The organism is Hymenobacter endophyticus, from assembly GCF_032464715.1.
Lineage (GTDB): Bacteria > Bacteroidota > Bacteroidia > Cytophagales > Hymenobacteraceae > Hymenobacter > Hymenobacter endophyticus.
This window is the reverse complement of the sequence record NZ_JAWDJT010000002.1, coordinates 402447-459522: the sequence shown is the minus strand read 5'-3', so window position 1 is coordinate 459522 and position 57076 is coordinate 402447. Positions and strand designations below refer to the sequence as shown.

52 protein-coding genes and 1 tRNA gene (2 of these 53 only partly in view) are annotated in these 57076 nt (G+C 59.2%); 19 read left to right on the top strand and 34 right to left on the bottom strand.

The genetic code is table 11. The features are described from left to right. Both ROI90_RS04320 and ROI90_RS04315 read right to left on the bottom strand, forming a co-directional pair. A protein-coding gene (locus ROI90_RS04320; RefSeq protein WP_315997101.1) for a T9SS-dependent M36 family metallopeptidase crosses the window boundary here: on the bottom strand, positions 1 to 1189 show its 5' end (the start). The gene continues 1517 nt to the left of window position 1, outside the view; the window shows 1189 of its 2706 coding nt (coding positions 1–1189); it begins with the start codon at positions 1187 to 1189; its stop codon lies off the left edge, out of view. A 142-nt stretch (positions 1190 to 1331) separates the two neighbouring features. Continuing rightward, the gene (locus ROI90_RS04315) at positions 1332 to 1892 is read right to left on the bottom strand and encodes an RNA methyltransferase (RefSeq protein WP_315997100.1); all 561 of its coding nucleotides are present in this window, start codon (positions 1890 to 1892) and stop codon (positions 1332 to 1334) included. Between the two features lie 207 nt (positions 1893 to 2099). Between ROI90_RS04315 and mutS the strand changes: the two genes are divergently transcribed. The 3 genes from mutS to ROI90_RS04300 all read left to right on the top strand — a co-directional run bounded on the left by mutS (position 2100) and on the right by ROI90_RS04300 (position 6825). Then, complete coding sequence (gene mutS / locus ROI90_RS04310) at positions 2100 to 4817, top strand: DNA mismatch repair protein MutS (protein ID WP_315997498.1); 2718 nt, start codon at positions 2100 to 2102, stop codon at positions 4815 to 4817. 278 nt (positions 4818 to 5095) lie between these two features. Continuing rightward, positions 5096 to 5171, top strand: a tRNA-Gly gene (locus ROI90_RS04305). Positions 5172 to 5514: 343 nt separating this feature from the next. Further along, positions 5515 to 6825 (top strand): site-specific integrase, encoded by a 1311-nt coding sequence (locus ROI90_RS04300; protein WP_315997099.1) that lies wholly within the window; start codon positions 5515 to 5517, stop codon positions 6823 to 6825. 90 nt (positions 6826 to 6915) lie between these two features. On the opposite strand, the gene ROI90_RS04295 is transcribed toward ROI90_RS04300, so the two are convergent. Continuing rightward, positions 6916 to 8124: a hypothetical protein gene (locus ROI90_RS04295; RefSeq protein ID WP_315997098.1), complete on the bottom strand. Its 1209-nt coding sequence runs from the start codon at positions 8122 to 8124 to the stop codon at positions 6916 to 6918. Positions 8125 to 8142: 18 nt separating this feature from the next. Then, a complete protein-coding gene (locus ROI90_RS04290) occupies positions 8143 to 8715 on the bottom strand; it encodes a hypothetical protein (RefSeq protein ID WP_315997097.1) in 573 nt (190 codons plus the stop codon). A gap of 478 nt (positions 8716 to 9193) precedes the next feature. Here ROI90_RS04290 and ROI90_RS04285 point away from each other — a divergent pair, with 478 nt between their 5' ends. Together ROI90_RS04285 and ROI90_RS04280 are read left to right on the top strand one after the other, a co-directional pair. Further along, entirely contained in the window at positions 9194 to 9934 is a 741-nt protein-coding gene (locus tag ROI90_RS04285) for a hypothetical protein (RefSeq protein WP_315997096.1), read from the top strand. 127 nt (positions 9935 to 10061) lie between these two features. Beyond that, the gene (locus ROI90_RS04280) at positions 10062 to 10511 is read left to right on the top strand and encodes a hypothetical protein (protein ID WP_315997095.1); all 450 of its coding nucleotides are present in this window, start codon (positions 10062 to 10064) and stop codon (positions 10509 to 10511) included. Positions 10512 to 10596: 85 nt separating this feature from the next. On the opposite strand, the gene ROI90_RS04275 is transcribed toward ROI90_RS04280, so the two are convergent. Further along, on the bottom strand, positions 10597 to 11601 hold the full coding sequence (locus ROI90_RS04275) for a helix-turn-helix transcriptional regulator (RefSeq protein WP_315997094.1): 1005 nt from the start codon (positions 11599 to 11601) through the stop codon (positions 10597 to 10599). Between the two features lie 330 nt (positions 11602 to 11931). Here ROI90_RS04275 and ROI90_RS04270 point away from each other — a divergent pair, with 330 nt between their 5' ends. The 5 genes from ROI90_RS04270 (at position 11932) to ROI90_RS04250 (ending at position 18641) form a co-directional block, all read left to right on the top strand. Further along, positions 11932 to 12345 carry an exodeoxyribonuclease X C-terminal domain-containing protein gene (locus ROI90_RS04270; RefSeq protein ID WP_315997093.1) on the top strand — a complete coding sequence of 138 codons (414 nt, stop codon included), beginning with the start codon at positions 11932 to 11934 and terminating at the stop codon, positions 12343 to 12345. 345 nt (positions 12346 to 12690) lie between these two features. Further along, positions 12691 to 13932, top strand: a complete 1242-nt coding sequence (locus ROI90_RS04265) for a reverse transcriptase domain-containing protein (RefSeq protein ID WP_315997092.1) — start codon at positions 12691 to 12693, stop codon at positions 13930 to 13932. Then, the gene (locus ROI90_RS04260; RefSeq protein ID WP_315997091.1) at positions 13929 to 14663 is read left to right on the top strand and encodes a hypothetical protein; all 735 of its coding nucleotides are present in this window, start codon (positions 13929 to 13931) and stop codon (positions 14661 to 14663) included. Before ROI90_RS04265 ends, ROI90_RS04260 begins: the two co-directional genes overlap by 4 nt. Positions 14664 to 14711: 48 nt before the next feature. Then, positions 14712 to 16832, top strand: a complete 2121-nt coding sequence (locus tag ROI90_RS04255; RefSeq protein WP_315997090.1) for an ATP-dependent DNA helicase — start codon at positions 14712 to 14714, stop codon at positions 16830 to 16832. 15 nt (positions 16833 to 16847) lie between these two features. Next, positions 16848 to 18641, top strand: coding sequence for a DUF7017 domain-containing protein (locus ROI90_RS04250; protein WP_315997089.1), 1794 nt, complete (start codon positions 16848 to 16850; stop codon positions 18639 to 18641). 37 nt (positions 18642 to 18678) lie between these two features. On the opposite strand, the gene ROI90_RS04245 is transcribed toward ROI90_RS04250, so the two are convergent. Beyond that, positions 18679 to 19488 (bottom strand): DUF6348 family protein, encoded by an 810-nt coding sequence (locus ROI90_RS04245; RefSeq protein WP_315997088.1) that lies wholly within the window; start codon positions 19486 to 19488, stop codon positions 18679 to 18681. Positions 19489 to 19587: 99 nt separating this feature from the next. Beyond that, positions 19588 to 19977: a hypothetical protein gene (locus tag ROI90_RS04240; protein WP_315997087.1), complete on the bottom strand. Its 390-nt coding sequence runs from the start codon at positions 19975 to 19977 to the stop codon at positions 19588 to 19590. 303 nt (positions 19978 to 20280) lie between these two features. Between ROI90_RS04240 and ROI90_RS04235 the strand changes: the two genes are divergently transcribed. From ROI90_RS04235 to ROI90_RS04220, 4 genes are all read left to right on the top strand, one after another. Further along, the gene (locus ROI90_RS04235; protein WP_315997086.1) at positions 20281 to 21300 is read left to right on the top strand and encodes a hypothetical protein; all 1020 of its coding nucleotides are present in this window, start codon (positions 20281 to 20283) and stop codon (positions 21298 to 21300) included. 47 nt (positions 21301 to 21347) lie between these two features. Beyond that, positions 21348 to 22868 (top strand): hypothetical protein, encoded by a 1521-nt coding sequence (locus ROI90_RS04230; RefSeq protein ID WP_315997085.1) that lies wholly within the window; start codon positions 21348 to 21350, stop codon positions 22866 to 22868. Then, positions 22861 to 23673 carry a hypothetical protein gene (locus tag ROI90_RS04225; RefSeq protein ID WP_315997084.1) on the top strand — a complete coding sequence of 271 codons (813 nt, stop codon included), beginning with the start codon at positions 22861 to 22863 and terminating at the stop codon, positions 23671 to 23673. Before ROI90_RS04230 ends, ROI90_RS04225 begins: the two co-directional genes overlap by 8 nt. A 279-nt stretch (positions 23674 to 23952) precedes the next feature. Next, complete coding sequence (locus ROI90_RS04220; protein WP_315997083.1) at positions 23953 to 25524, top strand: TM2 domain-containing protein; 1572 nt, start codon at positions 23953 to 23955, stop codon at positions 25522 to 25524. Positions 25525 to 25992: 468 nt separating this feature from the next. Here the strand turns inward: ROI90_RS04220 and ROI90_RS04215 are convergent, their stop codons facing one another. From ROI90_RS04215 to ROI90_RS04170, 10 genes are all read right to left on the bottom strand, one after another. Beyond that, positions 25993 to 26313 (bottom strand): YegP family protein, encoded by a 321-nt coding sequence (locus ROI90_RS04215; protein WP_315997082.1) that lies wholly within the window; start codon positions 26311 to 26313, stop codon positions 25993 to 25995. 24 nt (positions 26314 to 26337) lie between these two features. After that, positions 26338 to 27021: a PD-(D/E)XK nuclease-like domain-containing protein gene (locus tag ROI90_RS04210; RefSeq protein WP_315997081.1), complete on the bottom strand. Its 684-nt coding sequence runs from the start codon at positions 27019 to 27021 to the stop codon at positions 26338 to 26340. A 38-nt stretch (positions 27022 to 27059) separates the two neighbouring features. Then, positions 27060 to 27305 carry a hypothetical protein gene (locus ROI90_RS04205; RefSeq protein WP_315997080.1) on the bottom strand — a complete coding sequence of 82 codons (246 nt, stop codon included), beginning with the start codon at positions 27303 to 27305 and terminating at the stop codon, positions 27060 to 27062. A 60-nt stretch (positions 27306 to 27365) separates the two neighbouring features. Beyond that, positions 27366 to 28061 (bottom strand): hypothetical protein, encoded by a 696-nt coding sequence (locus ROI90_RS04200; RefSeq protein WP_315997079.1) that lies wholly within the window; start codon positions 28059 to 28061, stop codon positions 27366 to 27368. Between the two features lie 62 nt (positions 28062 to 28123). Next, the gene (locus ROI90_RS04195; RefSeq protein ID WP_315997078.1) at positions 28124 to 28318 is read right to left on the bottom strand and encodes a hypothetical protein; all 195 of its coding nucleotides are present in this window, start codon (positions 28316 to 28318) and stop codon (positions 28124 to 28126) included. 3 nt (positions 28319 to 28321) lie between these two features. Next, complete coding sequence (locus ROI90_RS04190) at positions 28322 to 28636, bottom strand: DUF3846 domain-containing protein (protein ID WP_315997077.1); 315 nt, start codon at positions 28634 to 28636, stop codon at positions 28322 to 28324. Between the two features lie 51 nt (positions 28637 to 28687). Then, positions 28688 to 28966, bottom strand: a complete 279-nt coding sequence (locus ROI90_RS04185) for a hypothetical protein (RefSeq protein WP_315997076.1) — start codon at positions 28964 to 28966, stop codon at positions 28688 to 28690. A gap of 2 nt (positions 28967 to 28968) precedes the next feature. Beyond that, positions 28969 to 29277, bottom strand: a complete 309-nt coding sequence (locus ROI90_RS04180; protein WP_315997075.1) for a DUF7447 family protein — start codon at positions 29275 to 29277, stop codon at positions 28969 to 28971. A 15-nt stretch (positions 29278 to 29292) separates the two neighbouring features. Then, positions 29293 to 29565: a hypothetical protein gene (locus tag ROI90_RS04175; RefSeq protein ID WP_315997074.1), complete on the bottom strand. Its 273-nt coding sequence runs from the start codon at positions 29563 to 29565 to the stop codon at positions 29293 to 29295. Between the two features lie 13 nt (positions 29566 to 29578). Beyond that, positions 29579 to 29956, bottom strand: coding sequence for a hypothetical protein (locus ROI90_RS04170; protein ID WP_315997073.1), 378 nt, complete (start codon positions 29954 to 29956; stop codon positions 29579 to 29581). Positions 29957 to 30134: 178 nt separating this feature from the next. Here ROI90_RS04170 and ROI90_RS04165 point away from each other — a divergent pair, with 178 nt between their 5' ends. The 4 genes from ROI90_RS04165 (at position 30135) to ROI90_RS04150 (ending at position 32785) form a co-directional block, all read left to right on the top strand. Next, positions 30135 to 30524 carry an SLOG family protein gene (locus ROI90_RS04165; RefSeq protein ID WP_315997072.1) on the top strand — a complete coding sequence of 130 codons (390 nt, stop codon included), beginning with the start codon at positions 30135 to 30137 and terminating at the stop codon, positions 30522 to 30524. A gap of 967 nt (positions 30525 to 31491) precedes the next feature. Continuing rightward, positions 31492 to 31983 carry a M15 family metallopeptidase gene (locus ROI90_RS04160; protein WP_315997071.1) on the top strand — a complete coding sequence of 164 codons (492 nt, stop codon included), beginning with the start codon at positions 31492 to 31494 and terminating at the stop codon, positions 31981 to 31983. Beyond that, positions 31976 to 32428 (top strand): hypothetical protein, encoded by a 453-nt coding sequence (locus ROI90_RS04155; RefSeq protein ID WP_315997070.1) that lies wholly within the window; start codon positions 31976 to 31978, stop codon positions 32426 to 32428. Before ROI90_RS04160 ends, ROI90_RS04155 begins: the two co-directional genes overlap by 8 nt. Before the next feature lie 57 nt (positions 32429 to 32485). Continuing rightward, complete coding sequence (locus ROI90_RS04150) at positions 32486 to 32785, top strand: hypothetical protein (RefSeq protein WP_315997069.1); 300 nt, start codon at positions 32486 to 32488, stop codon at positions 32783 to 32785. An 80-nt stretch (positions 32786 to 32865) separates the two neighbouring features. Here ROI90_RS04150 and ROI90_RS04145 read toward each other — a convergent pair whose 3' ends face one another. From ROI90_RS04145 to ROI90_RS04135, 3 genes are read right to left on the bottom strand one after another with little or no spacing between them, the layout of a single operon-like run. Then, complete coding sequence (locus tag ROI90_RS04145; protein ID WP_315997068.1) at positions 32866 to 33435, bottom strand: hypothetical protein; 570 nt, start codon at positions 33433 to 33435, stop codon at positions 32866 to 32868. A gap of 18 nt (positions 33436 to 33453) precedes the next feature. After that, the gene (locus tag ROI90_RS04140; protein ID WP_315997067.1) at positions 33454 to 34002 is read right to left on the bottom strand and encodes a hypothetical protein; all 549 of its coding nucleotides are present in this window, start codon (positions 34000 to 34002) and stop codon (positions 33454 to 33456) included. Between the two features lie 11 nt (positions 34003 to 34013). After that, a complete protein-coding gene (locus ROI90_RS04135) occupies positions 34014 to 34175 on the bottom strand; it encodes a hypothetical protein (RefSeq protein ID WP_315997066.1) in 162 nt (53 codons plus the stop codon). A gap of 344 nt (positions 34176 to 34519) precedes the next feature. Here ROI90_RS04135 and ROI90_RS04130 point away from each other — a divergent pair, with 344 nt between their 5' ends. Beyond that, positions 34520 to 36325, top strand: coding sequence for a DEAD/DEAH box helicase (locus ROI90_RS04130; protein ID WP_315997065.1), 1806 nt, complete (start codon positions 34520 to 34522; stop codon positions 36323 to 36325). 48 nt (positions 36326 to 36373) lie between these two features. On the opposite strand, the gene ROI90_RS04125 is transcribed toward ROI90_RS04130, so the two are convergent. The 14 genes from ROI90_RS04125 to ROI90_RS04060 form a co-directional block, all read right to left on the bottom strand. Further along, positions 36374 to 36814, bottom strand: a complete 441-nt coding sequence (locus ROI90_RS04125) for a hypothetical protein (RefSeq protein WP_315997064.1) — start codon at positions 36812 to 36814, stop codon at positions 36374 to 36376. A gap of 90 nt (positions 36815 to 36904) precedes the next feature. Continuing rightward, the gene (locus ROI90_RS04120; protein ID WP_315997063.1) at positions 36905 to 38077 is read right to left on the bottom strand and encodes a phospholipase D-like domain-containing protein; all 1173 of its coding nucleotides are present in this window, start codon (positions 38075 to 38077) and stop codon (positions 36905 to 36907) included. A gap of 77 nt (positions 38078 to 38154) precedes the next feature. Next, positions 38155 to 39576: an McrC family protein gene (locus ROI90_RS04115; RefSeq protein WP_315997062.1), complete on the bottom strand. Its 1422-nt coding sequence runs from the start codon at positions 39574 to 39576 to the stop codon at positions 38155 to 38157. A 25-nt stretch (positions 39577 to 39601) separates the two neighbouring features. Further along, positions 39602 to 41455 carry an McrB family protein gene (locus tag ROI90_RS04110; protein ID WP_315997061.1) on the bottom strand — a complete coding sequence of 618 codons (1854 nt, stop codon included), beginning with the start codon at positions 41453 to 41455 and terminating at the stop codon, positions 39602 to 39604. Between the two features lie 46 nt (positions 41456 to 41501). Beyond that, entirely contained in the window at positions 41502 to 41834 is a 333-nt protein-coding gene (locus ROI90_RS04105; RefSeq protein WP_315997060.1) for a nucleotide pyrophosphohydrolase, read from the bottom strand. Beyond that, entirely contained in the window at positions 41827 to 43881 is a 2055-nt protein-coding gene (locus ROI90_RS04100; protein WP_315997059.1) for a tetratricopeptide repeat protein, read from the bottom strand. The genes ROI90_RS04105 and ROI90_RS04100 overlap by 8 nt, the downstream gene beginning before the upstream one ends. Positions 43882 to 44113: 232 nt before the next feature. After that, positions 44114 to 44647, bottom strand: a complete 534-nt coding sequence (locus tag ROI90_RS04095; protein ID WP_315997058.1) for a hypothetical protein — start codon at positions 44645 to 44647, stop codon at positions 44114 to 44116. Between the two features lie 141 nt (positions 44648 to 44788). Continuing rightward, positions 44789 to 45124: a DUF4062 domain-containing protein gene (locus ROI90_RS04090; protein WP_315997057.1), complete on the bottom strand. Its 336-nt coding sequence runs from the start codon at positions 45122 to 45124 to the stop codon at positions 44789 to 44791. A 109-nt stretch (positions 45125 to 45233) separates the two neighbouring features. Next, positions 45234 to 47504 carry a DUF262 domain-containing protein gene (locus ROI90_RS04085; RefSeq protein ID WP_315997056.1) on the bottom strand — a complete coding sequence of 757 codons (2271 nt, stop codon included), beginning with the start codon at positions 47502 to 47504 and terminating at the stop codon, positions 45234 to 45236. Between the two features lie 45 nt (positions 47505 to 47549). After that, positions 47550 to 49439, bottom strand: coding sequence for a DUF2075 domain-containing protein (locus ROI90_RS04080; protein WP_315997055.1), 1890 nt, complete (start codon positions 49437 to 49439; stop codon positions 47550 to 47552). A gap of 186 nt (positions 49440 to 49625) precedes the next feature. Beyond that, positions 49626 to 51494, bottom strand: coding sequence for a DUF2075 domain-containing protein (locus ROI90_RS04075; protein ID WP_315997054.1), 1869 nt, complete (start codon positions 51492 to 51494; stop codon positions 49626 to 49628). A gap of 84 nt (positions 51495 to 51578) precedes the next feature. Continuing rightward, a complete protein-coding gene (locus ROI90_RS04070; RefSeq protein ID WP_315997053.1) occupies positions 51579 to 52388 on the bottom strand; it encodes a hypothetical protein in 810 nt (269 codons plus the stop codon). A gap of 71 nt (positions 52389 to 52459) precedes the next feature. Continuing rightward, on the bottom strand, positions 52460 to 55048 hold the full coding sequence (locus ROI90_RS04065; protein WP_315997052.1) for a site-specific DNA-methyltransferase: 2589 nt from the start codon (positions 55046 to 55048) through the stop codon (positions 52460 to 52462). Positions 55049 to 55174: 126 nt separating this feature from the next. Continuing rightward, positions 55175 to 57076: the 3' portion of a BPTD_3080 family restriction endonuclease gene (locus ROI90_RS04060; RefSeq protein WP_315997051.1), read on the bottom strand. The gene runs 1233 nt beyond the window's last position; 1902 of the gene's 3135 nt are visible here — the last part of the coding sequence; the start codon falls outside the window, past its right edge; the stop codon is at positions 55175 to 55177.

Below are 57076 nucleotides of genomic sequence, written 5' to 3'. Positions count from 1 at the left end.
GGGCTTCAGCCTGCACATAGTCGTTGCCGAGGCCAGTGCCGGAGTAGTTCTTCACCTGGAAGTTTCCGCTAACTTCGTCGAAACCCTTGCGGGCCATCACGTCGTGCATCAGGTTGTTCCAATAGAACAGGTTGACTACGGCCGCATTCAGGTTGCTTACGGCCGGAGCAGGCAAGGTCGCATCGAAGGGGAAGTCGAACTCCAGATTGGCACCACCATCGGGGCTCACGTTGGTACCAGCAGTGTACGTGTTGGTATTTTTTCGGTCGTCGTAGGCGTGCACGTTGTTGCCCCGGGTAATCGTGTACTCGGGTCCGGCTATGCCGTCGGTGTCATGCCAGCCGAAGGGCGAGGTAACGGCATCGGCAGGGTTGGTAACTACTTGGCGGGCGCCATGCGAGGGGCTTTCTACAGTAATGGGCCACACGTTGTAGCTGTTGGGAGCCGCCGGCTTGTTAGCGGTAGTGGGAGCAGCTGGCTGCACGGCTGCCGAAGCTGCCATAGCCAGGGGGCGTACCAGCGAGGAAATGCTGAAGCTCTCGGAAATGTTGTAGTCCGTTTTGTCGAGCAGGGCACCGGAAGTGGCATCTACGCGCACGTTCCAGTAATGCTCCCCGTTGAGTGGGGCCAGCGTTACGTCCCAGGCCAGCTGCAGCGTGCCGCTAGCCAAGGGCTGGTACATCAGCTTCACCGGAATTTTATCCAGCGAAATGCCGCCGTCATTGAACTCCATCCCTTCGGCGGCCGAGCCGGCCTTTTGCAGGCTAAGGCCACGCGGAGCACTCATGCCTAAGGCCTTGGCTGCTGCCGCTACGGCCTGCTCTGCTGTAAGCGAGGGAGCGGCGTTGCGGGCCTGGGTGGCTGCGTTGGGCAGGAAGCTGCTGTGCAAGTCGGCTACTTTGCCGCTCTGGCTCAGGTGCACATCGGCTACGGCCCCATACACTTCTATGCCCTGCACGCGCTGCCGCAGGTATACGTGCGTAACGCCATTCTGCTTATCAGTGTACTGACTGGTCACGGCCGCGTCGGTGAGGTCGGCCGCCTTGAGGCCTAGTTTGGCCTGACGGGCCTTCAGCGCCCCAAGGGCCTGATCGAGGGGGGCATTTTGCGCCGTAGCTAGGCCGGGTAGCGCCAGCGCCGTGGCCAGCCCAAGCGTCCGCAGAAAAGGAAGTGTAAAAGTTGATTTCATCAATCGTGCGCAGTAGTTGAGTAATAGAAGTGCCGGATGCCAAAACGGGCCGCCCAGCATGGCGGCCCGTTCAAATTTACACAACAATTGGCTGAATTTTCACTGAATTCATCAACAAATTGCAGAAATAACCAGCAATTTATTATTGCCTGTTCGGCGCGTGGGGAGGGGTATCGGGCTGCTGAGCCTGCACAAAATGCCACAGCACCACGCCAGCCGCTACGCTCACGTTCAGGCTGTGCTTGGTGCCAAACTGCGGAATTTCCACGGCCGCGTCGCAGAAGGCCAGCACCTCATCCTCCACCCCGAATACCTCATTGCCCATTACTAGGGCATAGGGCTGGTCGGGCGCCACTGTAAAGGCGGGCAGGGGCACGCTGCCGGTGGTTTGCTCCACGGCTATCAACTGGTAACCGGCGGCCTTAAGCTGCTGCAGCGCCTCCAGCGTAGTTGGTGCGTATTCCCACGCTACCGACTCGGTAGAGCCCAGGGCCGTTTTGGTGATTTCGCGCTGGGGTGGACGGCCGGTAATGCCGCAAAGCCACACTTTTTCTACCGCAAAAGCATCAGAGGTGCGGAAAGCCGCCCCCACGTTGTGCAGGCTCCGCACGTTGTCCAGCACTAGGGTGAGGGGGAATTTTCGCGTATTTTTGAAGTCTGCCACCGTCAGCCGGTTCAGCTCTTCCATCGAAAGTTTGCGCATACCGGCAAAGGTAGGAACACCGGCGCGCCTGCGCGGCGTTGCTGACGGCAGAACCTTCAGCCCCCAGGCCCGCCACGTTGGCTGCCGGACCGGCTGCTTCTTCCTGAATCCCCGCTTTCCGTGAGAACCAAATCCGCCGACTCTACTAAAAAGCCTATCCGCACGCACGGCTCCCTGGGGCCCGCGCCCGTAGTCGATACGCCCTTGATGCAGCAATACTACCAACTGAAACAGACGTACCCCGGCGCGGTGCTGCTGTTCCGGGTAGGTGACTTCTACGAAACCTTCGGCGAGGATGCCGTAACGGCCTCCCGCATCCTAGATATTACCCTGACCAAGCGCGGGGCCGGTACCGCTTCCGAGACGCCCCTGGCCGGTTTTCCCCATCATGCCCTCGATACTTACCTGCCCAAGTTGGTGCGGGCGGGGCAGCGCGTGGCTATCTGCGACCAGCTGGAAGATCCCAAGCAGGCCAAGGGCTTGGTGAAGCGGGGCGTAACGGAGCTGGTGACGCCCGGTGTGAGCCTGCACGACAACGTGCTGGAGCGCAAGAGCAACAACTACCTCTGCGCCGTGCACCTGGGCAAGCAGGAGGCTGGTATTTCGTTTCTGGATATCAGTACCGGCGAGTTTCTAGTGGCTCAGGGTACCCTGGAGTACCTGGGCAAGCTGCTGCAGAACTTCCAGCCCGCTGAGGTGCTGTTTTGCAAAAAAAGCCGGCGCGACTTCGAGGAAAACTTCGGCCCCGATTACTGCCATTTTGCGCTGGAAGAATGGGTGTTCGGCTTCGATTACGGCTACGACCTGCTCACCCGCCACTTCAACACCACGTCCCTCAAAGGCTTCGGCATTGATGGGTTGCGCGAGGGCATTACCGCCGCCGGCTGCATCCTGCACTACCTGGCCGAAACCAAGCACACCGATGTGGGCCACATCGGTAGCATCGGCCGCCTGGAGGAGGACAAGTACGTGTGGCTCGACCGGTTTACCGTGCGCAACCTGGAGCTGGTGCAGCCTCAGCACCCCGGCGGCGTGCCCCTCATTGACATCCTTGATCAGACAGTGACACCCATGGGTGCCCGCCTGCTGCGCAAGTGGGTGGTGTTGCCCCTGAAGGAGCCCGCCCAAATCCAGCGCCGCCTTGATACGGTAGAAGCGCTACTGCAAACCCCCGAGCTGCTAGAAAACCTGCTCCAGCACCTGCGCCAGATTGGGGACCTAGAGCGGCTGATTTCTAAGGTGGCCGTGCGCCGCATCAATCCCCGTGAGTTGCTACAGCTGGCCCGGGCCCTGGAGGCCATTGGCCCCATTCGGGAGCAGCTGGCCGCCTCCGGCATCCGGGCCCTGCAGAAGTTGGCTGACCAACTCAATCCCTGCGCCGCCCTACGCGACGAAATCCAGACCAAAATTCGCCCCGATGCGCCCATCCTCACCAACCAGGGCGGGGTACTGAATGACGGCGTGGATCAGGAGCTGGATGAGTTGCGCCAAATGGCCTTTTCAGGGAAGGATTACCTGTTTCAGCTCCAGCAGCGGGCCATTCAGGAAACCGGTATTTCGTCGCTAAAAGTAGCCTATAATAAGGTGTTCGGCTACTACCTCGAAGTCACCAATGCCCACAAGGATAAGGTACCTACTACTTGGATTCGGAAGCAGACGCTGGTAAATGCGGAGCGCTACATCACCGAGGAGCTGAAGGTGTACGAGGAGAAAATCCTGCACGCCGAGGAGCGCCTGTTCGTCATTGAGCAGAAAATCTACACTGACCTGGTGCTGTTTGCCGCCGAGTACGTGGCCCAGATTCAGCAAAACGCCCGCGCTATTGGCGTAGCCGACTGCCTAGCCTCGTTTGCCGCCACCGCCCGCCAGCACCGTTACGTGAAGCCCGTGGTCGATGACTCAACCAACCTCGACATCAAAGCCGGCCGTCACCCCGTGATTGAGCGCCAGCTGCCCCCCGGCGAGCAGTACATTCCCAACGACATCTGTCTGAATCAGGACGAGCAGCAGATTGTGGTGATTACCGGCCCCAACATGGCCGGCAAATCGGCCCTGCTGCGCCAGACGGCCCTGATTGTGCTGCTGGCCCAAATCGGCTCCTTCGTGCCCGCCGATGCCGCGCACGTGGGCGTCATCGATAAGATTTTCACCCGTGTGGGGGCTTCCGATAACCTCAGCAAGGGGGAGAGTACCTTCATGGTGGAGATGACCGAAACGGCCTCCATCCTGAATAATCTCTCCGACCGGAGCCTGGTGCTGATGGACGAAATCGGGCGCGGCACCAGCACCTACGATGGTATCAGCATTGCCTGGGCCATTGTGGAGCACCTGCACAACTCGCCTAAAGCCCGCGCCAAAACCCTGTTCGCCACTCACTACCACGAGCTTAACCAGCTGGCCGACGACTGTCCCCGCGTGCGCAATTACAACGTGGCGGTGAAGGAAGCCGACGGCCGCATCCTATTCCTGCGCAAGCTGCGGGCCGGTGGTTCCGAGCACAGTTTCGGCATCCATGTGGCCCGCATGGCCGGTATGCCCACCTCGGTGGTGCTGCGCGCCAACGAAATCATGCACCACCTGGAGCAGGAGCGCACCTCCGCCGGCGTCGATACCGAGCAGCCCACTGAATTTGATGAGGTGATGGCTGGCCTTGATGAGCTAGGCTCTGGCGGGAAAGTAGTGCCCTTGAATGGTCAAGTACCTGCAACGCGCGCTGAAGCTGCTGCCAAAGGCCCCAAAGCGCAACCCACTGCTGCCGTACACAATGCCCCACGGCCTAGTGTGCAGCTTAGCATGTTCGAGCCCGCCGACCCGGCCTTGGAGAAAATCCGCGAGCTGCTGGAGCGCCTCGACGTGAATACGCTCACGCCCATCGAGGCCCTGCTGAAGCTGAACGAGCTGAAGCTGGCTGTCGGCGGGAAGTGAATTTCTCAACAGCCTACTTGATTTTTTGCCCGGCGTGGTGCCCGTCTATTCACCGCCTGGGAAGGAATAGGCCGGTGCCATGCCGGGCGAAATGCATCTAAGATCAGCCTGTAGATTACAAACAGCTGATTTTTGTTAAATTTTTTCTCCCTGAAAATCAGCTGACAATGGGTTGTTACGTCACTTTTAGCTGCTTTTTTTAGCGTGTGCTCTTGACTTCAAGGATTCCTGTACTACCTTTGTCACATCAAAACGCCACTACGGCGCCAAGATCAAAAGCGAGAGTAGCTCAGTTGGTAGAGCGCGACCTTGCCAAGGTCGAGGTCGCGAGTTCGAACCTCGTCTCCCGCTCCAATAAAAGACCCTGCCGAATACGCAGGGTCTTTTGCTTTATGGTAAGTCAGTTTCCGGATGCCAGGGCCAGAAAAGGCTATGGGCTAAGATCGGGGTTTGCCGAATTTGCCGTTACTTTGTTGCGGTAGCCAATACCAGTATTGCCAGAGTGGTGTAATGGTAGCCACGAGGGACTTAACCGTCTCTGGTACAGTAATCAACAACCGGAAGACCCGGAAAATGCCTTCTCACGTAGCAGAAGGGGTTTTCCGGGTTTTTTGCGTTCAGGCCGATTGGTACTCTGCAACGCGAAATATGGACTGTGCAACGGGAGTCACGCCCCCTCTTACGCCCCCTATTCCGGATGAACACGCAATTCATTCTTCGCAAAGACAAGAAGGACAGCGCCGGCCGCTGTCCGGTACACTTCATTGCCTATTTCAACAGCCTGCGCCTTAAATATGCCACGGGCGAGAAGTGCAAGCCCACGGAGTGGAACGCGAACAAGCAGCAGTTTCGCTCGGCTTACCCGCTGGCGGAAGAAGCCAACAATTATCTGGCCCGTCTGACCTCTGATACCTTGGCCTGGTGGCGTAAGCTGCGGGCCTCGGGGGAGACGCCTACCATAGAAGGTTTGAAGGCGGCCCTGCGGCCGGCAGTAACTCCTGCTGAGAAGGAAGCCAAGCCCCAATCCATAGCGGTGGTTTTCGCCGAGCACTGGGCCTCGCTGCAGGCGCGGGGCTACGCGTACCACACGCTGCGGCAGCGCCGGATGCTGGGCTCCTGGCTGAGTGCCTACGAGCAGGACTGCGGGGAGGTGCTCAGCCCGTCGACGTATGACCTGGCCACGCACGACCGGGTGCTGGGCTACCTGCGCTTCCAACGGAACCTGGCGCAGAACACGGTGGCCTCGTTTGTGCGCGGGCTGAAGGTGTTTCTGCGCTGGTGCCGGGAGGAGCGCGGCGTGGTAGTACCGGTGGAGCTGCGCAAGCTGCAGGGGCGGCACGCGGACGTGCTGAAGATGTGGCTGACGGCCGACAACCTCACGGCCCTGGCGGCAGCGGAGCTGCCGGACTACCTGACGCGGGTACGGGACGTGCTCTTGTTCTGCTGCTACACGGGGCTGCGCTACTCAGACGTGCTCACGCTGCAGCGCGGCAACCTGTACGAGTGGGACGGCGGCGTTATCCTGCGGCTGGTGCAGACCAAAACCCGCACGGGCGTGAGCATCTACCTGACGGAGGCGGCGCGGGCCATTCTGGACAAGTACGCCGACGCGGAGCGGGTGCGGCTGCTGCCGGTGCTGACCAACCAGGTGATGAACCGCTACCTGAAGCGCGTCGGGAAGGCCGCCGGGCTGGTGGACGACGTGGTGGTGACGACGGTGGTGGGAGGCGCAGTGCTGAAGAAGTCGGTGCCGCGGTATGAGCTGCTGACCAGCCACACGGCCCGGCACACGTTCGCCACCCAGAGTCTGCTGCGGGGTATGCCGGTGGAGGTGCTACAGAAGGTGATGGGGCACGCCAAGATTCAGACCACACTGGTGTATGCCAAGGTGGTGGAGGAATTACAGCACCAGACGATGCGGCGGATCTGGGAAGGCCAGAGCGGGGCACCTGCCGGGGCGGCGGCCAAGGCCACGCAGATTTGTGCGGCCGAGCCGCTGGCGGCCTGACCAGGCGCTGTGAGCCACCGCTACCAACGGCCCGCCGGACTGGGGGGCGTTTTTGCGGTGAGTGCGCTGCCCGCGCACTAGGCTGGGCTTTCAGTCGGTGGTGAGGTGCGCGGCCGCGTTGAACTGGATGGCCTGAGCCAGCCAGCTGTCGGCAGCCTGGGCCCACTCATCACCCGGCGCAAGCAGGCTGAGGCAGCGTAGGGCGGCCTCCGTGAGCTGCACGGCGTTCAGAATCTGGTAATACGTGTAGTAGTCGCCCTGGTAGCGGGCGCCGCATAGGGCCAATCCGGTGGCAGCAGCTCCCAGTCCGAACACAATGGGCCCGGAGTCATAGTCAGGCTGCAGCGTGGACTGCGGCAGGTACTCACGGAAGCCGGCCGCCATGCCGAAGTTGCGCTTCATCGTCTGTTTGTGCTGCTCCCACAGCTGGCGGGAGTAGGCGGGGGCGTAGGTGCGGACGTACTTGGCCATCCAGGCATTGGCGCATCCGCGGGGTTCCACTTGGTCGCAGAGCTCGGAGAGCGGCAGGCCGGACGGGTGGGTGGCAGTTCGCAGCAAATGGCGCACCCATTCCTCGCTCAATAGAGTGGCCGCTCTGGGCGGGGTAGCTGTGTTGTGCAGGTAGATGCTGTGCAGCGTCACGGCATTGTCGGCCACCCACAGCATGCCGCCGTTGTCCCCGTAGGAAGGAGCGTTGTGGCCGAGCGCCGCGCTCAGCCGCCGGATCAGGTAGCGGGTAAGCTGGTCGTGGAGCTGCTGATACCGGAGCCGGGGCTGGGCCGTGGGCGAAGCGGTGCCCAGGCGGGCGTAGCAGCCCAGCACCACGTTGAGGTGGCTCAGGTACAGGTTATGCTCCCGCGTAGCCCAGGCGGTAGTGTCGAATACGTTTTCGAAGGGGCAGTGACCGGGGCCCGTGAGCACGAGCAGCAGGTTTTCGGTGAGCTGCCGGCTTTCCTGGCGGCTAGCCGGGAAGCGGGCCGCGTAGTCGGCCAGGCCTTCCGCCGTGAGGGAAGCGGCAATGATGGCCTGCTCTCCGCTCAGCTGCGTTATCCGGTCCCATTCAGCGGGGCGGCGCAATGCCTTTTGGACCTGCGCATAGTGACGCCGGGCCCGGTAGCCGCCGAGGTCATCGACGAGGTTCGCGACCTGCCACAAGCCATACCCGGCGGCGGGAATGATGAGCAGGGCTTTGAGGATAGGTTTTCGAACGAAAAACCAGGCGGCCAGGAGTACGGCCAAGGCCGGAGCCACCAAGTAGAAGGCCGCCGCAACGGGGCCGGTAGTCAGTGAGAGGAGCACAGGAGGGACGGAGTGGGGCTAGTCGTTCTCGGCCTCGTCGCTCGCCGGCTCGCTGCTTTCGGTCTCGCTGCTTCCTACCTGGCCGTACAGGCCGGCTACATCCTGGGCAACGTCGTATTTGGGTTCGTGGTCGTAGGAATAGTCCTCCTCGTTTACAGCTGAAAGGTTCTCCGAGCTGTTCATCATGTAGTCTCTGATGGAGAAGCGGATCTTGTAGACGTTGCTGGCCATAAGCTGCTCCATTTCCGCTGCCGTAAACGCGTACAGAGCCATGCTATTCCCATCGAGGCGGTCTTTGACGCCTTTGTCGGTGCAGGTGATGATTGATCCGTCCGCGAGATAAACAAGCACGGTACCTGCAATCCGCTCATGGGAGAAAGGCGTGCTGGTGGTGAGCAGCAGCAGTCCGCCGGCGTCCGTCCGGGCAATGCTGACCTTGAGAGTGCCACCGCCCATCGGGCAGCTGCCACACGCAAAATCGTAAGAGGGAGTTGATTCGAATTTGCTGGTGCCGCGGTAGATATAGTTCTGGCCGAATGACAGGTGGCCGTAGAGGCCGATAAGGAATGTGATAAGTAGTTTTTTATACATCAATACACTCGATTAAGGTGATTAGCCGCCCAAGATACTGGATGGCGCAGGGGATTCACAAAACAAGATGAGCGGCGCGACCGGTACCTGGCAGAAGAAACCCGCCACTTCCGCCACACCCCGAATGCGGGCATGGCCCTGCTTCCAGGGGGCGTGAAGGCCCCGGATATCATACCTCAGCCATACTGCAGCCATACTTGAGCCATGCTGAAGCCAGGACGGAGGCCATGCAGAAGGGTGAAGCGGCCAGTTTATGCTGAACCAGGGAGAGGTCGTTTTCTACTTGGTTCATAAAAAGAATATATTTCGCATATTTGTGAAGTAATAACTTCTTTATGTGTTCTTGAGAAGTTAAGCGGGGCCAAGGACGTGGCCCCTGACACAGAAATCGAGCGGCATTACTGGGGTGGCTGCCCCTGGTAGGGGCCGGTAGTGAAAGCAGCCAGCAACTCATTTCTCACCTTTTACCCCTACCACTATGGCACGTCAGACCGGCGTAATTCAGATCAGTGGCACCGTGGGCGGCGTTGTTTTCGCCAAGGACGGCACGGTGCGTCAGAAACAGGGCTCCAACAAGAGCCAATTCAACTCGTCCGCCTCAATGCAGCGCGTGCGGGAAAACGCCAGCGAGTTCAGCACGGCGGCCAAGGCCGGCAAGCTGGTGCGCGACGCCCTGCGCCGCGCGGTCGTGCTGGCCTCCGACCGCCTGATGGTGTCGCGCCTGGCCCAGAAGATGAAGGAAATCCTGAACCTGGACGAGGACAGCGACCGGGGCGGCCGGCAGATTCTGCCGGAGAACCTGCCGACGCTGGTGGGCTTCGACTTCAACGCGGGCTCGGCCTTCTCGGGCACCTACTACGGCAGCGTGCAGACCACGCTGGACCGGGCCACCGGCAACCACACGGTGAACCTGGGTGAGCTGAACCCCTCGCGCGACGTGGCCGCCCCGCAGGGCGCCACCCACTACCGCATCACGGCGGCCGTGGGGGCCATCAACTTCGAGACGGGCACGGTGGCCAGCGCCGAGGCCAGCACCGTGGAGCTGCCGCTGGACAACGCCCTGCGCCCGGCCGAAGCCCTGCAGCTGGTGCGCGCCGCCGCGGCCGATGAGTCGCTGATTGTGGCGGTGGGCGTGGACTTCTTCCAGCAGCTGAACGGCAAGTTCTACCCGCTGAACAGCAACGCCTACAACGCCCTGAGCGTGGTGGCGGTGGGCTAAGGCAGTAGTGGGTATTGAGTAGTGAGTGTCGTTCGACGAGGCTACTACCGGTACCCACTATTCACGGCTTCCCCACCCATTACTACCGGTACTCACTACTCAGTACTCACATCTCACTACTACTTCAATGGCTTCTCTCACCCCTTACCAACGACAATTCCGCACCCGCATGAAACGGGCTATCCGGCTGCGGGCCTCGGCTGATACGAAGGCCCGGCGCTACGCTCAGAAGCTGGCCGATGCGCTGGGCGTGGGCCAGGACGCGGCGGCGCAGATGAACGCGCTGAATCAGCTCTACAACGTGGACGTCAGCACGCAGACCATTCTGGTGCATGATCTGCAGCAGCTCATCACCCCGGCCCAACTGACGACGGCACTGGCCGGCAGCACCCCGGGCGAGGAGCTGATCATCTTCAATCAGGTGCCGGACGGCAACGGTGGGCAGCCGCTGCCCGATAATCCGCTGTTCGGGGAGGCGGCTCCGGGTACCCCGATTGTTATCGTGGTGCCCAGTCCGCCGCAGGTGATTGACAACGTGCCCCCGCCGACCCTCGCGCGGGAGCAGGTAGATGGGTAGCTGATTCGGCTACCCTAAGTGGCAAAGAAACGGCCAGCCTCATAGCGAGGCTGGCCGTTTCTGTTTCCCTTTACATAGTTGAAACTTAGTAGCGGGTCAGGGCGGAGCGCAGGCGGTCGTGGAGGCGGGTGCGCAGGGCGGCGGGGGCCAGGACTTCCACATCTTCCCCGAAGGCCAACAGCTGGGTTTCCAACTCCCGGTTAAGCCGAAGGCGCAGGCGCAGCTCCAGTATTTCGCCGTCATGGAGGGTAATCTGCTGGCTGGGATGCAGGGGCTTGGTGCGCGCGTATTGGCCACGGTCGTGGTAGAAGCGCAGGTGTACCTCCTGCACCGGTTCCCCGTCTGGAAATGTTACGCCGATGATTTCGGCGAAGCGGGCGGCCAGGTCGGTGGCGGGCGGCTGGAAGGCCGGAGCGGCCGCAGGTTCCACGACCAGAATCCGGTCAAGGGCGAAATTACTGATGCCGGTCCGGCCGGAGGCCAGCCCAATCAGAAACCAGCGGTGGTTGTATTGCTTCAGCAGGTAGGGATGCACTGTTTCCTGCCAGCTGCGGGCGGCGTCGAAGGATTGGTAAGTAAGCTGTAACACCTGGCGGTGGTGGATGGCCCGGTGCAGAGCCTGCAGGTGCTGCGTGCCGGTATAGGCGGGCACCTGCTCGAACTCGATAGCCGGGGTGGTTGCGGGGCGTTCCTGGCGCAGGTTTTTCTTCACGCGGCGCACCAGCTTGTCGAGTGGTCCATTCAGGCCCAGGCCCTGAAACTGCTGCAGCACCAGCAGCACCTGCTGCAGTACCTCGGTTTCTTCGGCGGTGACCGGGCTCAGGAAGTATTTGAAGTTCGGGTCTTCGTAATAGTAGCCGTCGGCGTCGCAGACGATGGGGGCGGGTTCTTCGCCGCCGATGCCGTTGCGCATGTTGCGGATGTCTTCGGCCAGGGTGCGCGGGCTGACGCTCTGGGCAGTTCTGGACTCTTCGCGCAGGGCAGCACTGAGCTCTTCAATCAGATCCTCTTTGGACCAAGGGCCGTGGTGCCGGCGTTGGAAGCATCGGTCGAGCGTGCGGTAGCGGATGAGCTGATTACTGATAGACATAAAAAAATGGAAAGATTTTTTTCCGATGCAGCAATCCTGCATTGGCGGGGCGGAAGTTTGTCGCAACGATACACAAAACCCCGTGCCAATGCCGCAAAATCAGCCCGTCGCCGCCGCCCATAGCCTGCCCTCTGTTCGCAGCATCACCTGCCCGCGCTGCCAGGGGCGGGGCCAACTGCCGGAGTTCCGGCACGTGGAAGCCGGCGTATGCTTCCGGTGCCGCGGGGCACGGGTTATTCTGACCCAAGGATAATTTTTTTCGGCAATGCAGCAATCCTGCAGTGGGCCGGCCGTGCTTTGTTTCACTCTTCCACCAACTGGCTGACGACTATGCGCTTCTATACTCTCGATACCGTGTTCACCTTCGGCCGCCACCAGGGCCAGACTGTAGCGGAAGTGCTGGCTGAAAACCCCGGCTACCTCAATTTCTGCCTGCAGGTGCTCGACCATTTTGCCCTGCAGCGGGCCGACGTGGAAGCCTGGCAGCAGCAGTTCCCGAAGCTGCGTGAGCAGATGACCGGTGCCGCCTGGCAGAAGCTGGACGAGAAGGAACGCCAGCTGCAGGCTGAGCTGGCGCGGGAGCAGGAAGCGGAGGACGACTACGATTCCTACGACTCGGGCGACTACTACAGTAGGGATGACGCTGACCGGGACACGTTCGACGCGCTGACCGATGGGCAGTACGGCGACTACGACGACTTCAACGGCGACTTCGACTCGCTGCGCGACGCCATGGGATACTAGGATTTCCCACCACTAATAGCGTCTTTGCGCCACAAGGTTCGCTATGCATTATCAGGCTTGCCCAGTTGGGGCAGCCGTCACGCTCTTTGAAAGTACCTGCAATCGGGTTTTTTACCTCGTACGGCGCTGGGCCGTGCACGTCACCCGCTGCCTCGGCAGTGGGCCCAATGGCAGTCATAACCGGCTCATCAATTGATTTTATTGATTAATTGATTGAGTTGATTATTGATTTGACTATTGATTGTCTGCTCTGGATTGAGTTTTTGTCTGATCATTTTGTATCAGGCCTAGAAGAACACCTGCAGGTATTTTCATTGGGCTTTATTCTGTTTGCTTTCTATTTCCATGGCCGAAACGCCTGACCAACTCCCCCTTCCGCCCAACGAGAACGAGCCCGCCGCCGGTACCCCAGCTGATCAGTTGGGCGAGCCGCTGGCTGGCTTTCTTGTTAAGAACGGCTGGCTGCAACTGGTGAAGCCCGGCTACCAGCCGGCGCTGCCGGCGGCGACGGAGCTGACGGAACTGGCAGAGCATTTCCGAGCAGTAACGGATGCCACTTCGTTGGCGCGGGTGCTGAACGCGGCGCTAGAGCTGCACCAGAAGCAGCACCCTAAAGGCAGTACCAAGACGGTGGCACCAGGGCTGCTGCTATACTACGCCCACCACAAAAAGGAACGGTACCGCACATTTCAGGTGCCTAAGCGCACCCGCGGGCAGTTCCGCGACATCAAGGCCCCCGAGCAAGGCCTGCTGCGCATTCAGCGGCTGCTGCTGCTGTGCCTCACGGCCACGTTTACGACCTGCGACGAGGCCGCCCACGGTTTCGTGCCCGGCCGGAGCGTGCTGACCAACGCCCAGCCTCACGCCGGTCGCCGCTTTGTGCTGAACCTGGACCTGAAGGACTTTTTCCCGAGCACACGGGTAGGCCGGGTGCTGAAGGTGCTGCAGTTGGCACCCTTCAACCTGCCCAAGGAGGCGGCACACCTGATTGCCAACCTGTGCTGCGACCAGGGCAGCCTGCCGCAGGGCACCCCCACCTCACCCCTGCTCACGAACGTGGTGTGCGTGTGGCTGGACCGCAAACTGCGCGCCCTGGCTAAGCAACACCGCTGCCTCTACACCCGTTACGCCGACGACATTACCTTCTCAAGCCAGCGGCCGGCTTTCACGCCCAGCTTCCACGCTGAACTGAACTCTATTCTGGCGGACGAGGGCTACGAGCAGAACCCAGCCAAACAGCGCCTGCAGACGCCTGAAGTCCGCCAGGAAGTAACTGGCGTGGTGGTGAACGAGCGGCCGAACGTGCCGCGTGAGTTCATGCAGGATATTCGTTTTCTGCTGCACATGTGGCAGAAACATGGATATGCGGCGGCTTCGGAAGTAATGCGCAAGAAGTATGGCGGCGGTAAGGCGCACGCTCGATACAAAGGAAATATTCCTAAGCTGGAGAAGGTGCTGGCAGGGAAAATTGCTTATTTGGGGATGGTAAGAGGAAAAGATGATGTCGCGTATAAGCAAGCACTATTCGCATTGAAAGAGCAAATAATTCGCACCAAATTCTCAGCACTACTCGGTAAACTAAAATGAGTAAGCTAGATATTTTCAAGCAAGCACTTCTGGAAATCACACAAGTTGCTTCTTCAAACCCAGAATTAGCTGAAGATCTTACAGATCAACTATTAAATGCAATGGACGAGCATTTCATTGCGGAAAGCAGATTTTCTGTAATCGAAGAGGCTTTTACTAGTATAAATAACCGTTTATGTGTACTCTCTGCACAGCACCAGAAGCAAGCTAAAGATTTTTATAGAACTACACTTCCTCAAGTTGAGAATGATTTTTTGTGCGAATGTTACGCAAAGTATCGTCAAGCATTATCAAATGGCGAGTATCCACTTGCTTGTAAAAGCCTGTTCCAACAAATAGAAACAATGACTAATTTTTTAATACAAAAAAAGAATGTTATTGATGATTTAAAAAGAAGAAATAAACTTTCTTTCTATTTTATAGAACAGAAAAACGGGTATTACACAGTGGCTTTACTTAACAAAATAAGAATGGTATCAGATTACTATCAGAATGAGTTCAATAGGCTAGTTACACCATATAGAAATTTAAGAGACTCAATAGACAAGTCGCTTTTTGACAAATGCAGAGAGTTGAGAAATGGGGACAGTCATGGTCTTTCATTTGATGAAAGCGAGCTGATAAACAGAGACTTAAGCGACTTTGCAACAAATCACGAGTCATACTTGAAAATCCCATTAAGAGTAATAGAATATTTGCGTGACATAATTACCTCAACTTACCCTGTATAATTATTCGTTCATAATCAACTGCGAAGTAAAAATTAGATACTGCTGCGAATGATTACACTCACCTCTGCCCAACAAGCCGCCATCACATCGTTCCGCCAGTTCCTGCGCAACCCCAATGAGCCGGTATTCTTGTTACGGGGCTACGCGGGTACGGGCAAGACGTTCCTGCTGAAGACCCTGCTAGAGGAGCTGCAGCAGCCGGCGGTGCTGTTGGCGCCAACGGGTCGGGCGGCGGGAGTATTGCGGCAGCAGACCCAGCGGGAGGCCAACACCATTCACCGGGGTATTTATGACTTCTCGCACCTGAAGCCCCTGCAGACGGGCAAGGACGACGCGGACAAGTCGTTTAAGTTCTACTTCGGGCTGGCCAACAATGATTACCCTGTTGGGTCGGTGTTCGTGGTGGATGAGGCCTCGATGGTGGGCGACGCGTTCAGCGAGTCGGAGTTTTTCCGGTTGGGGAGCGGGCACCTGCTGGCGGATCTGCTGCGCTACGTGCGGCCCACGGCCCAGAATGGCTATAAGCTGCTGTTGGTGGGCGACCGGGCCCAGCTGCCGCCCGTGGGCGACCGGGACTCTTTGGCATTGGATGCGGCCGAGCTGAGCCAGCGGCTGGGTGGAGAAGCCGGCGTGCCGGTGCGCGAGGTGGAACTGACCGACGTGGTGCGCCAGCAGACAGACAGCGGTATCTTGGCCAACGCCACCACCGTGCGCGACGCGCTGCGGCGGGGCTACTTTGCCGGGCTACGTCTGCGTCGCTCGGCCGACTTGCAGGACGTGGCGCCGGGGCAGCTGCTGCCGGCTTACCTGGCGGCGGGCGGTGGGCCGGATGCGGCGGACCGGGCTATTATCATTACCTACTCCAACAACCTGGCCCGGAAATACAACGAACTGGTGCGGGGGCACTTCTTCCCCGAACAGATTGACATCGTCGAAAGTGACCGGCTGATCATCACGCAGAACAACTACCTCCATGAGGGGGAGCCAATCTACAATGGGGATTTCGCCACGGTGCTGTCGGCCGGCATGCCCTACACCCGGCAGGTGCGCATCCACGTGAACAAGACGCCGGTGTACGTGCCGCTGACCTGGCGGCCGGTGCAGTTGCGCTTCACTCGGCCCAACGGCAGCACCTATGAGGTGGACCGGCTGCTGCTGGATAACTTCCTGACTAGCCCCGAGCGGGCACTGGGGGCCAACGAGATAAAGGCACTCTACATCGACGCCGTGCGGCGCTGCCGGGAGCAGCACGGGTTTGACGAACGGCACCCGGAGTTCAGCAACTTCCTGAAGCTGGACGGGCACTTTCACGCGCTGCGGGCCAAATACGGCTACGCCATTACCTGCCATAAAGCCCAGGGCGGCACCTGGCAAACGGCCTTCATTGACTTTGCGGGCTTCAGTGGGCGCCGCCACGCGCACTACTTCCGCTGGGTGTATACGGCCCTGACGCGGGCCAGCCGGCAGGTATATCTGCTCAACGACCAGGATTTCACCCCCTGGGAGGATATGCGGCTGTTTGACCCCAAAGCCAAGCCGCCCCTGCCCACGTCTGTGCCGCTGTTCGCGGAAGTGGTGCGGGAGCAGACGGCACAGTTTGATGAGCTGGCCGAGCTGGAAACCCGGCTGGGCATCCGCAGCCTGCCGCCGACGCAGCTGCAGCAGGTGCGTCGCGTGGCCAGCCAGCTCACCGACGCGGGTGCGGAGGTGGAGCAGGTGGCCCAGGTGCAGTACGGCCTGCGCTACCAGCTGCGGCGCGGGGAGCAGCGCGGGCAGGTGACGGTGTACTATAAAGACTCGGTGCCCTTCAGCTCGGTGCAGCCCACTGGGCCGGCCAGTGAGCTGACGCAGGAAGCTGTGCAACAGCTGCGCGCCCCGCTACCGGCGGCGGCGGCCGCCGTACCGGTGCAGTTTGATGCCGCAGCCTCGCCGACTCTGGCGGCCTACCACGAGCTGTTGGCCGAAGCCGCTGCCGCTGCCGGTATCAGCATTCTATGCGTGCGCCACAAGCCCTACGCTGCCCACTACCAGCTGCAGCACGAAGACGGCCGGGCCAACCTCATCTTCGACCACGACAAGAAGGGGCGCATCACCGGGGTGCGAGTGGATCAGCACGACTCGGCGGAGTTGCTGGCGAAGGTGCACGAATTGCTGCAGGAGTTGAATTAATCAGTACCCTATTGTATGTCTTCGATTCTTGACCTCTGCCGGGCAGGGCAGCTGAAAGCCGCCTTTACCCAGGCGGAAATATACCTGACGCAATACCCGGCCAGTGCAGTGGCACAGACGGAAATGCACCTGGTCATGCTGGCCTACCTGAAAAAGGCCGTGGCCGAAGCCGATGCCGCGGCGGCCAGCCGCTGCCTGCGCAAGCTGGCGAATCTGGCCCTGCCGCCGCACCCCGGCCGCGACGAGCAGCTATTCTGGGAGATGCGGGCGCTACTGGCTGCGCTCAGCAAGCGGCAGCCCGTTCCGGGTGAGGCTATCAGTGAGCTGTTGACCGCCTTGACCACCGTGCCTGTTGGAGCGCAGCCCTCGAAAGGCCGTTCGGTGCTGCTGCAGGCAGCGCTGAAGTGCAAAGAGCATCTGCCCCTCACGTGGTGGGCCTGGTGGAATCTGGAAACGCTACGGCCAGAAGATTTCGAGCAGGAGTCCTTTACCCCCAACGGGGCAAGCAAACCGGTGAACTTGCCGGCCGTGGCCGAAACGGCGTACGGTACCTACGCCGCGCAGCTCATCGACCGGCTGCAGATGGGGCGGCAGCCTGGTGCCCCGGCCTGGTTGCAGACGACAGGACAGGCAATAGCCGCGCAGACGCGGGTGAGTGTGGATGCTTTGCTGCCACGGCTGGAGCAGTTGGCGGCTGACTATCCAAAGTACAGCTGGCTGGACTACCGGCGGGCTAAGCTTTTGGCAGCCCTGGGTGAAGATTTACCGACTACGCTGGCGGTGCTACTGCCCGTAGTGCGGAGAAAAAGCAGTGAATTCTGGGCCTGGCGGCTGCTGGCAGAAACCCTGGATGCAACTGATGCGGCCACCGCCACGGCCTGCTACTACCGGGCTACGACGTGTGGAGTCGAGGAAAAATTTGTGCGGAGCCTGCGGTTGCAGCTGGCCAGTCGGCTGCAGGAAGTGCAGCCAGGAGAAGCTAGCTGGCAACTGCAGAAAGCTGAGGAAACTACGAAGGCTGAGGGGTGGCCCGTGCGGGGCGAGATGCTCAGCCTGCAGGGAAAACTGGCCCAGTACCCGCCGGTACCAGCTGCGGATGCCCGTCGCCAATGGCTGGAAACCGCCGAGGCCGCTGTATACGGGGATTTGCCGTGGCAGCCGGTAGTGCTACAGTCGGTACGGGCCGACGCGCCTGACAAACCGGGAGCGGTATACCTGCTGCCGCCCAGCGCTGCTGGATCACCCCGCGCCCTGCCGGTGCCCTTGCGCCGGTTCAAGTGGGTAGCCAAGCTGCCGGTGGGCACTCCGCTGCAGGTGCGCAGTGAGCTGGTGAATGGTAAGCCGCGGGTACTGCAGGTACAGAAACGCCCGGCGGGCCAGGCCTGGGACTCGCTGCCGGCGCAGGTGGGTGTAGTGACGGGAAGCACGGCCGACCAGGCCCGCATCTTCGTAACGGTACGCCCCGGTCTGCGGCTGTCGTTTGCGGCGGCTGATTTTGGCCTGATGGGGCTGACGGCCGGTGATGCCGTGCAGCTACGCCTGCAGGCCCGCGAAAAGGACGGCAGTACCCTGTATTCAGTTATGGTCGCCGCAAAAACCACCGAGCAGCCCGACGCTGCTATCCACCGGGAATTTGCCGGGCCGCTGCGGCTGCACGCCAAGGGCTTCGGATTTGTGGACAGCTTTTTCTTGGCGCCGCACCTGATTACCCGGCACGGCTGGCAGGATGGGGAGCAAGTAAGCGGGCGAGCGGTGCTGAGCTACAACAAGCACAAAGAGAAGGAAGAGTGGCAGGTGCTTACCACCTAAGGCGTATTTGTGCAGCGTATGGCCAAGCGGGCCGCTCCTACAGGAATGGCAGCTGAGTATCCCCGCTGCCGCAGTGGCGGAAGAGCAGGTACTGTTTCCAGCCGGCGAAGGTGCCCGGGTCGGGCCAGTGCTGGGTATCCTGGGCCAGCAGCTGCAGGCCCTCGTCCCAGGGCTCGTTGTTCCAGTGGCATTCGCCGATGAACTCGCCGTCGGGTTGGCGGCTGGCGTAGAGCTTGAGCCAGTGAAATGGCTGGGGCATGAGTTGGTCTCTCAGGTGGGGCCGCAGCAGCTCGAAGTAGTGCTGCTCATCCACGTCGTCTATGCGGGCACTCCAGCTGCCCTGCACCTGCACCAGCCCGGTGAGCGGGTGCCACTGCACCTGACCCGTTGCGTCCACGATATTTAGGGCCGGCTGATGGTGGCCGTCGAGGCCGTCCAGCACCAGGGCCAGCAGTCCCTGGCAAAAATTATTTACTCCTTTGCGGATGGCGTCGGTATCGTCGGTGCCGATACCGGCCAGGCATTCGACTATGCCGGTGGGAAAGAACTGCGGGTGGCTGAGGCGGAAGCCGAGTGTGAGCATCACGATGGCTGACCGCTCGGGGGTGGGCGCGTGGCGGGCCTGGTCGAGTACCTGCCACTCGAGCGTCAGCCCGTAGGGTTCCAAATCGAGATGGGTAGCGCCCGGCACCACCCGGACCTTACCGAACTGGGCGGGCAGCTGGAGCAGCAGCTCCTGCCGCAGCACGGACTCCGGGGGCCGGGGGCTGGCCGGCAGCGCGGCCGGGGTTGGATTCGGGGAAGGGGCGGGCAATAGGAGTCCGCGCAGCTTACGCAACCAGTTCATACCGGATACTTCAGGAGAAATAAGACACGATGCGGACCGGAGCCCGATTGGATAGCGGGCAAGGTACTGCGCTGGGCGGAAATGAATGCGTAACCGCTACTAGACCGTCGGCGGCCGTTGCCGGCGGGCAGCGGCGCGGGCGCGACGCTCGGCTATTTTCATGAAAAAGGATTCCTGCAGGGTGTCGGCGTGGTTGCGCCGCTGCCAGTCCAACAGCTCGGCCGACGTGATGCGCTGGCCGCGGGAGCTGCCGGTGCAGTCGATGTAGCGCAGGCGGCGGGGGTGGCCGACGGGCAGCTTGGTATAGGAACGAACGGTTTCGGTGTGCAGCTGCAGCAGCTTGGCCGCTTGGGGGAAGGAGAACATGACATCGGGCAGTGGCAGGCGGGACAGAATGGTGGCCACCTGGTGCGCTATTTCCTGCTGGATGGCCTGCTCGAGCTGGGCCTTTTGCTCGTCGGTGAAGGTGAGGGTGATTTCGGGTATCATGGCCGAACGGGTTTTGTGGACGAAACCAAGGAGTGCTGGAACGTTTTATAGGCGGTATGTGCAAGTTTTGTCTTCCATAAATGCAAGGGCTCACTATCTTGCGGGGCATTGGCATAGACAAGCAGTGACTATTGTTTCCGGCTGAGCTAGTAGCTCTTAAAATATACATTTTACTATATGAAGATAAAACTACCCTTTTGGAGGCGTCGTCAGCATGCTGCTAATGAAGCACTGATTGAGAACCCCAGTGTAGAGGCTGCTTCAGCCGATCCTGTGGCTGTACTGCCAGTGGCGGCCACCTCAATGACAGACCCGACTAAAACTGCTAAGGCCAGCAACGGTGCCGATGAGCAGCGGTGGATTGAGAATGACGGCCTGCTGCGGGACGAGGGGGTACTCTTCGGCATGAGCGGGGGCGACGTGGCCGCCAAGCTGGCCGTTATTGAGCACTACTTCGCCCGGCAGATCCGGGAGGCCGAGCAGGAGTGTCGGCTGGCCGAGGAACGGCTGGAAACGGCCCAGCAGTCCCTGAGTCAGCAGCAGGAACTTATGCAGGAGCGCCGACGGGAGTGGCAGGAGCTGCACACACGCCTGACGCTGGCGGCACACGACTTTCTGCGGGCTACCGTGGGCATGGTGCTCTACGGCGGCGTCATCGCCTTGGTGTACTTTCTGCTCTACGACTGGCTGAAGCCCTATTGGCCCCGGCACACCGGGCTGATTGTGGCCGGGGTATACGGCTTTGGGATGCTGAGCTTATTCCAGCGCGGCTCCTTTCTGTACGCGGGCAACCGCCCCAATGCGGGCACTGAGTCCGGGGAGGCCAGCGCTGAGACCGAAGCGGCCCGGCCCCCGGAGCAGTGGAAGGTGATGCTGGAGGAAGTGGGCGTGCCGGCCGTAACGGCTCTGCTGGCCGTAGTCTGGGGCTGGCCCGACCACACGCCCGCCCAGGGTGTGGCCATGTACCTGTTCCTGTTTTTTGCCTTCCTGTTCACGGGCAAAGGGTTTCTCAACAACATCGTGCGGGTAACGGCCAGCCTGCGGGCGGTGGGCGACAACTTCCGGCAGCGCAAATGGCGCAAGCGCCGGCTGGCGGAACTCACTAAGCTGCAGGCGGAAGATGAGCAAGTGCTGAAAGCGCGCACGGAGGCGGCCCGCGTGCTGGAAGAGAAGCGCGACCTGCTGCCCGACGCCGAGCAGCTGCGGCTGCAGTGCCTGACCAAGCAGGAGCTGTTCCGCAGCGAATACATCCTGGCCAATGAAGCCCGCGGCGTGCTGACGCTGGAGGAAGTGCTGAGCGTCCGTCCTGAGCAGGCCAACTAAGTATCCCGGGCCGGCACGGCGCCCGTATTCCCGAATTACCATTTCAGATGGCAGAGCAAGAGAACACCGCTACCATCGGTAGCGAGCACCCCCCTGTTCCGACGGGGGAAACTACGGCGGTAACCGTATTACCCGCCCACACGCCGGTCCAGAACTCGGAGCCCAACGACACCCAGTCGTACTCCTTCCGGGCCTATGACCACGGCTTTACCAACGGGCTGCTGCGCATTGAGGCCCAGGACTTCGAAACGTTTGCGGAGGAGTCGGAGAAGCTGCGCTTTATCCGTCACCAGCTGTATCTGGTGGAAACCGAAATTCAGGAGTTGCGCGATACGAAAGCCACGGTAACCAGCGAGCGGCTGCGCCTGACCCAGGCCCGGCTGGAGGCGGAGGCGCGCCAGCAGACCCTGCAGCTGCAGTTACAGCGTGCTGAGGAGAAGCGGCAGGCGAACCGGGCCAGCCAGGTAGCCATCGACGAGGCCAAGCAAGACTTAAAGCCGCCCTACGCCTGGCCCCCGGCCATCCTATATCTGCTGGCGGGCTTCGTGTTTATCATGGCCGATATTGCCGTGATGCACGAAATTGCGAAGGATGGACTGAATTTGTCGGGGACGTATGAGCCGTGGCTATTTGCTGTAGGACTCGCCTTCGTAGCTTTTCTTGTCAAACCCGCCATTGATCGGATTCTGGAAAAGCCCTATGAGAGAGAGCAGAACGTAAAGCGTAACCATACTGTACTGGTAGTATTTGCCGGGGCGGCTTTGCTGACCCTGGGCATAATGGGCTATTTCCGTAGTGAAGCTACTAGCATTAAGAATCAGAAGGAAGAACTAGAGAGTCAGCTTTTGGATGTGCAACTTCGGAAAGGAGAGGCTGAAAACGCCAGCCAAAGCACAACAGAACTAGACAAAGAGCAGAAGACAATAGAAATTGGGTTGCAGGAACTCGAAAACAAACGGGCCGACAGCACGTCGATGCGGATTAGTTTGGTGTTGGCGTCCATGCTGTTTGCCATTGCCGGGGCTGTGTGCCTGGGTATTGCTTTTCCGGCCATCAACAAGCTGCATCGCAGCCAGTTTGTACTGCGCAACCGACTACGGAAGCTGGTGCGCAGCGGCTTGCCGTTGGAGGAAGCGGTGACAGCGCTGGAAACGCAGTTGGCCGAGGAGCAGCAGAAACAGCAGCTGCTACTGTTCACCTTCCAGGAGTTGGCGGACTTACCGACCCTGACTACGCGCCTGGGGGCGCTACAAGCCCGGGATTTGGTGCTCCGGCAGGAACTGGTGCTTTGCCAGGCGGCGCGTCACCGCAGTTTGTATCGAGATGGTAAGGCCCGCGGGGAGATTTACGAGCTGCAGGGTACGCTGAGCTATTCCGTGACTGATGCCGACCGGCGCGTGGCCGAATCGCACTCGCTGGAGGGTAGCGCTGCCACTGCCTCCGCTTCGCCGGAAGAGGATGCCCGGCGCACCGGCAAGCGCCCATACGTGGTGCTGCGCCGCCTGATTTCCAAACACTACACCCGTCACCGCCAAAACGAACAGGCGGAAGCCATTGAAATTGAATAAACTACTGACATCCATCTATGGAGCCCTCTGCTGCGGTTCCCTGCTGCTGACGCCCACCCTGCTGCTGACGCCTGCGACTGCCACGGCGCAAACTGCGCCAGCCGGTAAGACGCGTATTCTGGTGCTGATTGACCGCTCAGGCAGCGTCCACTTTGACGTGGACAAGGCTTTCCAGAAAGTGGCCGAGCAAATCAGCCGCATGGCTCAGGCCGGGGACGAATTGGGGGTGGCCTACATCCACAGTCAGACAGAGGTGAATCCGCAGCGCCTAGCCCTCCGCGCAGCGCTGCCGGCGAACTACGATGAGCTGGGCGGCGCCTCGCAAAGCAGCGCACGCCTGAAGGTGAGAAAGCAGCAGATGGCGGAGCGGGCCCAGATGAAGACCACCCTGCGCAAGATGCTCACCACTGCGGCCGATAGCCGCACGCAGGAATCGTCGGATGTGTGGGGAAGCTTGGCTACCATGGATACCTTCTTCCGCAGTGCCGGCCCCAGTGACAACTGCCAAGTATTCATCGTCAGTGACCTGGTGGAATCAATGCCCGGCGCAGGGCGACGGGACTTTCACAAGCAGCACCCGGCCAACGACGCCGCGCAACTCCGGCAGATGGCGCGGGCCGACGTGTCGAAGATCCGGAGCATCTACGGGCTAGGCAGTGCCTCCCCATTGAGCAAAGTAGATCATCTTACAGTACTGTTTCCGGCCAGTGGCGTGCAGAACTCCCAGAACAATGCCATGACCCAGTACTGGACCAACGTGTTTGAATTGTTGGGCTTGCCCAGACAGAAGGTGCTGTTTCAGTAGAAATCAGCCCTTCAGAATAACTATCAAGTCGGTTCTCCTTTCTCGTGGAGTCCTGATCAGTGCTCCTGAACCTGAGCCAATCACCTACTAATTCGTCAGGCCCACTGCCGGGGCTGGTTGAGCAGGTGCAGCGTGCTTCACTGAGCCATTAGCGGGGCGGCATATCCGGGGGCTGGTAACCGGTGCCGGCGGCGAGGTGCGGCCTCAACACCCGGGTCTGCCGGATGCATTTCACGTGTACCATTCGTCTTTTACCTCATCACTTCTCTTTCTCATTCTATGCGTAACAAAACTACTGCAGCACTTTTAGCCTTTTTTCTGGGGGCCTTCGGTGGCCAATACTTCTACCTCGGCCGAGTAGGGGCTGGCATTGCCTGCCTTTTATTTTCCTGGACCCTGATCCCTTCCTTTATTGCGTTTTACCACTTCATTAAGTTCCTGACTATGTCGGAGGAGGCGTTCAACCTCCAATACAACCGGGAATATTTTGTGGGCATGATGCCCATGCAGATGCAGCCACAGGGATACGTGCCCGTGCAACCTCAAGCTTACGTGCCGATGGCTGCTCCGGCGCCGGTAACCCCGCGGGTACCGGCCGGCCCCAGCGCCGCACAGCTGTTTGGAGAGTGGCTCAATCGTAACGCCAAGGTGGTAGGCGCGGCGGTAGCTGCGTTGCTGATTGGTTGGGGTGTCTATGCTTTCTTCATCAAGAGCAATCCGCAGGCTGACGGTCAGAAAATGGCGGCCGTGTACTGCGACTGCGAAAAACAGTACCTCACCGCCCAGCAGGATACCAAGCAGAAATACGTGGATGCCCAAGACAAAAGTGCTTCCACCAAAGCTAAATTCGTGGCAGAGCTGACCACGATTGGCACCGAATACACTGCCTGCTGGCAGCGCGCCAAAGAATTAGAAAGCGAAAAGCGCAGCGCTTTTATTGGCGATGACAATGCGAAAGATGCTTTCGATGCCGCCCTCACTGCAAAGTTGGGCTTGTGGTACGCCGGCGCATCGGACAACGTGGCCCTTCTCGACAAGGCCCTGCTGGCGCAGGGCTTCTCCCGCCAAAGTCTTACGCCCGTAGCTTCCCTGTTGAAGAGCATGGCCACCTCCCGGGCAACGGCCGATGAGTTGCTGGCTGCGACTGAGTCAGGCCCCCAGGTCGAGCAAACCTCGTCGCTGGTTCAATCCAGCACCACCAACGACACTCCTGCTTTTGGCACTGACGCCGGCGAAGAAACGGTGGGCCGCACGGGCACCGTTAGCTCGGCCAAAGCGTATTTCTACAGCACTGCCGACCTCGCCGATCAGCGTAAAGCGTATTGCGTCCGCGGGGACGAACTGGTACTGGGCGAAACCGTCAATAATTTTGTGCAAGCCACGTACACTGCTCCTGCCACCGGAAAAACCGTGGTAGGATGGGTGAAAAAAGGCGACATAGTAGTGGAGTCCGTGGTGGTACGCAGTGCCCAGGCGACGGCTGAGGAAGAAGAAGCCGCTGAAAGCGCAGAGGAAGCTAACGGTGACCTGGTAGGCACCTGGAAAGGTACGCTCGGTGATAAGCCTTTCACCTTGCACATTGAACGTGTCAACGGCAATAAGCTCACCGGCTGGAACCAGGTTGACAGCAACCGCCGCCCTGTTACCGGCACCTTCACTGACATCCGCGAAGACGGCAGTGCCGTTGCCTTCGAGCTGGCACTGCGCGAGCCCGGCACCGACAAATGGGACGGCGCATTTGAGCTCACTCTCGCTTCGCCCATGAGCAACGCAGCTCCCAGCTTCTGCTCGGGCACCTGGACTTGCTACAAAAAGGCCCTGACGAAAGAAGTCACGGCCAACAAGGAGTAGGTAACCCAATATAGAGCAATGCCCTTGTGGGTGCATTCCATCTTTTGTAAGAAGCGAATTGCACCGACAGGGGCGTTGCGTTATGTTGGATTATTGGATTGACGAAACGAGGGTATAGATAGCTGACATTAGGCAGCCTTGATGCCTAGATATATATAGGTCTCTGACTCGCAGTAGCAAGATATCGAGTTATTCGGCGGCTGGCTGTACAACGGCGTCGGCGCTTGTAGTTGGCGCCACGTCTTCCATGGCTTACTGCTCTATCCGGAGTTTTTGAGCTGGCACCGAATGAAATGGCAGTCGTAATTTTTGCAGCAGTCTGCTGCCAAATTGCTCTCAGCTAGGGTTGAGTCAAATTGTGCAACAGCCTGTTGCACAATTCAAGGTGCTGATTGTCCATAGCTCACTGCAAGCAAAGCCCCGTCAGCGGTATGCTGACGGGGCTTTGCTTGTTGAACACTTCCGCTGCTAGCTCAGGTCTTCAACGTGGGCGGAAGGAGCGGCCTGCAACACTACCTGCAGGCCGTAGTCACGTGCCTGGGCGGTGGTGTACTTCTCGCTGCGGCCGATGATTTCACCGTTGGCGGCCACGTGGTTGAAGCCATACTGGCCGGCGGTGAAGAAGCACTTGAAGTGCTCGGGCCGGCAATTGGCCCGCACCGACCGGATGCCGTGCCGGCAGCTGGCTTTGGTGGTGTAGCCTTCGCCGGACTGGACGATTTCGCCGTTGTCGGCGCGCAGGCGGTACCAGTACTGGCCGCTGCTGTGGAAGATTTGGAAGGTTGCCATGGTAGAGAAGAAGTGGAATCGGGATTAGGCGGCTGCTCGCGCGGCCAGCTGGCCGCCGGGTTGGGGGAAAGCCGGCTGCCCGGCGTAGGCCCGCAACAGCCGGCGATACTTGCGGCGGCCCTGCTCCATGAGGGCGGCATCAGCGCTTACTTCCACTACCCAGAGGTCGTGGGGGGCTTTCTTCTGCACGCCGATGATGAGGAAGCGGTCGGCCTGTAGCACGTCGCAATAGAAAGCCGCCTGCCGGTCGTAGTCGTACTGCTCGATGGTGGCAAGGAACCGGGCGCGGTCGGGGCAGCTGGTGGTCTTGAAGTCGATGAGGGTGAGGCGGCGGCCGGCGCGGCTGCGCACGAGCAGGTCGGGGCGCACTTTCACCGCAATACCGGTTTCGGTGTGCACGGCCGTGTGGGTCAGTTCGGGGGTGCCCCGGTACAGCAGGTCGCGGCAGTAGCGCTGGCGGCGCACCCGGCGGGCCAGCATTTCCAGGTCAGCCCAGCGGACGCCGCGCTCGTCGGTGCGGGCGTAGGTGGCTGGCTCGAGAGTGGCGGCGTGGAAGGCGGTGCCGTAGGCCAGGGCCTGCGGGTTGAGGGCGCGCAGCTGGCCCAGCACCTGCCCTTTCAGGTCAGAGAGGTCGGTATTGCTGACGTGCGGCAGGGCCCGGTGCTGGGTCTGGGTGAGGTCGGGGTAAGACTGAAGGCTGTGAAACATGGTTAGAGGAGCTAGGAGTTAGAAGCCAGGAGTTGGAGTTAGCAGATAAAGGCTAGGCGTTGGGTTTCGCCGGCGCGGTGGAGCCAGATGTGGGCCCCGCCACAGCCGACCAGGTAGGTTGGGGGCGGAAACAGCTCGCGCACGGCCGGGGCCAGGTCGCGCAGGTCGGGCAAGGGGGCGGCGGCTTCGACGAGCCGGGCCAGCCCGGTAAGCTGGGCAGCCTCGGTTTCGTCGCGGGCGGGCTGGTGCACGACCAGCTGCGGAATTTCCAGGGCGGAATCCATAGGATGGAACAGGGTGCGGCCGGGTGGCCCCCGACCTTGGTGGGTCGGGGGCTGGTGGGCTCAGGCGGCTTGCTGGGTTTCCGATTCGAGGGTTTCGGCAGGCAGTTCCGGGGCGGGTACGGTGTAGCCGTGGCTGATGCGCAGATCAGCGGTAGCAGTGCAGGTTTCCTGACGCCAGATGGCAAAGTCGCGGGCGAAGTCGCGGCGGGCAGCTACCTCCTGCGGGTCGGCGGGCTCGTAGCTGAATTGAGCAATGTAGTAGGTGGCCTTCTTGCCGTCCTTGGTCGTCTCCTTCTTCTCGGCCTGCACCTTCACTACCACGTCGGCCAGCGTAAGGTCGTCGTAAAACAGCGGCTCAATCAACCGATAAAGGTTTTCGACGCTGTAGCCGTGAAAGAGCACGGCACAGACGGCACCCTTGTCGTCGGCGAAAAACAGTTCCGCCCAGAGCTTGCGGCCCATGTTCAGAATATCGTCCTGGAACACGCGCCAAGCCAGCGGGATGAAGCTCAGGGAGCTACCCAGCGGTGTGATGCCGCCGATATTGAACTGGCCGGCTTTGGCATCAAACCGGACCTGGCGGGGGTGGCCGGGCAGGTAGCGGAAGCGTGGCACCTGCACCACCTCGCCGGTGGCCTCGTCTACTTTGTCAACGAGGTAAGCCGGGGCGGCGGCAAGAGCCATAGCTTCGGCAACGGCAGGTGGTGTAGCAGCTTCTACAATCGGGGCTTTGGGGGTTTTGGTGGCAGTAGCCATAAGGCAGTGGGGGTTGGGGTGAGAAAAGATGGGGCCAGTCGGCGGCCGGCCCCTTCGCCGGATTAAGGTTTAGGCTGCCAGAAGGCAGCGTTTCGAATGGCGCTCTGCATAGCCAGCAAGCGGCTCAGGCTTTCGCCCTCGTGCGGATTGGAGCGGTGCGGTACCTGCAGTACCCGGGTCTGCCAGTCCCAGCGCCACCATGGGGCGGGCTGGCGGCGGACGTAGGCGCGGAAGACGGGGGCCAGCTGCTTGCTCATGGCCTAGCGGAATTGCTGGTCGTGGCACAGAATCACGCGGCCGACGATGCTGTCCTGGCCACGGGCAGCGGGCTGGTACTGGTACCACAGGTAAGTGGCCAGCAGATTGAGGTAGCAGGGCTGGCGGAGCTTGCTCTCGTCGTCAATGATGAGGATCAGCTCATCGGTGAGGCGCACCACGTCCACCGTCTGGCAGTTGAGCAGCTCGTAGAGTTCAGGCAGCTTGAAGCTGTGGCCGTTGCGGGGGCTGACCGGCTGCGGGTCGGCGCTGTGGGGGTCGAGCAGATGGGGCTGGTAAGGGGTAGTCGTTGCGGGCATGATGCTGGAGAGTAGTGGCCCGCGCCCAGGCGGCGCGGGCCGGTGAATAGCTTATTGCAGATCCCACGGGTGCGGGTGGTAGTCATCGGCCGGCAAGGGGAGCAGGCCGTAGTGGTCGGCAGGCCGTAGGCGGGGAGCATTGAAGCGGGTGGCGGCGGCCGTGGCGGCTTCCTGCGTGGCGTAGCGGCCGGGGGCGGGCTGCTGCTGGTAGTGGCCGGGGCCGCCGGGGCGGGTGCCCGGCTGGGCCACGTCGCGCACCACGGCCCAGCCGGGGCCCCCGCTCCGCAGGCAGGCCGCATACATGCGGCCTGCCTGCGGAGCGGGGGCCATGCTCACGGCTGGGGCTCCTGTGCTGCCAGCCGGGCGGCCTCGGCGTGGGCCCGCCGGCTGGTGGGGTGCGCCTGAAACTCGCCGGCAGTATCGATGCCCCGGCTGGCGGGGTTGAAGCAGCGCACGGTGTAGAGCCGGGGGCTGCGGTCATCGAACTGCTCCGAGGTGACGAAGTAGATACCGCCGGGCCCCTGATGGACTTTTTCGCTCACGCGGGAGCGGAAAAAGCGCATGCTGTCCGGGCTGAAGAAATAGCCGCCGTGGTTGTGGTTGGCGGCTTTGATAAGGGCGAGGTCGTAGATGACTGACATAATGCGGGGAGAGTATTAGCGGTAGGTGGCACGGAGCCGCTGGAGCTGCTCGCCGGCCGGACTGGCGTGAAAAGCTTCGGCGGCGGCCTTATAGGCGGCGCGGGCCTCCCGCAGGCGCACAATGGCCGCCCGGATGCGGGCGAAGCGGGCCGGCCGGCGCGGGTACTCGTCGCGCATGGCGTACAGGGCGGCACGGGCATCAAAAAGGACATTCTGGGTGCAGGCCAACTGGCGGCGAACCTCCAGCATGGACGCCGGGGCCGCCCCCGTACCGGGGGCGGCTGGCAAAAGCAGGGCCGCGCTATGCACGGCGCAGCTGCAGGCGGGTGGCACGATGACGACGGCAGCGAACCGCAAAGCCGGGCCGGCGCAGCGGAGCCCCGGCCAGCTGGCGGGCGGCGGTGCCGAGTACCTGCGCGGCGTGGGCCACGGCCACGGCGGCCAGCAGGCTGGGCACGGGCCGGGAGGCTGCAAAGGCATCCACGGCGCGGGCAATGGCCTCAAAGGGGCACGGCCCCTCCCCGAGGTGGCAGGCTGCCCCGACATGGTAGGAGGCACTGTAGCGGGTGGCGGTGTAGCCATCCGGGGCTACGTAGTGGCTGATGGTGGCAAAGTGGCAGGCGGCAGGGCCAGACCAGGCAGCAGCAACGAGCTGCGAGAACTGCAAAGCGGTGAACATGGGCTGTAGATGTTAGCCGTGCGGTGCGCTGCCGTGGCCTTTGGCGGGCGCGAGACGTCCGGGCCTCTCCCGAACTACTATTCTAATATACGAAATATTCTCACAATAGTGCATATAATGAGAATGTATATTTTCACTATTATGCATAAAAAAGTTGTGAATTTTTGTATATTTATATATGATAAATATACAAAATACTATAGCAGTAGTGGGCAGCCGGGAGCTGGAACAGCTGCCCGCACTGGTGGCCCGACTGAATGAGCTGCGGGCTGCGGGTCAGCTGGACCAGGTGGTGAGTGGCGGCGCTGCTGGCGTGGACAGCTTGGCGGCGAAATGGTGCCGCGCCCAGGGAGTGCCGCTGCTGGAACTGCGGCCGGACTACGCCGCCCACGGCCCCGCTGCCCCCCATGTGCGCAACGCCGAGATAGTGCGCCGGGCCGGCCTGGTGCTGGTGTGCTGGGATGGCCGGAGCAAGGGCACCCTGGGAGCCGCCAGGGCCGCCGCCCGCCTGGGCCGGCGCTGTGAGTGGCTGGCCGTGCAGCCCCCCGCTACCAGCCTGGGCCTGTAGCCAGGAGCGCCCGGCCGCCCCGATGGGGCCGCCGCAACACCACAAATAAATGCCTCGGCCGGGGGGCTTGGGGGACGGCCCGAGGGCCCCCGATAGACCAGCCCGAAGGGCACCTTATGAGGCGTTAGCAGCCTTTTGGGGGCTGCGGTAGCCGAGGCAATGCAGAGCGGAGCGGAGCATGCTGCGGGGGGGTGGGGGACTCCCCAGCAAACACGCGCCGCAGGCACCATATCGTGGGGAGGCGGAGGTGGGGCGACTGAGCGACGAAGGAGCGTGGAAGGCCGACCGGGGCGGGGCAGCTGGTAGCGGAAGCTGGCTGCTGTGGGGAGGGTCTTAGCGGATGTGAAGCAGCGGGCTGGAGCGTGGGGCGGCCGGCAGCTGCGGATGAATCAGCGGAAGGCGCGGCGGGGAGGCGGGCTGAACGAAGCAACCGGAGCCCTGCGGAGCATAGTGCAGGAGGAGCGCAGGCACGAAGCGACGATGGAACGGCGCGCAGCGTGGGCGCAGGGCGTACAGTGAGGCTGGCCGGGTGGGGGCTTCGGTAGCGGAGGCTGGCTGCTAGTGGGTGGGTTTTGCGGGGTGGTGAAGACAGTGGGCCGGAGCGTGGAACGAGCGGTGAGCAGGACGGCAGGCGGCGCTTTTTCTGGGGCGCGGCCTGACGGCCTGCGTGGAAGCGGCAGCCAGCAGCCGGGGCCCATTTTCCAGGGCCTGGGCTGAGGGCGTGGCACAACTTGAATCAGATGAAACGGCTGATCCGAGAGGAATGCGTGAAGGATAGGAAGGGTGGCGACGCAGGAGCCAGTGCATCAGCACCGCAGCGAAGCGGAGCCCTGGACAGCCTGACCCGGAGGGGCACGCCCATATAAGTACAATTAATGGCAAGTTAATGCAGAAGTTGGATCAGGCTGATATATAGGAAATGGTTGCACTTTTATATAATATCGTGCGATAATTAGATTCGCTCTTTATGACGACATTTTCTTCGCAGAAAGCAGCTCGGCTGGCTCCGCAGCTCAGCGCTACGCAGCAGAAAATACAAGCCGCTCGACTGGCTCAGGCGGTGCCCTGTCTGGCCGAAGCCTATGCGGAAGCGTTGGCGCGCTGGCTTGGTGACCCGGTGCTCCGGCTGGCCGGTCGGCCCATCATCACGGAGTGCTACCGGAGTCCGGAGCGCCAGGAGGAACTGTACGCGCAAGGGCGTAGCAAGCCGGGCACTATCGTGACCTACAAGCGCGGCGGGCAGTCCAATCACAACCTGCGGCCGACACCGGCGCTGGATGTAGCTTTTGTGCTGGCTGATGCGTCGGTTTCGTGGTCGGGGCTGTTGCTAAGCAAGTTTGCGCGGCTGATGAAGGCGGCGGATGCGCGGGTGATATGGGGCGGGGACTGGGTGACGTTCAAGGATAGGCCGCATTTCGAAGTGACCACCACGCAGAAAGGAGGGGTGGCGTGTGGATAGCCTGCTGGAGCACTGGGGCGTGGTTACGTCCGTAGTGGGCGGCTCGGTAGCCGTGCTGCTGTACTTCGTGAAGAACTGGCGGGCGGTGGAGGAGCTGAAGATGACGTGCCTGAAGCAGGAGCAGCAGCAGTCGGCCCTGGCGTTGAAGGTGGACGACTACCACGTTTCGGCGGTGGCGCGGGAAGCCAAGCTGCGGGAGGAAATGAAGCTGCAGGCCGAGCAGGTGCGCGTGGAGGGGCTACAGCAGCGGGCCGAGTTGCGCAAGGAAATGACGGACTTGGTGCTCAAGCTGACGGAGCGGCTGGCCAACATCGACAAGACCATGGCGCTGGTGGAGGAGCGCACGAAAGTGCTGACCGAGGCCAGCAAGGAACAGGACTCCCGGAATAAATGGGCCGACCGGATTCTGGCGCGGCTGGACCATACCAACGGGCCAATGGCCTGACGACATACCGGCCGCCGGGTAGCGGCTGTTGTTTCACTACCCCTTTACTCTTTTTTAATGATGGACAAGAAACTCACAGTGCTGGATCGGGTGACGCTGCCCACGCCCCGGTTCTTTCGGAAAGTACGCACCATTGGAGCGGCATTAGCAGCCGTAGGCGGGATACTGGTTACAGCGCCGGTGGCACTTCCGGCAGTAGTGGTAGCCATCGGCGGCTACCTCGTGCTGGCTGGGTCAGTGGCGGCGGCGGTGTCGTCAGTAGCTGTCGACCCGGATGTGGCACCGGTGCGGGCCGACGGGCGGACGGCGGCGGAGGTGCGTGACATTGTGGAGCGCGGAGACGCGGCTTCACTTTAAGGAAGACCTTGCACAAACCAGACAGCCCCGACCAAGTTTGGTCGGGGCTGTTCTACTTATCAGATGCTCGTCGGGATGAACTAATTACCGTAGGGCAACATTTTCAAAACTCTTTTATCGAGTTTTACGCCCTCCGATTTGAGCTGTTTCGCTTCCTCCACGTTCCCATCGAGGTGCTCAATGAAGCCTTTGAAATAATACGCCTGGGCCACTTTGAATACATACAGGAGAAACAGTTCATCCGTGGTCTTCAGTCCTTTCAGCCAGTTGTCCTGGGTTGTATGCACTAATTCATATGCCTTGCTTATGTGCCGTCGCACCTCATCAAACTCCGGTAGCTGCTTCATGTCGGGAAATGCGATTCGCTGTTTCCGCTGAATGATTATAGCAATGCCATTAACTCCCCGAGTAATATTGGGGAACAGGTGATTCGGGTTCCTGGCCAGGAAAGCGTTCATCAACCTGGAGCTTTCCACGTAATCAGCCAACGAGCTTCCTAGCAACTCATTGTATTTAAATAGCTCGTTATCGGTGGCTGAACCTTGTTCAATTCTACCCTTAAGCTTCATCTTTTTGAACTTATCAGCGAATGATAGGCCACCCTGAGTCAACAGCCCATTGAGGGCTCCGACGATGAGACTGTCAAGCATATATGTGCGGAATAAGGGTTATTGAAGAAAGTGAAAGGTGCCGACGAGGGTTTGAAATTTAGAATCTACATCCGTACGCGAAGCTACCTGGAGTAAATAGGCTTTCCGGTTCTTCAGAAAGAAAATTGCTTCGGCCGGCATAGTTTCCATCATATTGAAAGAGTATCGAATTGCCTTAACACCCCGGTAAGAGGTGTATTCAGCGCGGATGCCATTCGCCTGCAGGTTGCTGTAGTATTGCTTCAGCAAGCCCGTTTCAAATACTGCCGCCGCCTGGGTCGGCGACATGGACTTGTACGCTTTGTAGTTAGCTGAATTATCCTGAATAGTGATGTTGGTGATGGAGCCCTGTTCGTAGCTATCCTTGTTTGCGGCGCAGACGTAGGCCGAAACCGGTACGTTGCTCCCACTCTCTCGCACCATTTTCATGTGTACCTGATCAGGATACAACTTACAGTCGCAGGCTACCATAAACTTGTCCTTCGGAAACGTCTGAACCATCTGCGCGTTAACGCTGGTCGCTGCTCCGAACGACAGGCTGGCAGCTATAAGTAATGTTCTTAGCATGGATGGCTGTCTTAAGCTGATTTGCTCGTCATCAACCGATACCCGAAGAATACAAGCAGAGCAAAGACCAGCATGGCTCCGGCTGTTTCAGCCATATCTCGGCCAAGGTTAGGGTAGCGGAACACGGATAGTATAGCAACTACTATCAGGAGTAAGCCAAAAAGTTTTTTCATGAGTCGAACTTAGTAGAATGCATTTATAGGTGTATTAGTGGCAATAAGATAGCACTTCTTTGAACTCAGTACTGTGTAACGATAGAGGCATGTGAATGCCACCCAGTAATATGCTGTCGAATTCAGTCGCAACTCACTCTTCATGACTAAAAACAGGGCATTACTCAGGAGTTGTAATAGATTCTGACGATACGCATATGAGCAATGCCACTAATACCGCAGCCAAATGTAGTAGCCAAATGGCCCCTGTTCCGTTCACGGCTCTTCCAGAACACTCCGCTAACTTGTGGCTCGATTAGCACAGATTGCTGGATATCCTACTTTCTATCATATTGATTGATGTTATGGCTAAGATTTTCCCACCAATTGCCTTTCTGACTTCGGATGCTTGTTTTCGCCTGCGTCCCACTGCCGAGGAGTTGCGCGTCATGCAATTTCTGGAGACCAGTATCGGTGAGGAGTACGAGGTGTTCTTCAGGCCTTTCCTCAATGGATTGCGCCCGTCGTTGGTACTCTACCGGCCCGAGGCCGGAGTATTGATCTTCGACCTGTTCAACCGGACGGAATACCTGAAGAAGACCAATCCAAAGGACAAGTTCACAACTCAGAAATACGAGCTCATCAAGCTCACCGCAACTGCCAAAGATCAGCTAACGCATGATCATGCGCTGAGCAAGGCCATCAATGGGGTATGTCTGGTCGATGCTTCCACTCAGGAAGTAACCACCCAGTATAAAGATGTCAGGTACTACAGCGTCGTAGCGTATGAAGACTTCTTTCGGGGTGAAACGCTCAGCCAGCTGCTGCACTCGACCAAGATTCGTTACGATACTGCTTTTTTCATCGAGCACATCCTACAGGAAATCAGACGGTATCTGAAACCCTCACTACACCGGTTGGAAGAAGGCAAGCCATTCACTCCGAATGCCAAGCAGAAGGAATTGATAGTGAGCCAGCCAGGCCTCCAGCGCGTGAAGGGTGTCGCGGGCTCAGGCAAAACCTCTACGCTGGCTCATAAGGCAGTGAATGCCAATCTGCGTCATAAGTCGGAGGTGTTGGTTGTGTGCTTTAATATCACCATCCAGCACTACATCCGCAGTAAGATTGAGAGTGTCATGGCCAGCTTCATCCGCAGTGACTTTCACCTCACCCACTACCACGACTTCTTCAAGCACCAGGCCCTCGAATTCATGCATGTAAAACCCCAGATTGGGGCATGGGAAAATGAGGCCTACTTCGAGGGCATAACTGATCGGCTGCCGAAATACGCCACCATTATTGTTGACGAGGCCCAGGATTATCAACGCGAATGGGTGGTCATCCTGAAGAAATACTTCCTGCAGCCGGAGGGGGAATTGGCTGTGTTCTTCGATGTGAATCAGGATATCTATGAACGTAAGTCAGCAAATACATTCCCGTTGCCTGGCCGGCCGCACGAGATGATGAAATCATATCGGCTGTCGACGGGCATCTCCGAACTGTGCAACAGGTTCCTGGCCGCCTACCGGGCTGATGAAGTGGAGGATGGAGGAGCCATCGAAGTGCTGCCTGAGCAGGCCAGCTTTGGGTTCGAGGAGTTCAAGGGAGGAATAACCTATTCCTATTTTCCGGCTGATGCGGCGGCGGCTGATTTGTACGAGCACATCCGAAGCCACATCAGCACGACCGATACTAGTCCGGATGACATTGCCATTCTGAGCACTTCTATAGAAAAGCTCCGGGCCGTCGAGCATCTGTTCCGAACGAAGAAAGGAGAGAATACGACCCGAATGTTTGAGTCGGAAGAGGAGCATGCAGTCATTGCCAAGCGACACCTCCCTGAAAAGCTATTCGACTACCGGATGCAACTGCGGGATGTAAGGCGCGGGTACAAACTCCGGAAATTCGACCTGAAGACCGGGTTAATGAAGTTCTCGTCGGTGCACAGCTTCAAGGGCTGGGAGATGCACACGGTATACCTGCTGCTGGATAAGTCGGAGGAGCAGGTTCTGGAAGATTCTGGCGCCACTCAGAAGGCAAAAGCGGAGCTAAGCTGGCAACTGGTCTACACGGGGCTTTCCAGAGCCCGTCATCAGATCAATATAATAAATGTGGGGGACCGGAAATACCACGACTTTTTTGACAAGGAAATTAATGAGTCAAAAGCTTAAAACTATTTACCAACTCAGCATTCATAGGCTCTTTCTTTTTAGTGATAATTAGTCCACAATGTATGAGTCGAACTCATCCTGCCGGATAGACGGCATGTATTCACCAAAATGAAGCACCCGCTGCCCGCCGCTGGTTATTTGCAATCCAGTTTGCGGCGAGAGTTTTAAATATTCCTGCACGGCGTCTTCGTATGATTGCTTCTTGTTGAGAAAGGATTTGTATTTGGCGGGCACTTCATCTTCCCGAAACTCTTTGACGACGATTCCACCAACAACCCTTTTGCCCTTTACATGTGTCTTTAAGAACTGACCGAGTATTTCGATAGTACCTTTAATCTTAGCAAGCTTGGTAAATTTTTCGTCTCCATCTGCTGTGGGGATGATCGTATCGTTTTTCAGGTCGATGTAGCCGTATCCTGTTTTTCCATATAAATTGATTAATTCTCCATTAAGATTGGGTACAGCGAAAACTTGTTCAGAGGTGTTCAAAGGCACTTGCAAATTCTTAGAAACTAGATCATGGGATGACGTTGAAGGGGCTACGAATTGCGTTTTCGTCTCGTTTGATCTTGTCGTCGACTAGGTCTTTGGGAGTAATTCCAGTTCGTCAAGCAATTTCTGCAAGCGCTGATCCTTCTCGCTTTCTGGCAGGTTATCATACACTGCCTGAGCTGCTACAGCAGCTTTACGGGCGTTGGCTTGATCATCGAACAAGGTGGCCCGATTCAAATGATGGTAGAAAAGGTCCACAGCATCCTGCTTCGGGTGGGGTTTGATGATACCGTCGCGGGTGACGGTCAGGAGCTCTAGCCGGCAGGCTTCTGCTTCCTTGCCGCGACGAGCCTGGTAAAGAGACTGCCACTTCTCGAATAGGCCTAGTGAACTCCAGGGGCGCAACCGAATACTTTTGTCAAAGCAAGCAACGGCAAGCGAAGTCTGGCCCTGCAATTGGTATGCCTGTCCGAGAGTATTATAGATATGAGAGGTGCCATATCCTGCTTTTTCAGCTTGCTGGCAGGTGCTGATAGCCTGGTCTGTTTTATTAAGATACAGGTAACATATGGCCAGATTCTGAAACGCATAACAATCCGTAGGATTCAATGCCAGTGCTTGTTGGAAGAAAGGGATGGCCGCCGTATAGCGCATTTCCAGAGAGGCCTGGTAACCCTGCTCAAACAACTCATCGGAGGTAGGCTGAGCAGCGTTAGACGATTCAGAGTAGATAGGTAAGCGCCCAAGAGTCTGATCGGTGGCTGCATAGTCCATCAAGTATGCCTCAGTAGCGGCCTCGGGTGCTGCTACCCGAACGGGCTGTGTTTGGGGAATGAGCGTGGATATGAGCCGCTGAAACTCCTGCCCGAACTGCCTTATCAGGGCTGATTCGGTGGAGAACACGCAGTTCTCCTGATTGCGCTGCTCGGCCATGTAAGTCCAGTTGTACGACCCTGACAACAGCAGGTGCTCGTCGATGAGACAGAACTTGTGGTGTAGAGCATGAGCATCGGGGCTGAAGTATAGCACCCCACCCGCGTCAATAAACTGTTGCCAAGGCAGGCTTTCGGGGCGGTTGTTGACGTAGTCGTTGCGAATCAGCAGGCTGACCGCTACCCGTCGCTGGAGTTGGGCTATCAAAGCCGCAAACAGATCCTGATCGGTGAACCAGGCTACTGCGATTTTGATACTGTTCTGCGCCTGCTTGAGTTCGGCCAGGATAGCGGGTTTGATGGATTGAAAATGGGCGACGGATTGCATAAGGGTGGAATTGAGGGCAGATGAAGAAATTGGCATAGGGCAAACTGGAGCCCAGGGTAAATGGCAGGGTGAGCAGGTTAACCAGTCAGCAGTTGCTGCAGGCAGCAGGTGAGCTGCTGCTGCTGTGCTGCAAAGCAGGCTGCCAGATCAGCCGGAGGCTGGAAGGCTGCCGCCGCAACAACGGGCAGGCGGTGAGCGGTTATAGTAAGTGTCTTATTCGCCAGGCTGTCCGGCACCATAAATGACAAGTGATTAGCAGCTGACTTGGCAGCAGGCTGGGACAAGGAGTCGGGGTAGAACAGGTGGTTTTGCACGCTGCCCCGCCGGATGGCGTAGCTGACCAACTGGTACATATCGGCCTGAGCAATGCCTTCGGGGTCGGGCAGCCCATCCACCAGCTTCCAGGACTTGTATTTGCAGTCGATGACTACCGGCGCGGCTGGTGCGGCGCCAGCCGGAACGTGGGGGCGCAGCAGAATGTCGTGCTGCAGGTTGAACCGCTGGCGGGGCGGGCCGCCAGCCGCGGAAACCACCTGCGCCAAGTACAAGTCGCTGGCCTGGGGCGTGATATGAAAACCGGCCCTGAAATGCCGTTGCAGGAAGCCTGCGACGAAGTCTTCGAATATTTTCTCAGTGGGTAGCAACAAAGCAAATACCTGGTGATTGGCCTCGGTACTGGCCAGAGGGCTGTGGCTGGCCAGGAAGAAGCGACAGTAGGCCAGCACCACGTTGAACTCGGCAAACAAGGGTGAGAGCTGCACCTGGTCGCAGTCGGCCAGGCAGGCGGGCTGATCGGCTACGTCGGCGAGCAGGAAGCTGATGTCCTCCAGCAGCCGCTGGCTGCCGCTATGCCCAGTGAAGTGGTGGAGGCGGCGGACGACATCCTTCAGAATGCGGTTGAACCGGTTATCGAGCTGGAAGGAATCGAAAGTGCAGGGCAGAACCTGCTGGCGGCCAACGGCGCGGTTGCGCACGTAGTCGGAGAAGTTGAGCCGCCCCCGCAGCGTGTTGAGCTCTTCCCCTACTTCCTGGTAGTACTGATACTGACTACGATTAAGCAGTTCGTGCGTGTACTGGGCAAAAAGCAGAACAAGCAGCTCGAGCCAGTCGGTGGGGGCCTGGGAGAAGCTGGCTAGAGACCGGGGAAACTGTAGCCGTTCGGAATAGCTCAGCCACCAGTATAGATGCGCGTGGATGGCTTCGAGGCTACCTGGAGCAGGCTGACTGCTGCCCTGGTAAAACACCTTGGGCAGCAAGTGGAGGCGGTGGCCCTGGTACTGAATCAGGCCGACATAGTTGCGGGACCGGACCGTGCGGTGCCCACGCGCGTCGATGGAAAACTCCAAGTAGCGCTGCCGGGTGCTTTTGGCAGGGCCGGACCCGAACAGGCCGGGGGTGCGTGGGCGCTGTTCCCAGATGGTCTGCAGGTAATCCTCCAGCCCCGGGGGCAGCTCAGCCAGGGGCAGGTGGTTGCGGTACTCGTAGAGGTAGTGATTCATCGGCTGACGGGTAGCGGCGGGCTACTCAGCGAATGGATGAATTGCTGCCGTAGCGCAAACCGACGCTGGCATTGAGGTAAGCAGGCACGCCGGCGGCCTGCAGCAGAGCCTGGACTTTGGGCTCATCGTTGAGAAAATACTCATACAGGAGCGGGATGACCTTGCCGTTGAAGATAGACTCCAGGCTTTCTTTTGAGTCGAGGAAATAGGCATGGCCGATTTGAAAGTCGCGGGACTTCAGGCGGACAATCTCGCCGTTAAGCTTTTGCAGGACAGTAGACCGGTTGTCGGGCATACCGGCGAAAAGGTCGTAGCGCGGATAGAGCGGTCGGAACTCGAAGCGGCGGCGCAAGGCAATATCGAGCAGGGCCAGACTGCGGTCGGCCGTGTTCATGGTGCCGATGAGGTAAAGGTTGGCGGGCACGGTGAAGCCTTCTTCGCCGGAAGGCAAGGTTACGGGCAGCGGGTTGGCCCCGCCCAAGCGCTTGTCTTTTTCGAGCAGGGTTATAAGCTCCCCGAACACCCGGGCAATGTTGGCCCGGTTGATTTCGTCGATGATGAGAACGTAGTTGCGAGGCGCATTGGCGCTTGAAGATGCGCTGATGGCAGTTGATAATGAGGAGGGCAGCTGAGGAGTATCCTCCTGATCAGAAACGGCCATTATGGCGGGTATTGACGCTGCACCATCAGCACCCTGATGGATATGGGCCAATTCCAGAAGCCGCTCAACGATGTAGACGTAATACACCTGCGGGCCGCTCGGGGTAAGCTCCCGCGTGCCTTCATACAGCTCCCTGATCAGGGCTATCTGCACTTTGTTTTCGTGGCCGTGGGCTCCTCGGCGGAAGGTTATGTATTTGGAATCAACGCTCAGGACAGGAAACTCATAGCCCGGAGTTTTCATCGGTAGGGTTATTATTCCACCCGGAGAAGCTAAAGGAGCTATGAATTCCTGAAACACGGTTTCGAACGGTACCGATGAGTTTGAATAGTCAGCGTGAACGACCGGACTGGTGTGGATGAAATCGACATCCGCTTGAGGAAACTCCTCCGGATCCAACTCCTGGTGCGATTCCCATTCCCGACGAGCCCGCTCCGCAATACGGTAGAAGACACCGTCGGACTTCTCGAACACCATCTGTCCGTTGATGACCTGGGGACGGAATCCCTGGACAAAATCCTCGTAGGTGAAGCTCTGGTGAAAGGTCACAAAGTCTAACCGCTTACCCAGTTCCTGCTGAAAAAGCTGCTGAGCAGCAATGTAATTAGGAGCTGGTTGACCCATCAGTATCTCATAGGCCAACTCCAAGGTGGATCGGGTTTTACCGGTGCCGGGCGGACCGTACAAGATGATATTGGGGTTAGGAAATTGCTTGCTCATCCAGCTTGCATCAACTTGAGGGGTATTGGCCACGAGCTTAAGATTGAAGTAGGGCTCGAATAAATCGTTATTGGCTCTGGGTAAGTTGTTGACTAGAGCTACTGTACGGTAGCCGCTGGGGGCCCACCAACTCAACTGTTTGTTGAGACTGGTAACATCTTCCCGAACGGGGGCTGCAATTAGCTCAGCCTGCCGGTAGATCCAATTTGCGGAATCCGTGATTAGGTCGGCAAATTCAGCTGGCAGGTCCGCCCAATCTCCCTGAATACGGTAGATACCCCATAACTGAAAGGAACCAGCACAGGCATAGACGTAGTCCCCGTTCTGGATGCCAGTCATAAATAACTCGCCCTGGTTATCGGGGCAGAACTTGTTGACTACAAGCCATCCTTTTTCCTGAAACTTCGCCAGCAACTGCCTGCCGGCGAGATTTTTATTGAAACGCCCCATCGACACTTTGTAGATGGGGCGACCATGAAGCTGCAATAAGTTGATCATAGCCGTAATCTATGCATTCATAGACTACAAGCTTGCTACTTATCCGTCAAAGTTTATCATACTTGGCCGCACTATTCCGCGCTTTGTCGGCTGGATACTTCGCTGCATTAATACTTAGCTTTTCCTGCATGAGCTGCGGGATGTCCCAGTTGTACTTGTCGGCCAGCTGGAAGGCGTAGAGCAGCACGTCGGCCAGCTCCTCGCGGACGCGGGCGGGGTCGGCATCTTCGGGTTTCTTCCAGAGAAAAACCTCGTTGAGCTCGGCCGCTTCGATGCTTAGGGCCAGGGCCAGGTCCTTGGGGTTATGGAACTGCGCCCAGTCCCGCTCGTCGCGGAACTGGCGCAGCTGCTGGAGCAGGTCGTCGATGGGGTTATTCATTGGATTTGCCCTTGTGCATGGCGCGGGCCATTTCCAATTCGCTGGCAAAGTCCAAGCCGGTGTCGAGGCTGGGGTCCAGTTCCTGGAAGCCGGTGTACATGCCGGTGAGCAGGTGCAGGGCCGAGTATTTCTTGCCGGGTACGGAAGCCAGACTATACTTCTGGGACGAGTCTTTGGGGTCGAGGCCGGAGCGGCCGAGCATGGCAATTTCGAAGGTGATGTCTTGGACTTGCTCGCGGGACTTGCCGTCGAAGTGCTTGAGCCAGTCGAGGCAGTAGAACATGACGGCCATGCCGCCGGCGGGGCTGTCGGCGAAGGACATGCGGCCCTGGTGGGCGTCGTCGGGCTCGGGCTCGTCGAGCCCCAAGGGGTCACGCTCGATACGGGCCAACAGGTCTTCGGGCGACTCCTGGCCGGCGGGCTCATCGGTGGGTGCTTGGACAGGAGCGGCCTCGGGGCGGGCGGTGGACTGGCCGGCTGCCTGCTGCTGACGCAAGGTCTGCTCGTCCTGCAACTCGAAGTAGGCGCCCATGCCGAGGTCTTCACCCCAATGCTGGAGCATCTCGTACTCCTCGCCGGGCTGGCGGTCAGTGCGGTACTCCAGATACTCGGCCCAGAGGCGCTCGGCCTCTTTCACCTGCAGCGCGGAAGCCTTGAAGTCGGGCACGGCGTTGTAGCCGAACAGGTCGCGGAACTGCAGGGCCATGACCAAGTTGAGGATGGTGCTGGCCTTGTGTACGGCCGGGGGCGAGTACTCGGTGGCCTGCTTATTGCGGATGGCCTCGATGGACTCCTGCAGCAGCTTCAGCAGGGACAGGAACTGGAAGGGCCGGGCTTCGGGATACTCCCGGTGGAGGAAGTCCTCGATGAACAGGTCGATGGGCTGGTTGTAGACCTGGCGCATCATCCCCTCGAACAGCCCGTCGATGAAGCCGCTAATGTTCTGCTCCTTAAAGCCGGCCTTCTGCAGCTTCTTAAGCTGGGGCTCGGCAGCCCGGATGAACTTTTCCTTACCCCGGCCCGAGGTGGTGAAAAGCAGGTTGCCTCCGCTTTCACGGGCCTGGAGCACGAAGTCGAGGTGGACGATTTCGTGCATGATCAGGTGCTCCACGGCCGGGTAGTCGGGCTTGTACTTCACCTGATGGTAGGCGCGGCCGTAGTTCTCGGCAATTTCGAGCTTGGCGGCGGTGGGGATGAGCGGGTCTTCGTTGACGCGGATCTCCTTGCCGGCCTGGTCCTGCACCCGCAGCTGGTACTCGTTGGCGATGGAGAAGGTGTTGGTGCTATGCAGGTACTTGGTGGCTGTCTCGGTGGCCAGGGCCAGGCTGGCGCGCAGGATGGGGTCGCCGGGGCGGGCGTTGCGCAGGGCACGGGTGGCGAAGTCGAAGGCAGCCTCGTAGTCGCGGCGCTGCTGGCGCACCATGGCCAAGGCGTAGAGCGTGTTGGGGTAGTCGGGCTCTATCTCGTGGGCAATTTCGAAGTAGCGCTCGGCCTCCTGGGTGCGGCCGGACTGCATGAGGTTGCCGCCGATGTTGTTGATGGCAATGAAGTCGCGGGGGTTTAGGGCCAGGGCCTGGTCGTAGAAGGTCTTGGCTGACTTGAGGTCTTCCTTCTGGCGGGCATAGATGTTGCCGGCCATGATGAGAGCGTAGCCGTTGCGCGGATCCCAGCGCAGGGCGTCGATGAGGGCGTCGAGGGCCTCGTCGGGCTGACCCAGCTCGGACAGCACCTGACCCAGGACGCGGTGGTACTCGGAAACAGTGGGGTTCTGCTGGATGAGCTGCTGCAGACGCGGCAGGGCCTGCCGGAACTGGCCGGCCTCACAGAGGCGCAGCACCTTCTGGTACTCTGCCTGCTGGGCCTGGATGGTCTTGGTATCGATCTTCACCTCCACCACATCGCCTTTGATGGTGACCGTGGGCCGATAGGGGCCAAAGGTGTAGAAGTCGGTCAGGTGGTCAACGAGCTGCTCGGGGTTCTGGCCAAAGGCCTGAGCTTCCGGGAAGAGGCTGTAGAGGAAATCGTTGAGGGGGTGGTGGATGGTCATGTTAAACGCGCCCTGCTAATTGCTGTGAACAGCAAAGATACCCGAAAGGAATGGGCGTATTACCAGTTGCCGCCCGGTTCGTGTAAGTTGAGGTCCATTAAAGCATCCCAACTATTGCCTTATCCTTTTTAAGTACCAAGACCTTGTACACTGGTCCTTTTACCGGTTTGCGGCAATAGCTAAAAATCTCCAAACCGCCCAGCGCGTAGTATTAAGAATAAGACAGCGTCGACTAAATGGGCTGGCTGCTCCCTTTGCGAACTACCAGCGAATTAAGCATCTCGCTTTCTCCTCTAGCTGTCAATGACCAAATCATGAGGCCATATGAATTTGCTTTCACTTTGAAGAGACCTAGGACGCGGAACTGCGCTCTGATGGTGTGCAAGATTTCATCCTCAAGAATGTTACTCGTTAGCCCTTCGTCCTTTCTATCGGACACAGAATAAGCGTTGGCGGCCACTATGCTGTTTACCTCGTTCTCACTCAGTACACTCACGCATTTTGAACTGAGGCCCTTGAATACATCTCGCCAAGTCGTTTTTGCTTGCCAGCGAATAGATGGGGAGAATATTTCGCCCCCTTGTTCATGTCCACATCCAATAATTTCAATTTCATCGTCGAGGTCAGCAATGTTTTCGAACGCCAGTGCACCTTTGGCTGATACTTCGGTAAGCTTATCTTTTAGCTGCTGGTTCTCCTTGCGTAGGTCATCCATCTCTTTGTAGATGGACGGATCCACCGTCTGGTCGCCACGCACCCAGCCCACGGCCGGGTAGGTTCTTATGGTGCGGATCAGGCTGGCAAGGGTCAGGCCGGGCAGCTGATCAGCGGTTTCCCAGAATTGTACCAGCCGATTACCGGATACTTCCTGGCGGAAAGCCGCCAGCTTCTCACGAGCCGATGTTTCTCATTCTGACCTGCTCACAGGCAGTGATTCCGGGTCTTTGTGCAGGAACGCAATGACCTTGATTCCTTTGCTGATGGCATAGTGGTACTCCATCTCCGTGTAGCTGACCCCAGTTTCAGAGAGGGTGCCGTAGCGGCCGCCGATAATGAGCAAGTAATAGTCGCTGTCGTCGATGATCTTCTTGATGAATTCGAACTGCTCCTCATCGATGGCAGGGAATAACTCCATCCCGGCGGGGATGCAATCAAGCTCCATGATGGCCTGCTGCACTTTTTTGCGCTCATCCTGCAAGTCGGCAAAAGTGGAGCTGACGAAGACCTGATACCGTTTGTCCATGAGTGGGGTGGAGAGGTGACTGGAATGGGGCTGTCAGACCAAGTGGTATATCTGTGGGTCTGACATGCGAGGATTCTGGAATTGGGCAGGCAGCCAAGTATGTGACGTGTTACTCCTGCTCCTGAGCCGGCAGACTGACCGCCTCGTACCAAGTGTTGAAATCCACGGCCGTGAACAACTCATCGTACAGGTGGCTGGCGCGGCTTTCCACGGCCTGTACCCAAGCGGCGCGACGGGCAGGTGGCCAGTGGCCGGGCCCGCCGCCGGCTTGCTGCCACAGACTGGTGTCGGCAACCGGAATGGCCGAAGCAGACACGTAATCGGTGGAAGACCCTAGCTGCAACACTTGGGAAGTTTTGCAGGAAAGTGGCTCAGTTGTGAGCAAACGCATCTTTTGGGTGTGGCACTTGTTGCTATCGGAGCGGTTTGCCCAGGCCGGCCAGATGCGGAAGTTGCCGAGGGAATTGAGGTAGAACCTTCTGTATCCACCAAATCGACCTTTGCCATTGCCTTCTTCGCCTAAGTTGAGGAGCAAGCCCTGGCAGACCACGTGAGAATAGGGCACAATATGGTCGTAATCGTAGGGCGTGTCGGCTGTGTCTTGCCGCATGGGGTTGTAGCCGACAAACCAACGGTCGAGGTGGGCGCGCTGGAACCAGAGCAGCAGGTGGCGGTGGTGCCAGAACTTGGAGCGGAAGGGCCGGAACGGATCAGCGGGGCGTTCCTCGGTGGAATTGCAAGGGCCGAACAATTCATCCTCATTGCTAAGCCAGCCATTGCTGGCATGGTGGGGCATGGCATGGATCAGGTGAGCGTGAGCAGGCAGCATGGGGGCATGCGCTTTTTGAATCCAGTGCCGGTAGATGGCCTGATCCGGGAAGTTGGATCCGGGCTGCTGCTGGGCCAGCACCTCACCGGCCAGACGGGCATACTTCTGCGCGTCGGGCCGAGCAATGAGCAGGTAGAACAGGTAGCGCAGCACTGGCAGGCGGTTGACCTGCAGCAGATCAGCGTCGGTCAGGTTATCATCAATCCAACTCAGCACCGGGTGGAGCAGCACGGGGTTGAGGTCCAGCAATAGTTTGCGGGGCAGGCCGGGGTCGTCGGAGGCAGCTTCAGGTTTATAAAGAGCCAGTTTGCAAAACTCTTCCAGGATCCGGGTGAAACGTCCCTCTGATTGACCAGTTGACGGCACCAGCAGACTCTTCATCGCCTGCAGGAAGCTGCTCTCGGTGCCCGATGCGGTTGACTGGCCCAGCCACCGCCGGAACTGCGGAACGGAAGGGTTCAGGTCGTGGTGGCCCTGCTGGCGACGGGCCAGGCGGGCGGCGGCCATTACGACGCCGGTGGGGGGAAACAGGTAGCCAACCTTAGGGTGGGTGATGACCTGGGATACGAGCTCATAGGCTTGGTCCCAGCTGGATTTGAGCAGGGAGTACGCCATTTCCTCACCGGCCAGCACCGTGCCTCCCGCATTGACGCGACGAAACAGGACCTCGACCGAATCAGGTGTCTGTTCTGCCTCCGGAGCAGAGTCGGCCGGAGTGGCGGCGGGTTCGGGATGCAGCAGCAAGGGGATACTGCGCTGCGGCCGGCCAGACGAGGGAGTTTCCACCAACAGATTCTCCAGCGCATCCAGCAGCACGGCCAGATGCGGTGGTTCGGACTCAAGAGGCGGTTTGCAGGCAGGGACCAGCTGCTGAACCTGGTCCCAGGATGGCCGGGTGAAGGGGCCCCGCCAGCCGCCACACAACTGCAGCAGCGCATCGAGGGGTACCGGGGTGTAGGCTTCTATCGGCCAGGATGGTTCCGGCGCGTCGGCGCCCTGGGCAATGGGGTTGATCAGGTAGTCGTAGCGGTAGGAATCACCGAGCAGCCGACGGGCTTCGGATTTGGCTTGCTCCGGCAGCTTATCCTCCGGGTTCTGGCGGCGCATACCCCAGGGCTGGTGGCCGGTCAGGAGGCGTAGCAGGAATTTACGGTCGTTGTACTCGGAATCGTTGAACGTGAGCTGGGGGCTCAGGTCAATCCAGAGGCGGCTGGATTCGGTGGGCTGGAAGCCCAGCAGCAGGGTGCGGGTCCGCTGCTGGCCGTCGAGCAGGAAGTACCCATCCGTTTCCGCCTGCATCTGCTGGCTGGACGTGAGGGAGCGGGCGGCCTGACCCTGGGCTCGGTGAGCCAGCAGCATGCTGCCGATGGGGAAGCCCCGGAGCAGCGAGTCCCAGAGCCGTTCGACCTGGGCAATGTTCCAGACGGAGTTGCGCTGAATAGGCGGCAGCTGCGCCAGGTTATAGCAAGGGTTGTCTTTATCGAGGAACCAGGCGACGTAGTCGGTAATGGCCACGGAAGCGACATCATGACGGGTAAACAGATCGGGCATAGAAATGGGGATAAGCTGATGGGAGATGGAGAAATAAACGGGCGGCTATTCCATCCGGCTCTGAAAGAAGCGGCGGGTTTCGTCGTCGGTGAAATAGACGTAGCAGCCCTGGATGCCGCGGGTCATGAGGACTTTGTAGGTGTTGCGCAGGTACTCGAGAGCCTCTTGCGGAGAGAGACGGTAGTTGTTGATGGCGGTATCGGAAGAACCAATCTTGTTGGCTACCCAGCCTCCTTCACTCTGGCGGTAGCGCAGGTCGGGGCCGACGATGACGCCCACGTAGTCGAACTCGAAGCCCTGGGCCGTGTAGATGCAGCCGACCTGGTGGACGCCGCCGGGGTCGGTGGCCCAGAGGGAGGTTTTGGGGATGCCGGGGGCGAGGCGGCCGGCGTTGTCCTTGGCATTCCAGGGGCGGTGGTAACTGAACTGGTCGGTTTCGATGATGACGTTGCTGACCAGCTGGCCGTCGGGTAGCGGATCGGACCAGGGCCAGCAGAAGCCGGCCACGGTGCGGGCGGTGTGGCCCTTTTGCCGCTGCTGCTCCAGCATCTTCTCCATCAGGATGGGGGAATCTAGGACCTGGAAGTCGTAGCCCTGCTGCGGGTTCCAGATGACGTTGGCGGTGCGCTGGATGCCGAGGGTATTGTCGAGCCAGTTGATGAAGCCGGCGGAGCCGCTACAGCGGAACTGGGCTTCGAGTTTGAACTCAGCAATGGTGACGCCCTGGTCCTGGGCCGCCTGCTTTAGGGTGTCGTAGGAACCGATTTCGCCGGGGCGGACGCGCTGGTGGTCGTCGATGAAGAATACGGAGACCTTGGCCACCTGGAGCAGCTCTTCGACCTGGGGCAGGGTGCTCTGGTGCTCGGGCTTGGTGAAGCGGGTGTTGCTGGAGCTGCGGATGCGGTGGGCCTCGTCGCAGATGACCACGTCGAGGGAATTGGGGATGGCGCGGCCGTAGGCGTTGAAGTAGGTGAAGAAGCTGTTGCTGCGGCGGCCGAACTGGTCGCGCAGGTTTTCGGTGAAGGCCTTGGAGCCGGTGGCGTAGTGGGCCTTGACTTCCTGGCGGAGCAGGTCGTGGAGCAGGTGGAGGGCAATGACGGACTTGCCGGTGCCGGGGCCGCCCTTGACCAGGACGGCCGTTTTGGTGTCGTGCTGCTGGGCCTCCAGGACGGCCGTGCGGACGCGGTCGTAGACCAGGAGCTGGTCGTCGAGCAGGGTGTAGCGGCTTTTCTGGCGCATGATGTCGCCGACGTGCTCGAGCAGCTTCTTGCTGGGCTGGTAGCGGCCGGCGTCGATGCGCTCGAGCACCGGCTGGCCGTTGCCACCGGCGAGGCGCTGCTGCAGGTAGGCGCCCAGCTCGGCGGCCTGCTGCTGGCCGTAGATGGGACTCTCCTGCACCAGCTCGGTAAACTTGGGCTCGAGCAGGGCGTCGGTGGCGGTGAAGGTGTAGTTGTGCAGGTAGGCGCAGGCGTGCAGCTGGATGGCTTCGTCCTCGGTGTTGAAGGCCGTGTGGACGTCGGCCAAGTACTGGCGGTACTGGCCGACCTGGGCCGAGGGGTGGAGCACGTCGGAGAGCTGGCCGCCGAGCCAGGTGACCACCTCGTGGGGGCCGGCGGAGGGCTGGGCCTCGGACCACTGCTTGAGCTCGATGATGACGGCCTGGCGCTGCTGCTGGTCGTCGTGGCCGCAGATGAGGCAGTCGAGGCGTTTGGAGGTTAGCGGGAGCTGGTACTCGAGCAGCACGCCGTGGTCGAGCAGGCCGGCCTGCTGGAAAACCTGGCTGACGCTGCGCAGGGAGTTGTGCCAGGACGTGACTTCGTTGGGCTGGGGCTCGGTGCGGTAGTAGTCGAAGAAAGCGGACTGGAGCTGGCCGACAATGGCGTTGTGGGCGGTGGCGGTGATGAAGTCGGTGGAGGAACCGGCGTAGAGGCGCATAGAGTGGATATGGTAGTGGGGCCTCACCCCCCGGCCCCCTCTCCAGGGGGAGAGGGGGAGCCTGACGACGGATGGGTTGGTAGTTGCTGGTTGTCAGTTGTTCGTACTCAGGCGCAACGAAGCGGTAGAGATGCTTCGGCTTCGCTCAGCATGACGTTCTGGTGTGCTCTGCTGCCCCTACCCTACCTAGGCGGGGTTTTTGATGCGGTGGCGGAGGTAGGCGGCGGTTTCGGGGTCGGTGCAGTAGACGTAGCAGCCTTTCATGGCGCGGGTCATGAGGGTGCGGTAGGTGTTCTTGATGATGAGGTCGAGCTGGGCGCGGCCTTCGGGGGATTTAACCAGCTGCTTTTTGCCCTGGACGGTTTTGTCAGCGCTGGCGCGGGCCAGGGCGTTGGTGACGACTTCGCCGTCGCGCACGAGCAGATCGGGGCCGACGATGACGCCGATGTAGTCCAGCTCGAGGCCCTGGCTGGTGTGGATACAGCCGATTTCGGTGACGGAGTCGGGCTTCATCATCCAGAGGCCGCCGTCATCGGTCAGGTTCCACTTGTGGCGGAAGGTAGGGCTCAGGTTGAAGTCAAACTCTTTGTATTTCTCACTACCAGGCTTCTTGCTGGCCCAGTCCCAGCAGTAGCCGGCCACCATGCGGGCACGGTTGCGCTCCTGGTTCTTTTCGTAGATGAGCTGCTGGAGCTCGTCGGGGGTGTCGACGACTTGGAAGTCGTAGTCGGTGGCGTCGAGGGTGGGGTTGGCGGTTTCGCGGATGTCGAGTACGTTGTCGAGCCAGGCCATGTAGGCGTCGGAGCCGTTGCAGCGGAACTGGGAAACCAAGTTGAGGACGTGGACCTCGGCGCCTTCCTGGTCGGCCCACTTGCGGATCTCCTCCTCGCTGCCCACATCCTGGACGGCGATGCGCTGGTCCTCGTCGAGGAAGAACACGCTGAAGCGGCTGGAACGGATGACTTCCAGGGGCTGGCTGATGCCGAGGTTGCTGAACAGACCGGACTTCTCGTTGAGGCGGTGGGCCTCATCGACGATGAGGGCGTCGAAGGTGTTTTCCGGCGTCTGGGTGAAGACGCCCGAGCCGACGAACAGGGAGTCGAAGACGGTGCGGCGCATGGAGCCGGTGAGCTTGCTTTTGTACACGGCGCGGGGGGCCGAGTTTTTGCTCACGTACTTGGCCACGAGGCCTTGCTTGGTGAGGTTAACCAGCAGGTTGATGGCCACCACGGTTTTGCCGGTGCCGGGGCCGCCGTGGACGATGAGCACGTGCTTCTTCTCGTCGCGGGACTTGGCGGCCAGCTTGCGGGCCGTTTCGTAAACCACCTTCTGCTCGTCGAGGAGGATGAACTCCTGGTTGCCCTTCATCATGGAGGCCAGGGAATCGGCGAGCTGCTTGGAAGGGCGGATGCGGCCCCCGTCGATGCGGTACATGATGCCCGACTTGTCGCCGTGCTTGACGTGCTGGCGGATGAACTCGCGCAGCTTCAGGGCGTCGCTCTTGAGGAAGAGCGGGGCCTTGGCCACGTAGTCGGCGTAGTGGCCGGTGGTGAGCACACCGTTGTCGGGGTGGTTGTGGAGGTAGGCGCAGGGCAGCAGCTTGATGCCGTCGGTGTAGACCGTCTCGTTGAAGCCGTCGAGGTAGGCGGCGTAGGACCAAGCCTGGTAGGACGGATGGTTGACTTCCTGCAGCCCTTTGCCCAGGTAGGTGGAGACCACGCCGTCCTTATCGGTGGCGGTGGATTCGGACCACTGCTTGAGCTCGATGATGATAGCCTTATCGGTGCCGTGCTCGTCCTGGCCGGTGAGCACGAAGTCGATGCGCATGCCGGCGTGGGGCAACTGGTACTCGATGCTCACGCCGCTGTCGTCGGGAATCCGGGCGTCACTGAGCACTTTGTCCATGTACATCATGGAGTTGCGCCAGGAGTTGATTTCCGGTTGGCCGGTTTTGCGGCCCAGCTTCTTCAGGACCAGGTCCTGGATGATTACTTCGACGTTGTTGGAGAGGACGTCGTCGAGAAAATCGGACTTGGTTTTTTGATAGACGATCATATGCCTTACGTTTAATATTTGTTGCCTCAGAGAGGAAGTCTAGATTGTTGGTTCTCCTATTGAGGACATAAGCTGCTTTTTGGTTTATGCGGACTTGGTCTCTTGAGCCAGCAAGCCATCCAAAACAGTCAACTTATTTATAAGTATTTCAATAGCCTTATTCTCATGTCTAAATAACATCGACACACCCAGATTCTTTTCTATGGTGTCCTCAACCAGAATATGCATCATACCATAAAGCTTCGCTTTTATATCAGATGGCAACTTACTGTTTTGTACTAAATATGTTGATATTTCAAGCAGCATTGTAAGCCTACTGAAGCTTAGCTGAATACTTTCAAAGTATGTATTCACAATGTTTTGTAAAGCACCACTCCGGCCTTGTAGCTCAACGTTAATATATTCTTGCAAAGGGAAATGCCTGAATCGAAATTTTTTATTGGATGAATAACCGGCTAAGTTATTCCTAAAATTAATGTTCAAACCATTGGTTATATTTACATGGGATGTTGTGTTGTTGTTTTTTAGTGAATTATTTTTTGACAATTCGTCCACCTCTATTTTAATATCGTCAATTAATTTCAATGAGGTGATTAATGCATTTTCGTTCTCACTTCTTGCTTGATCTTTATCATACTGAACTCTCTGTTCTGATCTTGCTTCATATTGTTCACGCAATGAAAAATACAGAACTAGTAGGCCAACAAAATTTAAGATAGGACCCGCAATTCCACCAATAGTGTCGCCTAATGTTCCTGTATTTTTCGCAATTTCATAATTGTGAAAGAATGCAATCACCATAAGCACCATTATAATGGAAATGCTTGTGCCTAAAAGAATTGCAATCTTTACAAGGGCGTTGTTTTCGCCATTACTATTAATGTCTGAGTTCATTTCTATTTCAAAATGGCATCTTGAAAGATGTAGCTGATAATTAAAAGATTATCGGTTACAGATAATGAGCGTTACACCTTCACCACCTGGGTGGATTCTTCGCCGAACTGGCTGATTACTCGGACGGCGATTTGCTGGCCTTTGCGGGTGAGTTTAATGGGGCGGGACTGGAAGCCATAGAGCTCGTCGAAGGCTTCTTCGTCCAGCTCGATGCGGAGGGTGTGCTCGGCCTTCTTTTTGGTGCTGAGCTTGGCCAGGTCGGAGAGGCCGCGTTTCCACTTGCTGAACTCGTCCTGGTCGCCGCCGCAGAAGAAGACCTGCTGGACCACGAAGTTGGAGCCGTCGTAGTCATCGTCGACCATCCAGTAGGCGATGTCGTTGATGTTGCGGGCTTTTACTTCGTCGCGGATGGGGTCGTAGAGGTCCATGCCGCGGACTTCGACGCGGACTTCCTGGCCGGGCTGGGGCTTGGCTATTTCCTGGCCGGTGGCGTCGATGAGGGCGATGTCGGGCTCGCCGATGGTGACGAAGGAGGCGGCTTTTCTATCATTCCTAATCAGACCTTCCTGCATGAGGTCGTCGTGCATGCGGACGATGTCGACGCGGAAGTCGCCGATGCTGGTGGACTGCTGGCCACCCTGGACGTCGGTATCGAACTGGAAGCCGAGGATAACGAGCCAGTCGGCATCACCGCGCTGGCGGCACTCTTTGATGGCGCCGTTAAGGGCCTGGCGGCTGACGGCGCCGAACTTGGGACCGATGTGGAGGTAGGCCTTCTTCTCGCCGCCTTCGGCCTCGTAGAAGCCTTCGGCGTGGAGGTAGCCATTAGAGGAAATGGCCTCGACGCGGCGGAAGACGGCCCGCTCGGTGGCGTCGCCATTCTTGATACCGGCGGAGCGGAGGTGGTCGTAGATGCGCTCCTCGAACCGGTCCTCAGAATCCGTAGCGGCGGCGGCAGTGTTGGCCGCGGCTGGGGCTATTGGATCAAGACCCTGAAGGGTTTCGACGGTGAAAGGGCCAGCTACACGGACTTTCGTCTTATCTACTTCAGGCTGGTCGTAAAGGGTCTCCTCCTCAGCTGGCTCATTATTACCTATACTTTTGAGGGTGATGTGAGGGACTTTTTTATATACAAAGCCCTGGCGAATGTCAGAATCTGAAACTCTTTTGTAGGCAGGGAAGCCTGCCGTCATTAGACGGGTCTTAGCAATATTCAGGGCAATACGAGACGTGTCAATCGTAATCCAGCGACGGCCCCATTGTTCAGAAACGAAAGCAGATGTTCCAGCACCACAAGTCGGATCCAAAACTAGGTCGCCCGGATCTGTAGTCATTAGAATACAACGCTGTATGGCCTTCGTTGAGGTTTGAACTACATAAACCTTCGGGTCGCTTCGACTCATTATTCCCCCAACGTCCGTCCAGACGTTATTGATCGGGAAGACAGGAAAGTCATCTAGAAAACGGATATAGGATAACGATTTTCCGGTTGTTACTATTCTTTTAGCCTTAATCAAATTATTAAAACTGTCGGGTGGCACCCCCCACCATCTATTTCCAGGATTATATGTTTTTCCATTAAACTCAACTTCGTATTTACTTCCCGGTCCAGGCTTAGTCAGGTCGCTATAAGTAAACAGTTTAGCTCCCAAAGGTTGGTTGCCTTTTTTCTCAATGTCAGTGGCTGGTCTTATCGTGCCATCAGAAAGCATAATAGAGTTATACCTGCCTATTCCATCGTCTGCTGCATCCTTATCGAGATACAGAGTTCTGAATTTTATGTGGTCTTTACTTCTTGCATACCACACTATGTAGTCGTTAGCTGAAGGCAATAAATTTGCCCCAAAACCTGAATTCTTGTTAAAAGAGATTAAGCTAACAAAGTTCTCGCTGCCAAATACTTCGTCCATCAGATTTCGGACGAGATGCACGTTCTCGTCCGAAATCTGCACAAAGCAAGACCCACTCTCCGTCATCAATTCCTTAGCCAACAGCAGCCGCTCACGCAGGTAAGTGAGGTAGCTGTGGATACCCAGCTCCCAGGTATCGCGGAAGGCTTTGATCTGCTCAGGCTCACCACTCAAGGCATCATCCTTCCCGTCTTGCACGGTCCTGTTATTGAGCCGCATCTGCCAGTTAGAACCATACTTGATACCGTAAGGCGGATCGAAGTAGACACACTGGACGGTGCCAGCCATGCCTTCCCGCTCCAGCAGGGAGGCCATGACCAGCTCGGAGTCGCCCTGGATGAGGCGGTTGGTCCAGCCATCGGGCGGGTGCTGGTAGTACTCGCTGGTTTTGTTGAGCTCGTCGCGCTCCAGGGCATTGCCGAAAAGGTCGTTGAGGCTGAGCTGGCCCGAGGCGGGCGCGGCGGTGCGGTAGAGCCCCTTGATGAGGTTCTCGGGCACGATGTGCTCGTGGCGGTAAAGAGAGCGGATATCGATAGAGAGGCGCTCCTGGCGGCCGTCCTTGCCGTACTTGTTGAGCCAGAACAGCTCGGGGTCCTGGCCCCGGGTGGTGACCGGGTTGAGGGGCAGGTCGGTCTGCTGGTTGGCCTGGACTTTGGCGTTGCCCTTCTCGTAGCCGGCTTCTTCCTGGGAGGGAATGTGGGCGCGGGTATCGGAGTGGGTGGTGGAGCGGATGAATAGATTGTCGGACATGGTAGGGGCCTCACCCCCCGGCCCCCTCTCCGGGGGGAGAGGGGGAGCCTGACGACTGGCGGCTGATTGGGAGCCGGGACGTAGGCTGGGACGGGGGGATGGTGATAGTGAACTGGGAGGAATGGACTAGCTGACGGGTTGGGCGACGACGGGGACCGGGTTGGCCGCGTACTGGACTTCCAGGTCCTGGAGGAAGGCCTGGAGCTGGGGGCGGATGTTGCGGATGTCGTTGGCGATTTCGAGGAAGTGCCAGGGGTCGAGGCCAAGCTGGGGGGCGACGTTGTTGACGGCCGGGAGCCAGCGCTCGGTGACGTACCAGCGCTTGTCGGTTTTGGCTTCGGCCATGCCGCTGATTTCGAGGACGACGTTGACCCGCTGGCCGGTGGAGAGGCGGCAGCGCACGATGAAGTCGGGGAAGTAGCGGCGTTCCTTGGCCTGGCTGACGTAGGGGATGCTGAAGCCCAGGAAGTCGTTTTTGACGTAGGCTTCCACCTCGGTCATCTCCTCCAGTCGTTCGAGCTCCTTGGCGGCAATGCCTTCCCACTCGCTGTCCATGACCACGTAGTTGACGTGGCTTTTGGTGGTGGGGTACACTTCGCGGCTGGTGGCGCCGCGCACCCGGGCGGTGGTGCCCACTTTGTCGTTGTAGTGGGAGAAGACGGGGCGGATCTGGTCGGTGGAGCGGGGCTCGGTCCAGATGCCGCGGCCGATATGCTCGACGACGGCCTTGTCGTCGTAGAAGAAGATCATGCCGGGGAAGGCCCCGCCGAGGTAGCTGACGCGGGTGCGGAGCCACTCGCCGACGGCCTGACGCACAGGGCCGAACCAATAGGTGCGGGGCTTGCTGTTAGAATCGGCGAGCTTGTCGGAGAGGAGCAGCTTGGCGTAGTAGTACTCGAGCTGCTGGAGGCGCACCTGGCGGACGTTGTCGAGGTTGAGCTCCTGCTCGTGCTCGGAGAAGGCCGAACTCATGCGGGTGCGGGTGGGCAGCTTGTGGCCCTCGATGATGAAGGGCTCGACGGCCGAGAAGTCGACGCGCAGCACGTCGCCGCCAGTTTCGAGGCGGTAGCCCTCCACCATGGGGAAGAGAATCTCCAGCTCGGCCCGGCGGTCGGGCAAGGCATGCACCTGGGTGAGGGGCTTGGGGGGCTCGGGGGGCGTGATGGCGCCTTTGCGGAAGAGCTTGAACGGCACGCCGATGATGTGGGCGTACTCGGGCGGGAACTTGTACTCGACGATGCGGCGCTTGTCTTTGGTGGGCTGGCCCTCCTTGTCGTAGCCGACGAGGTTGTAGGACTGGCGGCGCAGGGCGCGGCCGGCCACCTGCTCGCAGAGCAGCTGGGAGCCGAAGGCGCGCAGGCCCATGATGTGGGTGACGGTGTTGGCGTCCCAGCCCTCGGTGAGCATGCTTACGCTGACTACGCACCGGACGTGGGAGCCCAGGGAGCCGGTTTTGCCGACGGTGTTGACCACCTCGCGCAGCAGGTCGCCGTCGGTGAGGTTTTCGACGGAGCGGCCGGGGTGCATGATGCGGTAGTCCTGCTTGAAGCGTTCAATCTCGGGGCCGAACACGCGCTTGAACTGGTCGTTGACCTGGTCGGAGTTTTCGAGGGCGCCGGAGTCGATGATGAGCGTCGGGGGCTTCTGGCGGGGCAGGCGGGTGTGGGGGTCGAAGTTGGTGAGCAGTTCGAACTGGCCCGGCATGATGAGCGGCTCGCCCTCGGGGGTGGCCGTTTCGTAGCCGGCAATGTACTTGAACACCTCGGAGGAGACGTTGGTGTTGTTGCAGACTAAGATGAGCACCGGGGGCGTGGAGAACAGGCCGCCGAGGCGGTGGAATTCCTTTTCGTAGTGCTCGTAGAACTGGTGGAGGGCCGTTTTGACCAGGGTGGGCAGCTCGGGCTTGCCTTCCAGCTTCTGGGTGCGGGAGCCCCGCTTGGGCAGCTCGTGCTTGACGTGGGCGTAGATATCGCGCAGCTTGGCTTCCTGCAGGTCCTGGGTGTCGTCGGACTCGGGCAGGTAAGGAAT

Excerpts from the sequence above, each read along its gene's own strand:
- ROI90_RS04315 (WP_315997100.1), bottom strand. The coding sequence starts at position 1,892 with ATGCGCAAACTTTCGATGGAAGAGCTGAACCGGCTGACGGTGGCAGAC.
- mutS (WP_315997498.1), top strand. The coding sequence starts at position 2,100 with ATGCAGCAATACTACCAACTGAAACAGACGTACCCCGGCGCGGTGCTG.
- ROI90_RS04300 (WP_315997099.1), top strand. The coding sequence starts at position 5,515 with ATGAACACGCAATTCATTCTTCGCAAAGACAAGAAGGACAGCGCCGGC.
- ROI90_RS04290 (WP_315997097.1), bottom strand. The coding sequence starts at position 8,715 with ATGTATAAAAAACTACTTATCACATTCCTTATCGGCCTCTACGGCCAC.
- ROI90_RS04285 (WP_315997096.1), top strand. The coding sequence starts at position 9,194 with ATGGCACGTCAGACCGGCGTAATTCAGATCAGTGGCACCGTGGGCGGC.
- ROI90_RS04280 (WP_315997095.1), top strand. The coding sequence starts at position 10,062 with ATGGCTTCTCTCACCCCTTACCAACGACAATTCCGCACCCGCATGAAA.
- ROI90_RS04275 (WP_315997094.1), bottom strand. The coding sequence starts at position 11,601 with ATGTCTATCAGTAATCAGCTCATCCGCTACCGCACGCTCGACCGATGC.
- ROI90_RS04270 (WP_315997093.1), top strand. The coding sequence starts at position 11,932 with ATGCGCTTCTATACTCTCGATACCGTGTTCACCTTCGGCCGCCACCAG.
- ROI90_RS04265 (WP_315997092.1), top strand. The coding sequence starts at position 12,691 with ATGGCCGAAACGCCTGACCAACTCCCCCTTCCGCCCAACGAGAACGAG.
- ROI90_RS04260 (WP_315997091.1), top strand. The coding sequence starts at position 13,929 with ATGAGTAAGCTAGATATTTTCAAGCAAGCACTTCTGGAAATCACACAA.
- ROI90_RS04255 (WP_315997090.1), top strand. The coding sequence starts at position 14,712 with ATGATTACACTCACCTCTGCCCAACAAGCCGCCATCACATCGTTCCGC.
- ROI90_RS04250 (WP_315997089.1), top strand. The coding sequence starts at position 16,848 with ATGTCTTCGATTCTTGACCTCTGCCGGGCAGGGCAGCTGAAAGCCGCC.
- ROI90_RS04245 (WP_315997088.1), bottom strand. The coding sequence starts at position 19,488 with ATGAACTGGTTGCGTAAGCTGCGCGGACTCCTATTGCCCGCCCCTTCC.
- ROI90_RS04240 (WP_315997087.1), bottom strand. The coding sequence starts at position 19,977 with ATGATACCCGAAATCACCCTCACCTTCACCGACGAGCAAAAGGCCCAG.
- ROI90_RS04235 (WP_315997086.1), top strand. The coding sequence starts at position 20,281 with ATGACAGACCCGACTAAAACTGCTAAGGCCAGCAACGGTGCCGATGAG.
- ROI90_RS04230 (WP_315997085.1), top strand. The coding sequence starts at position 21,348 with ATGGCAGAGCAAGAGAACACCGCTACCATCGGTAGCGAGCACCCCCCT.
- ROI90_RS04220 (WP_315997083.1), top strand. The coding sequence starts at position 23,953 with ATGCGTAACAAAACTACTGCAGCACTTTTAGCCTTTTTTCTGGGGGCC.
- ROI90_RS04215 (WP_315997082.1), bottom strand. The coding sequence starts at position 26,313 with ATGGCAACCTTCCAAATCTTCCACAGCAGCGGCCAGTACTGGTACCGC.
- ROI90_RS04210 (WP_315997081.1), bottom strand. The coding sequence starts at position 27,021 with ATGTTTCACAGCCTTCAGTCTTACCCCGACCTCACCCAGACCCAGCAC.
- ROI90_RS04205 (WP_315997080.1), bottom strand. The coding sequence starts at position 27,305 with ATGGATTCCGCCCTGGAAATTCCGCAGCTGGTCGTGCACCAGCCCGCC.
- ROI90_RS04200 (WP_315997079.1), bottom strand. The coding sequence starts at position 28,061 with ATGGCTACTGCCACCAAAACCCCCAAAGCCCCGATTGTAGAAGCTGCT.
- ROI90_RS04195 (WP_315997078.1), bottom strand. The coding sequence starts at position 28,318 with ATGAGCAAGCAGCTGGCCCCCGTCTTCCGCGCCTACGTCCGCCGCCAG.
- ROI90_RS04190 (WP_315997077.1), bottom strand. The coding sequence starts at position 28,636 with ATGCCCGCAACGACTACCCCTTACCAGCCCCATCTGCTCGACCCCCAC.
- ROI90_RS04185 (WP_315997076.1), bottom strand. The coding sequence starts at position 28,966 with ATGGCCCCCGCTCCGCAGGCAGGCCGCATGTATGCGGCCTGCCTGCGG.
- ROI90_RS04180 (WP_315997075.1), bottom strand. The coding sequence starts at position 29,277 with ATGTCAGTCATCTACGACCTCGCCCTTATCAAAGCCGCCAACCACAAC.
- ROI90_RS04170 (WP_315997073.1), bottom strand. The coding sequence starts at position 29,956 with ATGTTCACCGCTTTGCAGTTCTCGCAGCTCGTTGCTGCTGCCTGGTCT.
- ROI90_RS04165 (WP_315997072.1), top strand. The coding sequence starts at position 30,135 with ATGATAAATATACAAAATACTATAGCAGTAGTGGGCAGCCGGGAGCTG.
- ROI90_RS04160 (WP_315997071.1), top strand. The coding sequence starts at position 31,492 with ATGACGACATTTTCTTCGCAGAAAGCAGCTCGGCTGGCTCCGCAGCTC.
- ROI90_RS04150 (WP_315997069.1), top strand. The coding sequence starts at position 32,486 with ATGATGGACAAGAAACTCACAGTGCTGGATCGGGTGACGCTGCCCACG.
- ROI90_RS04145 (WP_315997068.1), bottom strand. The coding sequence starts at position 33,435 with ATGCTTGACAGTCTCATCGTCGGAGCCCTCAATGGGCTGTTGACTCAG.
- ROI90_RS04140 (WP_315997067.1), bottom strand. The coding sequence starts at position 34,002 with ATGCTAAGAACATTACTTATAGCTGCCAGCCTGTCGTTCGGAGCAGCG.
- ROI90_RS04135 (WP_315997066.1), bottom strand. The coding sequence starts at position 34,175 with ATGAAAAAACTTTTTGGCTTACTCCTGATAGTAGTTGCTATACTATCC.
- ROI90_RS04130 (WP_315997065.1), top strand. The coding sequence starts at position 34,520 with ATGGCTAAGATTTTCCCACCAATTGCCTTTCTGACTTCGGATGCTTGT.
- ROI90_RS04120 (WP_315997063.1), bottom strand. The coding sequence starts at position 38,077 with ATGCAATCCGTCGCCCATTTTCAATCCATCAAACCCGCTATCCTGGCC.
- ROI90_RS04115 (WP_315997062.1), bottom strand. The coding sequence starts at position 39,576 with ATGAATCACTACCTCTACGAGTACCGCAACCACCTGCCCCTGGCTGAG.
- ROI90_RS04110 (WP_315997061.1), bottom strand. The coding sequence starts at position 41,455 with ATGATCAACTTATTGCAGCTTCATGGTCGCCCCATCTACAAAGTGTCG.
- ROI90_RS04105 (WP_315997060.1), bottom strand. The coding sequence starts at position 41,834 with ATGAATAACCCCATCGACGACCTGCTCCAGCAGCTGCGCCAGTTCCGC.
- ROI90_RS04100 (WP_315997059.1), bottom strand. The coding sequence starts at position 43,881 with ATGACCATCCACCACCCCCTCAACGATTTCCTCTACAGCCTCTTCCCG.
- ROI90_RS04090 (WP_315997057.1), bottom strand. The coding sequence starts at position 45,124 with ATGGACAAACGGTATCAGGTCTTCGTCAGCTCCACTTTTGCCGACTTG.
- ROI90_RS04085 (WP_315997056.1), bottom strand. The coding sequence starts at position 47,504 with ATGCCCGATCTGTTTACCCGTCATGATGTCGCTTCCGTGGCCATTACC.
- ROI90_RS04080 (WP_315997055.1), bottom strand. The coding sequence starts at position 49,439 with ATGCGCCTCTACGCCGGTTCCTCCACCGACTTCATCACCGCCACCGCC.
- ROI90_RS04075 (WP_315997054.1), bottom strand. The coding sequence starts at position 51,494 with ATGATCGTCTATCAAAAAACCAAGTCCGATTTTCTCGACGACGTCCTC.
- ROI90_RS04070 (WP_315997053.1), bottom strand. The coding sequence starts at position 52,388 with ATGAACTCAGACATTAATAGTAATGGCGAAAACAACGCCCTTGTAAAG.
- ROI90_RS04065 (WP_315997052.1), bottom strand. The coding sequence starts at position 55,048 with ATGTCCGACAATCTATTCATCCGCTCCACCACCCACTCCGATACCCGC.